The sequence below is a fragment of the Grimontia celer genome (assembly GCF_900055185.1).
In the GTDB taxonomy this organism is placed as follows: Bacteria; Pseudomonadota; Gammaproteobacteria; order Enterobacterales; family Vibrionaceae; genus Enterovibrio; species Enterovibrio celer.
The window spans coordinates 346,029-403,699 of sequence record NZ_FIZX01000002.1 but is presented as its reverse complement, the minus strand read 5'-3'; the positions used below and the strand labels follow the sequence as shown (position 1 = coordinate 403,699).

Sequence of the window (57,671 nt, the reverse complement as noted above, 5' to 3'; positions counted from 1 at the left end):
GGACTCACTGGATGCGATTCGCGCCAGCAGCAATATCTTTGTTTCTACCAGTACCAAAGAACCTTTTGGATTGTCGATTCTGGAAGCCATGGCGGCGGGCATGTGTGTGATTATTCCTTCTGATGGTGCTTATTGGGACACCCAGCTAAGCGACGGGGAAAATTGTTTGAAATACATGCCTGATGACGCAGCAGATCTCGCCCGAACATTGGCAAAAGCGCAGCAGAATATGTCTATGCTGAAAATGTTAGGTGATGAAGCATTTCAAATCGCGCGACAGTATCGTGCTGAACTTTGCTTCTCAGCAGTGTGCGAAGCACTTACCCAACAAGGCGCACGTGGTGATGCAGCGCTGGCCCGTGACGAGGTGCAAGGATGAAAACGCTCTCACCCATGATGAAGCAGACTCTGCTCTATGGCAGCAGCATGGCATTAATGAAAGGCATCTCTCTGCTGATGCTGCCTTTTATCACTCATCAACTGCCACAGGCAGAGTTCGGTCAGCTGGAGATTGTCAGTAGTATCGCTGCGCTCGGCAGTATTCTGGTGGGGTTAGGCCTTGAAGACGCGCTTTACCGCTTTGTGGGCCGCTGCAAATCAGAAGCAGAAAGGCTCACCATGTCAGCGCGGATTTTTACTCTCACTCTCATCGTATGTGCCGTCGTTATTCCATTGTCATGGGCGTTAGCGGCTTGGCTCGATAGCTTCGTGCCGGGCGGTCTCACAACATATCAACTGCGCTTGGTGCTTCTGATGTTGGCACTTGAAGGATGCATTGCAGTGCCGCTCGGTTGGATTCGCATGCAAAACCGTGCCTTTACTTTCTTCTCTGTGGCAGTCGGGCGCGCACTGTTCCAAGCTGCACTCACTGTCGCGATGCTTCTGGCAGGCCGCGGTGTCGATGGCGTTTTAGAAGCAGGGATTATTGCCGCCATCGCGCAATCTGTGATCCTGTTTATCATCCAAATCCGTGAAACGGGTCTGGCGTTCTCCATGCCTGTCGCCAAACAGTCACTCATTTACAGCATTCCAATCATGGCCAGCGGCTTGATGGCATTTACTATGAATGGTTTTGACCGTTGGGTGCTGGCAGAAGTCAGCTCATTGGAAGAAGTCGCGCAGTTTGGTGTCGCCGCCAAATTCGGACTGGCTGTCGTGCTGCTTTTACAACCTTTCGGTATGTGGTGGATGCCAAAGCGCTTCGATGTACTGTACGGCGTCGAAGGGCGGGAAGCAGCAACACGTTACACCTGTTTTGGCCTTACCGCTGTGATGCTGATTTCGGTGTTGGTTGCCTTTTTGGCACCGCTCGCTATCACCTGGTTGCTCCCTGATAGCTATCAGCTTGCGGCGACTTTTACCGTTTTTCTGATTATCGCAGCATTGTTCAAAGAACTGGCTGAATTGGTCAACCTTGGCAGTTTCGCTGGAGACACCACCTATGGCCAGATGGCTATTAATGTCGTGTCTGCTTTTGTTGCTGTAGGCACTCTGATTTGGTGGGGCAATAGCCACGGCGTGATGGGTGTACTGATGGCACTCACCTTTACCCAAGGTCTGAGATTCGTGCTCTTCTATGCCGTAAGTCAGCATCTCTACCATCTGCCTTACCCACTGACTGCCTTGCTCATGTGCGGAGGTTTTTGCATGTTCTGGCTGTACGTTTCTACCTATGAATGGTCAGACATCGCGCGGCTGATGCTAGTGGGCATGGCAATGGTCTCGATGGTGCTTTTGGCGCAACGCTTCAACCTGCTGCCAAAGTTCTCTATCCAGGCAATGAAAAGGCAAACAGCAAACTAACCGCCAATTTGATTAATCTGACTTTCAAAATGAGAAAACGCCGTTTTATCGCACGGCGTTTCACTCTATCCATATGAAAATTATGAATATTACATCTTGGCACGGTTAGTGCTCTCTTCTTGGGAAAAGGCGCTCTATCAGAGCGGAAAAGAAAACCAAGGAGAAAAACTATGTGTGGGATTTTCGCAGCTGTTTCAGAAACGTCAGTCACTTCAGCATTAGTAGGTGGACTTCGTGCCCTGTCATACCGTGGATATGACTCAAGTGGTTTGGTTATTGCACAACACAGCGGTCTTCAACGCCGCCGCGCACCAGGCAAGCTGGAAGCACTAAGCTCCCTCTTGAAAGAACAACCTTTGGAAGGCTTTGTCGGCATCGCCCATACACGCTGGGCGACCCACGGCGCGCCATCTGAAACCAATGCCCATCCACACATGACGCCAAAAGTCGCCGTGGTACACAATGGTATTATTGAAAATTACAGTTTGCTGAAAGCAGATTTGGAAAGCGACGGTTATCGTTTTAACAGCGAAACCGACAGCGAGTGCATTCCACTGCTTATCACCCGCAATCTGGACAAAGGCATGACGCCGGAAGTAGCACTTCGCGAAGCTATGGCGATGCTAGAAGGCAGCTTTGGTATCGCAGTGATTTTCGCTTCGGAATCAGACACAGTTTACGCAGCCCGCCTAGGTAGCCCCCTGGTTATCGGTCAGGGTGCCACCGGTCATTTCATTGCCTCTGATGCAATTGCAATGGCAAGCGTGGCCCGCAACCTTTGCATGCTGGAAGATGGTGATGTGGCGAAAGTCCGTGTGAACGAGATGAGCATAACCAACAACGCTGGTGAAGTGACTCACCGAGAAATGAAAGCCTTGCAGGTCTCTGAACATGACCAAGGCAAGCAAGGCTATCGCCACTACATGCTCAAAGAAATCCACCAGCAGCCAGAAGTGGTTCGCAACACCCTTAACCACTACTGTGATAACGCCTCTTTCACGTTAAAAGACGAAATGTTCCCGGCGAATCTTGAGCGCTTTGACCGCCTATCTATCGTCGCGTGTGGCACTTCCTACTATGCAGGTATGGTTGCCCGCACCTGGTTCGAAAAATACGCCGCGATTCCTGTAGAAGCGGACGTCGCTTCAGAGTATCGCTACCGTGAGTCACCGCTTTCACCGAACACCTTGTCGCTGTTTATCAGTCAGTCAGGTGAGACTGCAGATACACTGGCTGCCCTGCGTTACACCAAGGAGCAAGGCCTGTCCTGTATTTCTCTGCTGAACGTGGACACCAGCACTATGGCAGCGGAAAGTGACAGCTTCTTGCGCACCTTGGCTGGCGCAGAAATCGGCGTGGCTTCAACCAAAGCCTTCACCGGTCAGTTGATGGTACTGCTGTTGATGGCACTTCGCATGGCGAAAGCAAGTGGCCGACTGGATATTGCCGCTGAGAAAGCCGCTATCAAAGAGCTCTTCACCCTGCCTGTTGGCCTTTCAAACGTGATTGACCAATTGGCATCAATGAAATCTATCGCCTCTTCACTGGTGCAATCGGAACACACCTTGTTCCTGGGTCGAGGAACAGGTTTCCCTCTGGCACAGGAAGGCGCATTGAAACTGAAAGAGATCAGTTATATCCATGCAGAAGCTTACCCAGCCGGCGAGCTCAAACACGGCCCTATCGCGCTGATTGACGAAGCTATGCCAGTGGTGCTGGTAGCGCCTCCGGGTCCGATGATGAGCAAAACTCTGTCGAATCTCCGTGAAGTAGCAGCCCGCGGTGCCAAGGTCATTCTTATCAGCAATCACGAAGGGATTGAACTCGCTTCTGAGCACATCACTCACGCGATTGAAATGCCCGATTGCGACCCAGTGATGATGCCAGTGCTCTATACCCTGCCATTGCAGTTGCTGGCATATCACGTTGCTGTTCTGAAAGGCACCGACGTTGACCAGCCTCGCAACCTCGCGAAATCAGTGACCGTGGAGTAATCGCCATGAACATGCAAGCGACCCGACATTGGTTAAAGAACAGCCCGAGCCCAATCGCTCGTGGCTTGTTCCAAGTCATCAAAGGCGCGCTCCAAGCGAGCATGCCAGCACCCAAGTTGATTGTGGTGCCTCTTTATAAACTGACCAAATTAGTCAGTGCCATATGGGAAAATCTGACCCGTGCTCTGTGGTGGACGCCAGTGTTTAAAGGTCGCTTACAGCATGTGGGTCGCGGTTTATACCTTTACGGCGGAATGCCTTTTGTCAGCGGTCCAGTTTCCATTTCTATGGGTGACAACTGCCGGGTCTCAGGCCAATCAACGTTCTCGGGCCGTACCTGCAGTGCCGAACAACCCGAACTCATTATTGGCAGCAATATTGATATTGGATGGCAAACCACCATCGCTGTTGGTTCGAAAGTCGTGATTGGAGATAACGTGCGTATCGCAGGGCGCGCCTTTATCGCGGGCTACCCTGGCCACCCACTGAATGCAGAAGACCGTGCCGCAGGTTTACCGGAACTGGATAGCCAGGTTGGTGATGTCATTCTTGAGCGCGATGTTTGGTTGGCAACCGGTGTGTCTGTGATGGCAGGCGTCACCATTGGTCAAGGCACCATTGTAGCGGCGGGCAGTGTTGTCACTAATAGCTTACCCCCCTTTGTAGTTGCGGGCGGTGTTCCTGCCAAAGTGATACGTCCACTCACGGATGAGGAGATGAAACGATGAACCGCGATCTGATTGTTTTCGGCGAAGACTGGGGCGGCTTACCTTCCAGCACCCAACACCTTATCCGTCGTCTGTCTGAACAACGCAAAGTGGTGTGGGTAAATTCCATTGGACTGCGCCGCCCAACCCTGACCATGAACGATGTTCGCCGCGCGTGGCGCAAGCTGACTGCAAAGTCCGTTGCCACAAACACCAAATGTGAAGCGGCATTACCAGACAATTTTACGCTGGTGAATCCATCTACTTTGCCAGCACCGAGAACCCGCTTTGGCCGAAAAATCGCTTCAAATATGTTGATGAGCCAGCTTCTACCTATCATTGAGAAAGCCAAGCTCAACAACCCGATTCTATGGACATCACTGCCAACTGCAGTAGATGTATCAGACAAATTGGGCGCTTCTTCTGTGGTGTATTACTGCGGCGATGATTTTTCAAAACTTGCAGGTGTCGACCATTCGACTGTTGCTGAACGGGAAAATGAATTGATCCACAAAGCCGACTTGATTTTAGCGGCCAGCGAAACCCTTTATACCCGCTTCCCTGCCATTCGTACCCGTTTGCTGCCACATGGCGTTGATTACTCGTTGTTTTCTACACCAACACCACGCGCAAAAGATTTACCGAATGACGGCAAACCTATCGCAGGGTTTTATGGTTCGCTGTCAGAGTGGCTGGATTATCCGATGCTGCACAAAACTATCGAGGCACTGCCAAACTGGAATTTCGTTTTCATCGGCCATGCCTGCGAAGAGGCCAAAACGCTCGCCAAACACAACAACGTTACGCTGATGGGCCCACGCCCTCATCACGAACTGCCGGGTTACAGCCAGCATTGGTCGGCAAGCCTTTTACCCTTTACGGACAATGGTCAAATTCAGGCATGCAACCCGCTAAAATTGCGCGAATATCTCGCTACAGGTCGCCCGGTTATCAGCACACCTTTTCCAGCAGTTAATGAATATCGTGGATATGTGTCTATCGTTAACAATGTGGACGAAATGATTTCAGCACTGAAACGTGAGGGTCAAAAACAAAACAACTCACACCAGCAAGCGGCAGTCAGCCCTCACACTTGGGATGCGCGTGCTGAAAAGTTAGCTGACTGGCTGGATGCGCTATGAACACCCTGACCTACAAATTCCTGATCTTGCTTGATGGCGCATGGCGTCGCCGTTACGTAATCATCATGCCTATCCTGATATTCCCTTTGATGGGCATTGCGATCGGCTTGTTGAGCCCTAAGCAGTACATCTCCCACACCAGCATGCTGATCCAGGAAACCTCTAAGATGAATCCCTTTCTCGAAGATCTGGCGATATCTGCTCAGATGAAAGAGCGTTTCAGTGGACTGCAAACCCTGCTGCATAGCCGACATATTTTAGGGAAGGTTGCCGTAGAACGTGGCTACGTAAAGGAAGACGATTCTCCCCAGAAACTCGATGAGGTTATCGCCCAGCTATCCAATGGCCTGAATATGGTCACCATTGGTAAAGACGTAATCAGGATTGATTACCGCTCAAACGATCCTGAAGGGATGAAAGAAACGCTCGAAACCGTCAGCGACTATGTGGTCGAAGAGCTGTTGGCCCCCGAGCGCTCATCGATGAAAGATTCCAGCTTCTTCCTTTCCGAACACATCAACAAACGCCGTGAAGAACTCGATGATGCAGAAGCTGCGTTGTCTGACTTCCGTAGCAAACATGCAGATGGCTTACCTGAACTTCAGGTTGCCAACTATGCACGCATTGAACAACTCAAACAGCGCCTTTCAGAAAAAGAAGCTGAAATGGCAGGCGCGCAAAAAAGCCTAGGTGGTCTTGATCAACAACTCTCCAGCACCAACCCAGTGATCGGCAGCATTGAAGATCAGATCGTGAAGATTCGCAGTGAATTGGCTTTACTGAAAGCCCGCTATACCGACCAACACAGTCTGGTTCAAGGCGCACTCCGAAATCTTCGCCGTCTGGAAGAGCAGCGTGCTCAACTGGTTGAATCTACCCAACAAACGATTGACACCGCCCAGCTCTGGGACATTGCCAGCAGTGCTCGCATGAATGGTGACAGCGAATCCCAGCCTTTGCTGATTTCCCAACTTGAAAACCTGCAGGAAGCGCGCAGTAAAGTAGAAACACTGGAAGAAGAAACCGCCAGCCTACGCAAAATGATTCTGCAGTTGGAAGAAAAGACCAATATGTCTGGCGAGAAAGAGCAGCAGATCCGCAAGTTGGAACGCGACCTTCAGGTGAAACGCATGTTGTTCGAAGAGCTGTTGGAGCGTCAGGAAAAAGCACGTCTCACCAGTTCACTCGGTGTGTTCGAGCAAGATAAACGTATTAAGATCATCGACCGCCCCTATTCACCCAGCACCCCAAGCAACCTGCCCATTATTGTGTTTGCCATTGCAGGCATGGTTGGTGGCATTTTCCTTGGCAGTGGTCTGGCAGTGCTTATGGAGCTCACCGATACCACCATTCGCCGCATTAATACTCTGGAATCTATCACTGGCGCCCCCGTCCTAACCCGCATTCCCTTTGTGAAACAGGAGCGCCCGGCACTTGGCGCACCCAAAGAAGGAAAAGTCATAGAAGCAAAATAAACGGAGATAAGATGATGAAGCATTGGATACTTGCTTTGGCCTTGTTTTGTCCGTCGTTAGTGATGGCTGAGATTCGTCTTGATAAATCTGACATCGGCGACGTCTCTGTTACCAGTATGCTGGTGGTTTCAGGCAACAACCTTTCCAACACTGATGCCATCGCAGTCATCCGTGCGGACGACACTAAAAACCCCGGCTACGCCGACCGTGCCAATATTGAACGCGTTATCCCACCGGGTGAGTTCAACATTGAAGTGCCTTTCGCCAGTTTAAGAACCCCAGGCGGGAGATCTTTAGATCTCAAAAGTCTTCAGCAAATCATCATATTCCCCGGCCGGGCAGAACGTGGTTTTGCCCTGACTGGTGCGCGGGTCATGACGCCCAAGCCACTTGGGAAGAACATTTTTGCATGGGACTTAGGGCCTTCTGGCAGCGCTATCTGGCCGGGCTTCCAACCGCTAACACCCAACTCGCCAATGGTTACCGGGCGCTCTATCCACCCCATTGACAGAAGCACCCGAATGCAAGCCGCCGATGCGCTGACTTTTGACGGGATACGTGGCATCGACACCCTAACTCTTCCGCTACCTGCTGGAAATTGGCAAGTCACCCTTTGGCTTCGGGATGCCGGAGAATGGGAATTTCTGCCCCACCCTTTGAAACGCGAAATCCTTGTGGATGGCAAAGCTGTTTACCGACAAAACCTGTCTCCAAAAAACTGGATTGATAATGTTTACCTCGGCCTTCGGGAAATTAAGGTATCGCCCGAGAGCAGCAGTTGGGACCATTTCGGCGCCAGAAAAAGTGACCGCGTCACTTTTGATATAAAAAGTACCGGCAAGCCCGTGAAGGTCACACTCAAAGGAGACAGCCCAGATGCGCAGTTTGTCAGTGGTATTTTGGCTGAACCAGCAGACAATCCATTAGTTTTGGAAATGCTTACGCGACAAAGAAAGCTATGGTGGGACAGAAACTGGCCTGTTGCAGCGTGGACTAAATGGCCAACAGGACAGCCAAAACTCAGCACAAAGGAAAAGACTGTTTCTGCCGCACCTGGGACCTCTGTTCTTATCCCCATGGAGTTTGAGCAAGGCAACCTCCCAGGAGCGCCCATGGTGATGCTCAAACAACCTAGTCAGGAAAAAGGTCGTCTATCGGCCAGTTGGCATTGGAGCCAATGGCAGCTCACCCGTACTCATCTTTCATCCACACTGCTAGCGCCAAACGACAATTACCTTCGCCACGGCCTGATGCCGGAAAATCAGGGCGTTGCGCTGCCAAGGCGACTCATGGTGCGTGTCGATGTGCCTGAAGCTCAGGCACCCGGCGACTACCAAGGTGAAGTACAGGTGATACTGCAAGGGAAAATACTCAAAGCCCCTTTCAATGTGTCTGTACTGGATGTCTCCCTGCCAGCGCTCGAAAAGCCCGTTGGGATATACCTTGAGAAACAGGTTCAGTTTGGTTGGTTCAAAGAGCTTACTGCCATCGGCGACATGGCAATGGTTTGCGATTTGAAATTCCTCCGAAAACTTGGGCTGACTGGCATCTCTCCACCTTTTGCTACACCCCACAATGAAGACACACAAAAGGAGTTTGATGCACTTTCCGACAATCTCAATATGCTCGGATTCACTTCCGCCATGGCCTATGCACCCGCCAAACGCCTCAGTCAGTCCATTGGCGTCGGTAACGCAGCCAATGTGGTGGCAGACATAGAAAGCCGCTACAAGCAGCGATTACAGCCCACCCCTTACTGGTCGATTGCTGATGAGCCTAGTAACCCGGGGAACGTTGATTTGTTCAAAGAAATGTACCAGAGCTTTTCTATGCTGGCGCCGGACGCCAAACTGGCGGGGCACCTGAACAGCGACCATGACAAAGAATATCTACCGATGTTTGACTTGGTGCTGGTGAATGACGGCTTTGGCATCAATGTCGATCAAGTCAAAGAAACCCAGAAAGATGACCGCGAGGTTTGGCTTTATAACCTGCCCAACCCACGAGCAGCTTCAGGTTATTACCTTTGGCATTCCGGCGCGGATGGCTTTTTGAAATGGCATGGACGTATGCCGACTGCTGACCCATTTGACCCGACAGACGGTCGCGAGTTTGATGTACAAATGCTCTATCCTTCTGCGAACCCTTGCCCGGAAGAGCCCGATATTCATACCGATTTGTATGAAATCATGGAAGGTATTGTTGACTACAGGTGGATACTTTGGTTAGAAGAGACAGCAAAATCTGATTCGAACGCCAGATTGCTTCTGGCTTCTTTAAAACAGGAGCTCCCGGATAAGTGGAATCGCATGCGAGAGGTCGATACCCGCACAATGGATACATGGCGAAACAAGATCATGGATCTCGCCCGCTGACTGTCAGAGCGATTCTCAGAATGAGAAACCCATCATCCCAGCGAATACACCGCTGGGATTTTTCTATAAAAAACAGAACACTAAAATTATTTCATATGTTGGCACACACTGTGCTTAGTGGTTATCAACAGCAACATTTCGAACGACAAAATCGAACTGGGGTAAACCATGAAAACCATTGTGCAGGTAGTTCAACATCTCAGACCCGGCGGCCTCGAAGTCATGGCGCTAGAGCTGATGAATTTCTCCACATTCCGCCACAACATGAAGATTGTGAGCCTGGAAGGAGACATGGAATCTGCTATTGCAGCGTGGCCTCGACTTGAAGCTTACAAGAACCAACTCATTTTCCTGGACAAGCAACCCGGCCTTTCTTTTGCGCTGGTGAAGCAACTGCGCAATCTACTGAGCGAGCTTAAAGCAGACGTGGTTCATACACACCACATCGGCCCATTCTTCTACGGTGGCCTTGCTTCTCGCCTGAACGGCATCGCCCACATGCACACGGAGCATGACGCCTGGCACTACAACGATAAACGCCACCGTCTGCTGCATCGTATTGTTTCTCTGGTCGCGAATCCGGTTGAAGTTGCAGATGCCGACATTGTCGCGCAAGGCATGATGGACTTACCGGGTATTCATCAGCTCAAAGTCATCAAAAATGGTATCGATACCTCGCGCTTTATTCCGGGTGACAAGTTTAAAGCGAGAAACGCACTGAACCTGCCCTCTGGTGTGAAACTGATTGGCGCAAGCGGCCGATTGGAAGAAGTGAAGGGCCACAGCATACTTATCGAAGCCATGGCTGATCTTCCTGCCCATTATCACCTAGTGATTGCAGGTTCCGGTTCGCTGGAAAGCGCGCTGAAAGCACAAGCAGAGCGACTGGCTATCGACCACCGTGTTCATTTCCTCGGACATGTCGAGAACATGCCGATGTTTTATCAGTCCCTTGACCTGTTCTGCCTGCCGTCATTCAACGAAGGCTTCCCTCTCGCACCTTTAGAAGCACAATCTTGTGGCATTCCAACAGCCGTAACGGATGTTGGCGGCGCAGTCGAAACACTTTGCCCCCAAACAGGCTTGGTGTTGAAAGCGGGTGACCCGGAAGCAATGGCTGAGAAAATCCTGCCGTTCCTTTACGAAAGCCGCCTTCACACACCACGCGACTTCGTGATGTCCCACGCCGATGTAAGAAAAATGGCCAAGGCATATGACTCACTGACGGAGGGCTTGTGTTATGGCGTATGAACTGATTTTCTGGCTCACAGCCACCAGCATTGCGTTGGTTATTTACCATCACCTCGGCTATCCCCTACTGCTGAAAATGCTGGTGCGCTGTACCCCTCAAACTGCAGCGAAAGACATCGCGCAGACTAAGGACACTGAGCTGCCGACCATCACTGTCCTGATGCCGGCTTACAACGAAGCTCAGTGGATTGCGGAGAAAATCCGTAATCTAGCAATGCTGGATTACCCAGCACACAAACTGGAAGTGGTTGTCGCATGTGATGGCTGCACTGATGACACCGCCCAGATTGCCCGCAGAGCATCGAAAGAGATGGTATGTCGTCACCTAAACGTTCGCGTTATTGAGTACCTCGACAATCATGGAAAGGTGGCTGTGCTAAACAAAGCGATGGCGACAATTCACAGTGATTTGGTAGCAATGAGTGATATCTCAGCGCTGATCTCCTATGACGCATTGCGTTTGGCTGCAAAGCGCTTTCAATCGAAAGAAGTTGGTGTCGTAAACAGCCGTTACTGTTTCCTCAGCCCCAGCGAAGAAGAGCAGCAATATTGGAACTACCAAAACAAAATTCAACGAAACGAAGCGCAAGTGGGCTCGGCGCTTGGTGCTCATGGCGCACTCTACTTCATTCGCCGCGAGCTGTTCCAACCACTGGCACTGGATACCATCAACGACGATTTCATCCTGCCCATGAAGGTCGTGGCACAAGGCTACCGTGCTGATGTGTTGGAAGATATCCGTGCCGTTGAACTGGAAGCATCTAGTCACTCTCAAGACTTTCGTCGTCGCCTGCGCATTGGTGCGGGTAACTGCCAACAACTGTTCCGCCTGTTTGAGTGTCTACACCCAAGTCACCGCGGCGTAGCGTTTACCTTTGCTTCAGGCAAGGCCCTGCGAGTGTTAATGCCATTCCTGATGTTGACCGCCTTAGCAGGCAGCGTTTATCTGGCACCAACCAACCTGTTTTTTATGGCAGCTGCCGCTGGGCAGGTTGCTATCTACAGTACCGTGGCGATTTACCAACTCTTTGGTTTTCAGCCAAGCAACAAGATCAGCAAAGCGCTCAACTATTTGGTAACCGGTCATACTGCGAACCTGATTGGTAGCTTGCGCTACATCACCGGATTAGAGAAAGGACGTTGGCAGCGTGTCACGTCTGACAAATAAATTTAGGAAGAGGACGATCATCATGAACCTGAACATGAATCTCAACGCGCAAATGGACATCAATCCCATCACTGCAAAAGCGAAGCGCGGGATGGACATTGTTTGCTCTCTTATCGGTCTGGCACTCACACTGCCGCTGTTTCCTTTGATTGCGCTTGCTATCAAGCTCGACAGCCCAGGCCCTGTTTTCTTCAGCCAGATGCGCATTGGCCGTTCACTGCCAGACCGCAGCCTGATTTTTAACATGATTAAGTTCCGTACCATGCGCACTGACGCAGAAGCTGGCGGCGCAGCTTGGGCGGCGAAAGAAGACCCTCGCGTGACCCGTGTAGGCCGTTTCCTGCGCAAAACCCGTCTTGATGAACTGCCACAGTTTCTGAATGTGCTGGCGGGTGACATGGCACTGATTGGTCCACGTCCAGAGCGCCCAGGTTTCTACCAAAAACTGGAAACTGCTATTCCTTACTTTGCCGACCGCACTTACGGTGTGACTCCGGGTATCACAGGTCTTGCTCAGGTTAACCAAGGCTATGACACCTGTATTGAAGACGTTCGCTCAAAAGTCGGCTTCGACCACTCTTACGCGTTGTCACTGTCTTCACCAATGAGCTGGCTGAGAATGGACTGCTACATCATCTTCCGCACCCTGGTTGTAATGGTGTGTGGCCGCGGCCAGTAAGAAACAATCAACGTAAGTTTCCACTGCACTTTTGCGCAGGCTCCCGAAATTCCACCACCGGAGTCTGCGCTTTTTTATCTCACCGTGATGGTGATTTTCTGGGAAATGACTGGCTTAACATGAGGAATATGGAGGTGATCACCCAAGAGTAATTGCAGCGTGTGCTTTCCCCTTGGTAGCGTCAGTGTCGTCTCAGTTTGCCCTCCTCCAAAATGCAAAATATTGTTCGTTGCTGGCAAGGGCAGCGAAAAATCCACCAATGAATCAATGTTGATCAAAAGGTGATGATGTCCTGAATTGGGTACTCTCTCACCCGCTTTTGCCAAGCGCATGCCCTCCAACCCGAATTTAACCTCGAAGGTCTGCGGGACCACCTCACCATCTTGTGGAGTGATAAAGAAGACCCGCGCATTCGGCGGCGAAGGTGTCGCAGCGCTTGCCAATGTGCCAAGAAGTGCAAATGCAAGCAGCATCGACATGACACATAGCACCATAAAGCTGTCACTTTTCATGAATAACCCTTAGGGGCTGTTGACCTTTGGTGATGATTTTTGCAGCAGTTTGTGGGGATTTTATGCAAGGCAGAGGCGTCGATGTGTAGCTCGCCTACATGAGAAGCCGATAACGCAGCAGAAAGTCCCCACAAACGCTGCCCAAAGGGTTCTGCCCTAAACGTTTTATGCTTTGTTGAGGTGTATTTGCTTAGAGTGAGGCGACACACACCTCGCCGCGCCTAAAGTGTTTAGGGCTAGAACAAAATTTAACCACCAAAGGTCAACAGCCCCTAGCACAAACCTAAAACAATCATGAGCAAAATTTGCTGACAAAAGGTGTCAGGATTTGGGACTGCAGGGAAAAACATCTGGTTTAGGCTAGATGCCTAAACCAGATGACAGATGAAAAAAGACATTAGTGGGATGACGCTACAGTCTGAGCCGGAACCTTTCGACCACTGTAGATAAAGAGTGCTAGGAAAGTCATCACACCGAGTAACCTCATCCAAAGTGGTAAGCCCGGCCAGACCATCACTACTGCCGCGACAACCAATACTAATCGAAGCAAATAGTTTAATGCCCCTTCCAGATACCCTTCCAAGGCACCAATAAGTGCATAGGTCCCGAAGATAGCAAAAATGCCTACCACCAAGACTTCTGTGAAGTCCCAACTCACTAGCGAACTGTAGGCAATCAGAAGCGGCACAATATAAAGCCCTTTCGCGATCTTCCATGCCGTCAGTCCCGTCCTCATTGGTGGCGTGCGTGCGATGGTCGCCGCAGCAAAGGCCGTGAGACAGACAGGCGGCGTGACGTTACTGTCTTGCGACAGCCAGAATATAATCAGGTGCGCAGAGAGCAAAGCCAGACCGACAGCTTCGACGCCTAATGCCTGTTCCATCAGTGTTTCTTTGAAATCCGGTGGCACCAGCGTCAGCAGCTCTTTGGCTTGCTCTACTGACATCGCCGCGCTCAGCGATTCAAAGATTTCCGGCCCCGCCAACATAAATATGGCCTTCGCTTGTTCAGGCAACTCGCCAGCGACAATCAGATCAATCAATTGGTTTTCTGCCAGCAAGGTATAAAGCGCGGGTGCGGACAATGTACCAAGCACAATATAAGCTGCCGTCACTGGCAATCCCATCCCTAGGATCAAAGAAGCCAGCGCGATCAGAAGCAACATCACCAGCAGGTTACCGCCGGCCCAGCCATCAATCATTAGTGAGAAGGTATTACCAATGCCTGTCGTGCTGATAACGTTAACCACTAAGCCAATACCAACAAGCAAAATCGCCGTTGGAGCCATGTTCTTGGCTCCTAACGCCAATGCTTCGGTCACAGCACTGGGTCCCATCTTGTTATCTTTCGAGAGCCAACTGGCTGCAATCACAGAAAGAATGGAAATGCCCGCAGCATAAGTCGGTGTGAACCCTTGGATAAGCAGAAACACCAGCACTGCGAGTGGAATAAGGTTGTGCCAGCCTGAAATAAGCACACCCAGAACAGACTCTTCGTCTTCCGATACTTTCTGAACATTACTGCGCTTGGCTTCAATGCGAACAAAAAAGGCCACGGAGAGGAAGTAGATCAGCGCTGGCATAAAGGAAACTGCAATGATATCGACGTAAGGGATTTGGGTATAAGACGCCATGATGAATGCGCCGGCACCCATCACAGGCGGCATCAACTGCCCACCCGTGGATGCTGCCGCTTCGACCCCTGCAGCAAACCGCGCCGGAAAGCCCGCTTTTTTCATCAAAGGGATCGTGATAACACCTGTCGAGACGGTGTTTGCCACGCTCGAACCCGACACAGAACCCATCAAGCCCGAGCCCAATACCGCGATAAAACCTGGCCCACCGATGATTTTCCCTGCAGCAGCTTTTGATAGACGAACGATAAAGTCACCCACACCGGATCTCACCAGAAATGCACCGAACAGGATGAACATGAAGACGTAACTCCAACTGATGCGGGAAATAGGGCCAAACATACCCTCAGATGAGAAGAAGCTTCGATACAACACCGTTTCCAAGCTCAAACCCGGGAAATGGAACACGCCGGGCATCCACTGCCCCCACAACACCACATAGCTCAGACACACCGCGATGAGCATGGGGATAAACCAGCCCATGGTTCGGCGTACCAGTTCCATCGCAATCAGGATGGCTATCGTGGCGAATACCCAATCGCTCGCCACAAACTTCACGCCGCGCTCATAAAGGGCGTCTTCGGCGTAGGGGATATAAAGCAGACAAGCGACCGCTGCAATAGCAATCCATAGGTCTATTACCAAAGCGATTTTGTTGTATTTCAGGTGATTGGCGGCGGGAAACCACAGCACGCAAATCACCGAAAACCCGGCAAAGTGGGTAGCCGAAACCCAAAGTTCCGACCAAGTCGATAAAGTATTAAACCAGATGTGAACGCAGGATAAGGCCACCGCCAAAACGGTAATGGTCAAGTTCACCCAGGGAATATCGATGCGATTAGGCAGCTCGAATTTTTCGAGCTCTTTGTTTACAGCATCCGTCATGATTGACTCCAGCACTCCTTTCGAGGAGCGTTACTACTCTCTTGCTAGACAGCCCTAAATCAGGGCTGTCTGTCGTTTTCAATCTCCCAATTAGGGAAAAAGGGCTTATTGCGTTTTCAACTCTGCGGGAATGTCGATACCCACTTCTTCGTAATAACGCACGGCACCTGGATGCAACGGCACCGGGAGACCAGCAATCGCTTTTTCAATCGCCATGGCTTTGGTGGCTTTATGAATGCCCTGGAGGAAAGGCAGATTCTCATAGATGGCTTTGGTCAGTTGATAAACATCGTCATCGGACACATCGTCGCGCACAGCGAGGAAGTTAGGCTGGGCGACCGTGGTGATTGGTTTATCCAGACCGGGATAGGTGTTGGCGGGAATTTCGTAAGCTGTCCAAAGGTTATAGGTGCTGTTGACCTGCTTGATTTGATCATCCGTAAAAGAAAGGATCTTCAAGTCATCGCCCATGGCAGCAAATGCCTGAGTAACCGCGCCTACTGGCACGCCTGCGGGAGTATTCATTCCTTCAATGGTGCCGTTTTGCAGCGCATTGGCACTCGCACCGTAGCCCATAAACGCAAGATGAAAGTTGTCCGGAGAGATAGAAAGCTCGCTCATAATGTGGCGGCCTGAATTCTCTGTCCCTGAGTTCTTTTTGCCAATCGAGAACTTCTTACCGTCCAGTTTCGACAAATCCGCCACCGTGCCGGTTTCTGCCAGCTCAGAACGCACAATAAAATGCTCAACATTTTGCCAGAGCATGGAAACGGCGCGAATGTCATCTTGCTTCACGCCCTTGTATGGACCTGACCCCTGCCAAGCCCACGCGCCATAAAGCCCTTGTAAAATCGCAAACTGGGCTTCGTTCTCGTTCAGCAACTTAACGTTTTCACCCGAACCGGCAGAGCTAATCGCGGAAAGGGATAATTGATATTTAGGCCCCAGCTTCACCTTACTCAGTGTCGCCAGCGCAACACCTACCGGGTAGTAAGTGCCACCAGTTGAAGCCGTCGCGAGAATATAGCTTCTCTCTTCCGCCACGACATTCGCGCTTGCGCCCATTGAAGCCACGATGGCCATTGCTGCCAGCATCTTTTTCAGTTTCATACTTCACTCCTGTTTACTGCGTTCCATGTTAATAATTTGTTACTTGAATTCAGTAAGAGCAAAGCGGATGCCAGATTTTATCCATCTGATTTTATTTAATTATTTGAAAGCCAGAGAGAGAAATGAGCAAAATCCTGCTGATTGGAGGAAAAACCCATCGGCAAGATTTTGCTTATAGTGGAATTCCAGTATTGGTAGGGGGTTAGGAGAATCATCGGATGGCGATAAGCAAAAATGTGCCGATGCATATCGCCATTTCATTTTAGCCTTAGGGATCGGTGAAATCTGAGCGGTTCAAACCAAACTTCTGCATTTTCTGGTTCAGTGTACGGCGGGGTAAATCCAGTTCCTGCATCACGTCATTGATCCGTCCTTGATGTCGGGTCAGCGCCTCTTCCAACACCTTTCGCTCAAAGTTATGCAGTTGTACTGCCAAAGGCACACCCGTGCTGTTGGGTTCGCTGGATGCGACAGGCCGGTTCGAAAGAATTTCCAACACGGACATGGTGTTGTCGAGTGCGAAACGCGTAGCGACATTACGAAGCTCACGCACGTTTCCCGGCCAGCCATAGGACATCATGGCTTTCTTATCTGCATCACTGACTGATCTCGCATTTCGATTGGACTCCTTGGCGAAGTGCTCGAATAGCGTGAGGATGTCTTCTCCGCGTTCGCGAAGCGGCGGGATATAGATTTGCGCTACGTTCAGGCGGTAATAGAGATCTTGCCGGAACTCAGGATGCTCGCGCAGATCTTCTTTGGCAGCTGCCACGACACGAAGATCGATATTGATTTGCTTGTTGCCGCCGACCCGTTCGACGGTGTTTTCCTGCAAGCTGCGCAGCACTTTGACCTGCATGGCCGCAGGCATACTTTCTATTTCATCGAGAAACAGAGTGCCCTTGTCAGCATATTCCAGCTTACCAATACGTTTTTTCGCAGCGCCCGTAAAAGCTCCCGCTTCATGGCCAAAAAGCTCGCTTTCAAACAGGTTTTCCGGGATGGCTCCGCAATTGATGGGCACAAACTGATGAGATTTTCTGCCGCTTCCCTTGTGCAAACTGTTGGCGACCAACTCTTTACCACATCCGGTTTCGCCATAAATGATCACATTGGTGTCGATAAGCGCGATCCGCGCAACCTGTTCGCGAAGTCGCTTCATCACCTCGCTTTGACCGACCAGCACTTTTTCCAGCCCCGAGAGACTTGCAAGGTACTCTCCACGAAGCTGGGTCGAGGTTTGTGCACGGAATTGCTCAACCGCTTGAGAAACACGACTCGATAACCTGTCTGGCTGAAAGGGTTTTTCGATAAAATCAAACGCGCCGAGGTGCAAAGCTTTCACGGCCATATCGACATCGCCGTGACCAGTAATGATTAGTACCGGTGCACTCACACCACTGTCGATAAGCTTTTCTAACAGCATGATGCCATCAATGTCCGGCAATCTGACATCGCTGATAATCGCGTCAAATGCCTGATGCTGAATCACGTCGAAAGCCTCATTCCCCAAGCCAAACTCAACCACATCAAAGCCTGCCAATTGCAGCCACTGAGTAGTTGCCTGCCTGACGATTTCGTCGTCTTCAATCAGGGCAATCCTTGCACTCTGCGTTGTTTCCATATCCCTCTGCTCTCAGATCGCGCTATGCTCCACCCATCGGACAAGCGCTCTTATAATTAATATACTCAACCTTTTAAGGGAAACGAAACCAGCAAATGGAATCTTGCTATGCGCCGTAAATGGAGTCTTATCGGTATTTCACTGATCTTGGTGTCAGTGTTTTTCTGGGGTGGCAGAGAAACTGCACGCCAATGGCTGACCGTGCAAGCTCAACATTCCGCACAGCAGGATTTGCTCAACGCCATCGCTGAGATTCGCCATGCCTTGCTGCGCTTCTATCATCTCCCCTATTTGCTCAATAACAATCCTGACGTAGTTGCTTTAACCTTGGGTGACGCCTCAATCACTGACGAGGTTGAAAGCACACTCAGTCAACTCGACAAAGCAGCCAATACCAAAGGTTGGTACATACTGTCTGATCAGGGCAAAGTGCTGGCTTCCAGTGTGGATGGTGATTACATCACCAGTCAGGATTTGAATGCGATTGTGCGCGATGTCCATGCCCTCGGCGAAGGCACATCCATGGTACGCAAAACCAAAGGGGTGAGCCCTTTCTACTACCTTTCATCACCCATTTTCAGCGAGCTGAATATTGTCGGTATTGTTGTTGTACAACTTGATTTACGCCTGCTGACCGACCAATGGCTCGCGAGCTTCGACATCATGTTGCTGCAAAATCCGGAAGGGCAATTTTTCCTTTCCAGTAGCGACAAGTTTTCCGCCGATGCGTTGAACGATGGCGATATAGATATCCAAACTAAGGTATCCAGCCTGTGGCAAGGAGACACAATCCGCGTCTGGCAGCTTGACCGCACTCGTTATTTTGCCCAGACCATTCAACTGGACGACTTGAAATGGCAGCTAAGTTATCTCACCCCTATCAGCTCGGTGGAAAGAAACGCCGCGGCGGCTGGCTGGAGTGTTGCCATGCTTTTTTTGTTGTTATTCCTGTTGGGGGTAATCAGTTATCAGCGCCACCAGAAAAACCTGAGCCAGCGCCGTATTCAGGCGCTGATTGAAGAGTCAGAACAAAAGCTCAATCAGATGATCAATAAGACCCAGGTCGGCCTCTTATTGCTCGATGAAAAAGGGCAAGTCGTTGATATCAATGCCATGGCTATCAGCATGTTTGGCTTTACTAGCGAGCCCAACCCGGATATCAAGATTTCACAACTGATTGAGGACAGGCACTCCCCCATCGTGTTGCTGTTTGATCAGTACAAAAAAGTGATTGAAGACATCAAGATCAATGCGCAGGAAAGCCTTGCGAAAAGGCATGATGGCAGCACCTTTCCCGCCTTGGTTTCACTTACGGCATTCCCTTTTCATGATCGCCATTTCTATCTTGCAACGCTGCTGGATATCACCAAGCGGAAGAAGGCCGAAGAAGCCCTGTTTGAAGCCAACACGCTTTTAGCACAGCGCGTAGAGGAGCGAACGGAAGAGCTACATGAAGCGCAGGCTCAATTGATAGAGTCCAGTAAAATGGCCGCGATGGGCAGAATGTCGAGCGCGATTGCCCATGAGCTGAACCAACCACTCACTGGACTTCGCACGCTGGTCACAACCAACAGCGTGTTATTCGAACGGGGTGAGGGCGAGAAAATCCTCTCGAACAACTTGCTGATTGATAAGCTCATTGAACGCATGGTCGATATGACTACCCAGCTTAAAACCTTCGCTTATAACAAACCGGACAAACTCGATGCCATTACGCTCCCAAATGTGTTGGAGGAAGTCTTACGCATCTATCAACAGCCTCTGGTTCGCGTGAACGTAAGAGTTCGTTTACCGGAAAACACGCCAAGCATATTGGCAGAGGAACAGCGCCTCAGACAGGTATTGGGCAACCTGATTTCCAACGCTTGTGATGCAATGGCAAATACTGCCCAGCCCCACCTCATCATCTCAGTTGTTGCAGAGGCGTCATCGGTCATTGTCACTCTGTCAGACAATGGTATCGGTGTGGAAGAGGATGCCATGGAAGCCTTGTTTGAACCTTTCACCACCAGCAAAAAAATCGGTAAGGGTTTAGGCTTGGGTCTTTCTATTTGTGCCAACAATATGCGGGACATGGAAGGCAGTATCTCCGCCAGAAAGAACACTAGTGGCGGAATGGATTTTGAGCTAATTTTCCAAACGAGATAAGACAAACCAGGCCAATAAACCACATCCAGAAATATCCACACCCATTATTTCATTTTTCACTAATTTAGCTTTGACTTATTTATAAAATCCAATAATATTTCCAGTGTATGAGTTTGCTGAAAACACAGCGAATTCACTTAGAAATGGGAGTATTTATGGCATTTCAAATACCATGGGACGCGCTGTTAGGTGGCATGCTTCTGGGTGTTTCTGGATTAGTTTTATTGGCACTGAATGGGCGTATCGCTGGTATCAGCGGCATCGTCGGTGGCTTACTACGACCGAAAGAGTCGGACGTTTCGTGGCGACTACTGTTTATTGGCGGGATGGTGGCGGCAGGCATACTTGCATCAATCAGTGGCATTAGTTATCCCGACTTCGCCGCTGCGAATGCAGACTCTTCTCCCTTCTTCATTGTTGCAGCAGGCCTACTGGTAGGAATAGGAACCAAACTTGCCAATGGTTGTACAAGCGGACATGGCATTTGTGGCATGGGCCGTCTTTCAAAACGCTCCATGGCAGCAACGCTAACCTTCATGACAGCCGCATTCATTACTGTATTCATCCGCCTACATCTGTAAGGAAGGTCATTATGCTTTTTAGACTTATTGCACTTCTCTCCGGCTTTCTTTTCGGCTTGGGAATGATGATATCCAGTATGGTCAACCCGGCTAAAGTGATCGGATTCCTTGATGTGTTTGGCCAGTGGGACCCAAGTTTGGCCTTTGTGATGGGCGGTGCCCTGATGGTGTTCCTGCCAGGTTATTTTCTGTTCATTCGAAAACAGCCGAAGCCCACATTCGCAACATCTTTCTCTGTAAGCCAAAATCAAGAGATAGATAAAAAACTGGTAAGCGGTTCCCTTATTTTCGGTGTTGGCTGGGGAATGGCAGGTATCTGCCCAGGCCCCGCCATCACTGCTCTCGGATCAGGTTCAGGGGTGATTGTCTTGTTTTTTGCCAGCATGCTCATTGGTATGTATCTGGTTAACATATTCACAGAAAAGAAAGCTAAATTGGCTTACCAAGTTCAGGGATAAGTAATATTTTTCTCTAAACAGGTCACATTATATTTGTCTACGGCGGGAAGTTGCTCATTTACATTCCCGCTCAAAAATTGATCAGCGTCAATTTTACTCCTCCGAATCACTCCTCTTATTCTGCTCAAAATTTGCGCTTTATTTACAATTATTACAATTTAATTGAGAAAATAAGTGTCCATATTAAAAGTCACCATGCATAAAATAAACTGCAAACATATGTAATTCTATTTATATGTCCATTAAACTAATTGCAATAGGTTAGGAATATTTAACATTTCTCTGACAAAAAAATTCCGTGACCCAATTCAAACAAAGTAAAAAATAATGACGAATCTCATCTGATTTAAGCATTAGACAAGAAAACTAATTTCATATATATATTCGTGACCAATATCAAATTATCTTCTCATTTATATTCAACAAATTAATTACTCAACAGATTTACAACCACCCCACACTGTCTCACATGTGATTTTCTGGTTCATCATTGAAATAAATAGGTCTGGTAAGTCAGGTAGATTAATTTGAATATCAGATATATCTTATGTTTCGACTTTGGTTATTTAAGCGAGATTTTTATCTTTTTCATTTTCGCTTTTAAATAATGATTGTTTAGATTTTACTTACAAAATAAATGGAGTTTCCAATCATGATGCTTTCAATGTTCTCAGACTTTCTGAAGTCTTTCGCTCGTGACGAGCGCGGCGTAACAGCTATCGAATACGCAATCATCGGTGTTGCTATCTCTGCAATTGTTCTTGCAGTTATAACAGAAGGTGGTCTTGGTCAAGCGTTGAGCGATGCAATGGATACAATTGATTCCAACATCGGTTCCGCTAATGACTTCTCTGCAGGCGGCGGCGGTGCAGGCGAATAATTAACGAATTGGTCTGATACCTACTCGAATGTTCCTCGTTGATTTAGTCCTGATAACTATTTCTATGGTTATTGTTTATTCGGACATCAAAGAGCGAAAAATAAGCAACAGGTTAAATTTAGCTGTATTAGCCTGCTGCTTACTCATCGCCTATGAGAATAAAAGCATTGAGTTGCATATACTTAGAGGTTTTATTGTTGTTTTTTTCGGCATGTTTTTGTTCTCATTGGGAATAATTGGTGCTGGCGACGTAAAACTCTTTTCGGCATACGCCTTGATCATCGACAGCCAATTTTGGTTGCTAACTTTAGTTTCGATCACCTTTGTAGGCGGCTTTGTAGCCATTTTCATCTTACTAAAATCTAAGTTCTTGAAAAGTAGTCGTATAAGGGGGGTTCCATATGGCTTTCCAATTGTTGTTTCCAGTTTGTTCTTCATTCACCTGAGTGCAATTAGCTAAATTCCCTGCCATGTGTACGTGACATACCGAGTAGACAAATGAGCCAAAGACTTTTTTTTGTTATCGCCGTACTGACAATCACTATTGGTCTCTTAGGTTTGACCGGAATGTTCAGGTTCAATCAAACCCCAATTGTAGATACTTCAGTACCAACCTTTCAGGTTGCCCAGCTGCAAACTCCCTTGAAAAAAGGGGACATTCTGACTCGGGAAAACGTAAGGTATTTTCGCGTTAAAGAGCAGAAAGCAATGCAAAATGGCATCGCGCAAGATACTCGATTAGAAATCGTTGGGGGCATGATTGCAGCCAAAGATATCTCAAACATTTCCTACATCACCCAAAATGATTTCATTTCGCCTGGCGATCCGGGCTATATCGAGGCAGCAATAAAGCCAGGTATGACACCCTATTCGTTTAGTCTTACCAATCGCGACTTCTTAGGTTCGGGGATTGCAGTTGGGGATTATATCGATGTGTTGGTACTTACATCTGATGACCAAAACATCGGCGAATCAGGGCGAAATAGATCAATTAACTCTTTCCGCACTCTTTCCGTTTCTCCCTTGCTCAATAATGTAAAAATCCTCGCTATTGAAGGAGATAACAAACCTAACAGCGATAGTTTGCCAATCACCATCGAACTGGCAAGAGAACAAGTAGGAAAAATGGTCATTGCAAGGCGAATTGGAATTATTGAAGTGGTTAAGTCATTAAGCCAATCAGCAGCCATCAGCATGAATGCCGACACACACGATGTGTTGCCCAACTTTAAATCGGTCATCGAGATCCGTGGCCAAAATAAAGCTTTTAATTAGAGAGCAAGGAATGCTGAATTTCCGTTTCCATAACATTATTTTCACCACTATTTTGCTAACAGCTTCGCTGACTGCACAAGCAGCAGGGATTATAAACTTAGGTACCGGCGACGCCAGATCTATGCACTTTGATTCCACCATAGGAACCATATTCATCGCTGATCCGGAGATTGCCGACTATCAAGTAATCGATAACAACCGTTTAGTCGTTTTTGGAAGGAATATTGGGACTACATCCTTGATTGTCTTCAGTGACAAGAGCACTACATTGCTAGAAAAGCGCATCGTCGTAAACAAAAGCCTTATTAGTATTGAGCAAATGATCGCGTCTCAATACCCAAATGCCAGCGTGTCAGTGCTTAATTTAGGTGACCGAGTAGTATTGGGAGGAACTGTCCCTACCCAAAAGGAAAAAGACGAAATCTATGCCATGGTAGGAGAACTACTTACCAAGGCTCCCTCTGAAAAAGCTAAAACTCTGGTTTCTATCAATACTGACACTCCTGATATAGAAATTGATTACCTTGCACACAAGGTTTATCACGGAGTTGTTAATAATTTAGAAGTAACAGTCACTAAGCAAGTCAACGTTAAGCTCACTATTGCCGAAGTGAACAGCTCAATCGTCAATGAGTTAGGTATCCAATGGGGTACAGCATTCGAAAATGTGTTCAATAATGGCCAATTCTTTCGAGCAATAACTGGACTTGGTGATGCAGGTAGCAATATTGCCTCGTACATTTCTGCCATCAATGATGACAGAATTGGTCAGGTGTTATCCGAACCCAACCTTTCCGTCATATCGGGAGAAACAGCCAGTTTTCTGGTAGGTGGTGAAGTTCCAGTGTCTTACCTGACATCAGACGGATACGTGATCGACTACAAGTCTTTCGGAATCGGTTTAGAACTCGCAGCGGAAGTCCAGCGAGATGACAAAATCATGTTAACGCTCATACCATCTGTAAGTTCAGTTGACGAACAGTTCGGTGAAACAGCACTCGATATTCCAGCATTTCGTGTTCGTCGTGCACAAACTACCATTGAGCTTGGAGATGGGGAGAGTTTCGTATTGGCCGGACTCCTGAGTACTGAAGACCAAGAATCTCTGTCAAAAATTCCATTTATCGCCGATGTGCCAATCTTGGGTGCAATGTTCCGTCACTCAACAACAACTCGGCGAAAAACAGAGCTGGTTATTGTTGCTACTGTCTCATTGGTAGCACCAATCTCCTCTGCAAACATCACACTGCCTTCCATGAAGTCAACGAGCACATTGTCGAGGTTCTTCGGAATCGATTTCGAATCCACACCTGACACGGCAAAGTGGCAAGAAGAGATTTTAGCGACTGGGGGCTTCAAGAAATGATCGCAATCAAATTCTACTTTGTGACAGCAATAGTCATTGGAGCACTAACCCTGACCGGGTGCCAACAGGTGCATCATCTAGCGGTAGAGGGTGGTGATCTAACAGTTACCCCTGTCACTTACACCTATACCATCAGCTTAAAAAACAAAAAGCGATTCCAAGCTAAGGAAGAGTTATTCGCCTACTTGAGGGAGAACAAGAAAAGGTTGCTAATCTATGGTGCTGAAATTTCCTGGAAAGGAAAAAACGCCAAAAAACTGGCTCAAGATGCATCAACGTGGCTTGTTGAGTCTGGAACGCCAAGTGAGTTAGTTAACCTAAGGTCAAGCGACTCAGAGGCATTGAGCATGATTTCTCTGTCAACGACGATTTACCAGGTTCAAACACGAACCTGTAATGAGCGCGTCATTGGTCAGTATCAATCAGGTGATGATGGCTGCTATTCAGATAACCTGAGGTGGCAAGCTATGTTGCATCCAGACAGAAAACTGGCAGGCCAAAACCGCATTACAGTTTTACCGCAAAACGGCCAGTGAGAGAGACGAAATGATCTTTGACGAACTACTAAAGAAAGATTCGACGAGTGAGCTCTCTAACCTTGGCAATCAATCTGGCATCAAGGTTATACAGTTTCATAAAACAGATGCATCTAAGACATTGGTTGAGGAAACATTTCGTTTTATCGGCGAGTCACAGCCAACTGCTTACACATACAAATTTGACGAAGTTCCCGGGCAAGTCGAAGAACTACGCGCCCAAGTCGCCATTATTGATCTCGTGGAGTGTGATGACATTTTAAAAGAGTGTCGCCAACTTTCTGAGCGCCTCCCAACATCACTTTCTGTTCTGATTATAGGTAGCGTAGATTCTATTTCTGTGGTCAGAGAGCTGAAGACGTTTGGTTTTTATTATCTGCTGTGGCCAGTTTCAAAAATTGAGCTCGCCGAGTTCATAGAAGGTGTATTGGCCCAACATGAAGCCGCTAACTTCAAGCACCGCCGACGCGCAAAGCGTATCGGGATAATAGGAACACGCGGAGGCATTGGCACATCTCTCATCACAGCAGAGCTAGGATGGCTGCTTTCAAATGATAAGCAAGCTTCCTGTGTAGTCGTCGATAACAACTACATTTCAGGGAATCTGGATATATTCCTTGGCGTGAAGAATCGAGAGAAACGCAAACTCAATGCGGTTGAATCAGGAGGTAATATCGATGAAGCAATCGCAAAATCCCTCGTTACCAGAGTTAATCACCGCTTGGATTATCTCGCTCTAGGGTTGGATAACGAATCATCATCAGACTTCCATGAAGTAACCAATACAGTAATTGGAAACCTCTCTAGCGAAACCAACTTTATCATTGACGATCTTTCAGCATCTGTAGGTTTCGACATAAGGCCAACTATTTTGATGAAGCAACTTGATGTTGCAGTGGTCGTCATGGACCCCACCATTTCTTGTTTGAGAGAAACGGCAGCTCTGCTTAATAACATAAAAAAACACATAGAAGAAAATGAGCTAAGAAAAGCAGTACGAATCATTCTTGTGCTGAACAAACATCGGGCTTCTAGATTTCATAGTGTGACTGAGGCTGAAATTGTCAAATACCTCAACGTACCCATTGATATCGTACTTCCATACGAGATTTCTGCCGAAGAAGCATTAGTTAGCGGCAACATGTTGAGCAGCGGGAAAACCAAACTGGGTAGCCAACTGCGCGCCCTGTGTTCTTTAATCGTTGGAGAAGAAGCCACACCAAGTCGCGTTAAAAGCCTGTTCCCCTTTTTCCGTAAGAAGGGAGCTAATCAATGAATCCTTCTCGTCAGCTATACGTCTCTCTACGAACCAGAATTTTTGACGCTTTAGATGCGGAAGCTGTTTCCACATTGAGCAGAGAAGATTTAAAAAATCAGCTATCTCAGGCTATTTCTTTGTTGCTGGAGCAAGACAAAGAGGCAGTCTCAGCGTCACAGCGTAATGAGTTCGTTAGCATGCTTTATGACGAACTTCGCGGTTTAGGGCCAATTCAAGCTTTAATGGAAGATGACTCAATATCTGACATTATGGTTAACGGACCTAACAATGTTTTCATCGAGCGACAGGGCCTGGTTGAGAAGTCACGCATCACCTTTATGGATGACATGCAGCTCGTCAACGTGGCTAAGCGCATCGCAGCTAGGGTTGGCCGTCGTGTTGATGACTCCATTCCTCTGTGTGACGCCCGCCTTGAAGATGGCAGCCGAGTCAACATTGTTCTTCCCCCCATCGCCATTGATGGTGCATCAATCTCCATCCGTAAATTCAAAAAGCAAAGCATCAGTTTTGGCGATCTTATCGAGTTTGGGGCCGTCAGTCCGGAAGTCGCCAAGCTGATGATTATCGCTTCTAGGTGCCGTCTGAATGTCGTGATATCAGGTGGTACGGGTTCCGGTAAAACCACCATGATGAATGCGCTGTCTCAGTACGTATCTGAGAGTGAACGTATTGTCACTATTGAGGATGCCGCAGAACTTAGACTTCAACAACCACATGTTGTGCGTCTTGAAACACGTACCGCAGGTATTGAAGGCACAGGCGAAGTCAATCAACGCCAATTAGTGATTAATGCTCTTCGGATGCGTCCAGATCGCATCATCATCGGTGAGTGTCGGGGCGCAGAAACATTCGAAATGCTTCAAGCGATGAACACGGGCCACGATGGCTCAATGACAACTCTCCACGCCAACAGCCCACGCGATGCAATCTCACGTATTGAGAGCATGGTCATGATGGCAACTTCTTCTCTGCCACTTGAAGCTATACGCCGCACCGTCGTCAGTGCAATAGATATCATCATTCAAATCAGTCGATTACATGACGGTAGCCGTAAGGTCATGAGCATCTGTGAAGTGGTAGGTATGGAAGGTGACGGAGTAGTAATGGAAGAAATTTTCCGTTTTGAACACCAAGGTTTTTCAAGCCAAGGCCGCATTCTGGGGCGTTTTATCACATCGGGGTTAATGGAACGTTCTGCTCTCTATGAAAAAGCACGCTATTTCGGCTTGGACAGTGAGCTAAAAAGTATATTTAGCGGGATGCAAGCATGATCGAAAACTTGTTTTTCATTGGTTTAATAGGTGTAGGCCTTTATATCATGAGGAGGCAAGCTCAGCTTAGCGAACGCAGAGAAAGCATGTTGCGAGAAAACAATACTCTGCCTGAAACAAAGTTAATTGAGAACCGAGCCGTTGATATGGAGGCGCTATCCAAAACCACGTTCACGCAGCGTCTGTCTAGGTCTCTAAGAAACATTTACTACGACATTGGCGACTATGCGATTCTCAAAGTATTGGCTTACTATTTTGCCGCGACATTTGTTGGAGAATTTGTTTTTGTCACTGTCTTCGGGTTTAGCTCACAAGCTTCCCTTATCATTACCTACCCAATAGTGACATTTATCGGAATTCGTTATCTGGAGTATCGAACCCAAAAAGAGTTTGAAGATAACTTTCCGGATGCGCTCAACATGATTGCCAGCTCAGTATCCGCAGGTGAGAGTTTACTTCATGCGATTCAATATGTTGGAAAATCTCTCGACAATATCGTCGGCCGTGAATTTAAAACCATGGGGGAACGTCTAAACCTAGGTGAGTCAACTGAGTCTGTTTTCGCCAGGGCATGTCAACGATTTCCTACTCCAACGTTCCAGTTTTTCGTGATTGCCATGCGGGTAAACGTAAACCGCGGTGGTCAGTTACGTCGGGTCATTAACAACCTTAACCGAGTACTTTTTGACGCTAAGAGTATTGAAATGAAAAAGAAGGCATTAACAGCGGAAGCTCGAATGTCTTCTTACATTATCTGTGCAATCCCATTTTTCTTCTTATTCGTTGTTTTGCGGTTTCTTGCACCGGAAAACTACGACTACGTCATGTATGACCCCAGAGGTAGGTATTTGCTCTACTACACTCTGGCGAGTGAGGCGATTGGTATTGGTATCATTGCTTGGCTAATGAGGAGTGTGAAGTAGTGAATAGTCCATATACGCTCCTCTTTATCATTCTGATTGCAATTGGCGCTGCCATGACCCTTACAATCTTGTTTGGAAATATGAAGCGCAAAAACAGTATCGAACAAGCACTCGATATAAACCAATTAGATAAGCCCTCCACGTTCTCCGACGCTTCTCGTGTTATTGCTTCATTCTTTGCTGCTAGTAATAACGAAATTACAGAGAAATTTATCGGTGCTGGAATCTACAATACAACGCTAGCACCCTACTTTTTCCTAATAAAATACACAGTTTTTGGTGTGGCCTCAGCCATTGTTGTATTGGCTGGCGACGCACCCATTCAAGAGGAAATACTTAACAAAGTCATCTGGTTATCCGTATTGACTCTGGTTTTCGTTATCGGTCCTGACCTTTATTTGGAAATGCGACGCCGCGCGCTCGCCCTCAAAATCACGCGAAAACTTCCATTCCTATTAGACCTGATGGCTACCTGCGTTCAAACAGGGATGACCATTGAATCAACCCTTTTTTATCTTACTTCGGAGATGGCATCTTTCGACCGCGACATCGCATATATGTTGAAGCGGTTAAGTGACAGAGCCAGGACAGTCGGTATTGATCAGGCACTCCAAGATCTCTACGAGCGAGTGCCCTCACCTGAAATGCACAGCTTTGTCATGACCCTGACGCAAAGCATGCAACACGGTACCTCCGTCTATGAAATATTAACCACGCTTTCGAATGACATTAGGAAGATACAGCTCCTCTCTTTGGAAGAGAAAGCAGGAAAGCTGTCATCAAAAATGTCTATTCCCCTGATCATTTTTATCATGATACCTGTCGTCATACTTATCGTTGCTCCGGGTGTAATGAGAATGATGGAGAGACTATGAAACACATAATTGTTGCGGCGTCTTTTCTGGTGTTGACCGCCTGCAGCTCTAGCGGCATCGTTGATGAGTATGCGGGCGAGAAAGGAGAGCAGCTTCTGTTACAAACCGGTAACTATGCTTCACTGGTTAAACGCTATCAGGAGCAACTCAAAGCAAATCCTTCTCCAGAACTAAGACATAAATTAGCAGATGCGCTTTACAAGTCCGGCGATCCTGAAGCGGCACAGTTTCAGTTGGCGTTGATACCATTGGAGGCGATCGAAGACGCGAAGTTGGAGATGCTCAGGGCAAATGTGTTGTACGATCTAGATAGGCTCAACGCTGCAGAAAAACATGTAAATACCGCGCTACGTCTAGATAACGGCAATTCAGAGGCATATAACCTTAAAGGCTTGCTTCTCGCTCAACGAGGTGAGTTAGAAAAGGCAAAACAGGCTTTTGAAAATGCCCGTCTTAATGGTTTTAACGACGCTACAATTAAGAACAACCTAGCCATGGTTGCGATGCTAAGAGGAGACTTTAATCAGGCTGCTGACATTCTTTGGCCTCTGGTTGTCAACGGGCGAGCAGATCAAATCGTAAAAGCCAATTTATTGCTATCACTCGCGAAGTCAGGACGCTCTCGTGAGTTTAGCCAGCTTCTGGCAAGTGAAGGAGATAGAGAAAAGATAGGTAAAAGGTATTCTAGCCTCAACCATGTTAAGCCTTTCAACAGCTTTGCTCAGACCTCAGAAAAACTAGCTTCTCGAGATACTACCAACGCATCAGCAAACAAAAAAGCTGCAACACCCGCGAGGAAGGAAAAAGAGATAGAGCCACAAAAGGATGTTGCTAAAACATTGGTAGCAATCCAAAAGCAAGCCAAACCTATCTCTGCTCTTCCAAAGAATTCAACCATTATAGAAACGGATGAAGACAAAAAAGTTGTTATCACTGCTCAAAACTCCAGCATAACTTCCATTGCATCGGAAAAACCTGACCCTCTTGAACTGGCCCGCCAACGGGTGAAAGCTGCGATGGAAGCAAAGAAGGATAAAGAAGAACTCGTCGCTCAACAGCAAGCTTTAAAGATGTCGCAAGAAAGCACCAAAAAGACCTCGAAGAAAAATAAGCGAACGAGATACTTGTTAACTGATATGCGCTATCTGCCAGCTGACGGAGGAAGTGAATACATCGCCACATCCGACTTCGAGCTAGGAAAAATCAATTCTCAATATCTTGAGAAACGTAAAAAGTGGGTTTTTGACGTTCAAGGTGCAAAAGACTTCACAACCAAGAGAAAGCGTTACCTAAAAGACGGTCCGGCCAAATCTATTGAACTTGGTGAACACAAAAGCTTTGTCCGTATCGTGCTTGAAATGCGCGAGAATACAAAAGAAAAACCAGAAATAACGGTGCAGGGAAAGACCCTAACAATTCGTTGGGATGGCTAAGATGAATTCGCTTAATAGGCAGTTATCACCGGGAAAAAATAATCAAAACGGTTTAGTTACCACCGAGTTTGTCATTGGTTTTTTGCTCTTTTTTTTCTTTCTCATGTTTTGGGTTGAGATTTGTGTCATTGGTTACCTCTCATCTGTTGTTGATTACGCAATTGCAGAATCCTCTCGTACCGCAAGGGCATCTGCGAACGCGAACTATGACGCGGTTTTTCGCAATGCAATTCGTAATAGTGGCGACTTTTGGACGAGCGTTGTAGACCCCAATAAATTCACCGTTTCCGTAGAGTTTTACAACTCTATAAACGAAGCTGCTTCTCGAGTAGGAAGCTCCGTTGGGTCAGATAAGCCAATAGCCCTTTACCGCGTCAGTTATCAATATGAGCCCATGTTTTCTTATTTGTATGATGCCGACACGATGAATTTTACCCGGGAAGTCTTTGCTATTCAGGAATTTGAACGTGACCAATTTAGCCAATAAACAAAAAGGCACCTTTACTATTGAGCTGGTGATGGTTCTTATTTTGTTCAGTTTTGTTGTTGTATTTACCATGGATATTGTCTCAAAGCAGGCAGTTGCGGGTAAGTTAGACCGCCTAGCCTATTCCACCGTCAGTCTCATTAAAGAACGAACACAGCTTTTTGATGGGGAAGACGACATGTCGACAGTTGAAGCTGCCACATTTTTGCGCTTAGTCTCAGAGTCACTAGAGGCAACAATGGAAAGTTTCGATTCGAGCCGATTAGGCGTTTTCATTGAACAACAACGCTTTAACAGTGAGCAGCAACCTATCTCTTCGGGCAGTGGGAACGGTACCTTTGACCTTGGTGGCTATAATTGCGAACCCGCCACTCGGCTAAGTCAAAAATTAGAATTAGCCCCAGTCACTAATTTCGGCAACCGATTAACACTATATCAAGTCACTATCTGTTATCGCACAGACAATATGTTCGGTGAGTTAATGGGTGAGACTTGGGAACTCGCTCGTTCAACTGCAATATCTGTTGCTCGGTAGGAAGAATTGGCATGTACTCTAGAATTAACAATCAGCGCGGTATAGCAACAATATTCTACGTTGTTATTTTCCCTCTCTTACTGAGTGTTTTTGTTCTTGCAATAGAGTCCACTCGATACCTCCAGACTCATGCAAGAGTCAATGATGGCGTAGAGATGGCGTCTCTTGCAGTGGCAGCAAACGCATCTACATCCAATCAAGAAAATAGGATTCTGGCAAAAGGGTTTGTCGATAATTTTGCCCCAGATGGCGATATAGACCTATCAGACATTAGTATTCAGCGATTGAGTTGTGATGAAATCTATGGCGAGGATTGCGGAAAGCCTGGTGTTTATGACAGAGACGGATTCATATTTACCCAGTATAAAGTGAACGTTGAATCAGATTTCACAAGCTGGTACCCACAAAATGACTATCGCTACGGATATGACGAAACCGTCACAATGAGTGGAGAAGCAAGAGCAAGGAAATATCAAGGTTTTACAATTGATGTTGCCTTTGTCGCTGACTTTTCAGGCTCAATGCTAGATGATTGGAGCGGAGATGATGATGATGGCGAATTTGCTAATATCAATACAAAATATGAAGGTGTTATCGAAGTTATAAAACGTGTCACAGAAAGGTTGGAGTCTTATAACGACTCCACCGAGCAAGAAATTAACGGCGAGCTATTGGCGAATAAAGCCGCGTTCGTTGGATATAATATGTATCCTCACAATGGCACTACCTTTTACAGCGACGTCCAATACCTAAATAATTCAGGAAATAGATCTTGGCGTTGGTGGCAGAATATCCCAAACATCAACTATGGTGCGACGGTCGCTAACCCATTGGGGGGTTCCCAAACTACCATCTCTAATAGAGATCCAAATGACAGCTCAGTCTTTGGCACGTTAGCTCTCACCGATGATTTTCTAACTTTCCGTTCAATCATAGATGGGTTCTATCCCAGTCACGGTACAGCCTCGTATGAAGGCATTCTTAGTGCTGCAAAAATTGTTAACAATGGTGAAAATGTACGGAAATTGATCATCGTCTTGTCAGACGGAGCGGATTGGCATCCTGACTATGCTGGTGACACCCGTTACCCATCCTACGCAGCGCTGAGACTTTATAATGCTGGGCTTTGCGACAACATTATTAATCGCTTAGAGCAAAGACAGATTAATGGCCGTAACGTTGAAGCACGTATCTTTGTTATTGGTTTTGGCTATGACATCGACAGAAACCCGGGTCTTCAAACCTGCGCTGGCGCCGAGAACATTCAATCGGCAAGTTCGTATCAAGATATTTATAATACGGTTCTTGAGCTTATCAGTGAAGAAGTTGGCCGTTTGTACTTTGGAAGTTAAGGAAACAATGGGAACGCTATGAAGGCATCTATTTCGCTAACTGCAATTGCTTTGACTTTGATGGCTCAATCAGCGTCAGCAAACACTATTTCGACGACTGTATTTGAGGATATTTGTTCAGATAAAAATACTGAGGTCGCTTTCCGTATTGAAGTTGGTCAATCAACGGAAGTCTTTTTCCACAAAGATCAATATATTCAATTAGAAAGGCCTATGAAGGCTCACCCTACAACTCCGCTCTTCATAGACGCCCTCGCAAACGCAGGCCTTAACAAAGAATGTGCAGAATTATTGGTACGTGAAACCCCTAAAGTTCAACAAGGAAAGAGCGGATTAATCGCCAAAGTACACTTCGGATTTGATAAGTCCTCCCTGACTCCAACAGGCAAGAAGATCCTGGCGGGGATAGTCGATTCTATTAAAACCTCATCAACACCACTTTCCATCACAGGTCATACAGACAGCATAGGTTCGCACGCTTATAACCTGACCTTGGGTCTGAAACGCGCAGAGTCAGTCAAAGGCTACTTGGTTAGTGCTGGCGGAGACAAGAAGCAACTCAAAACTGTCTCTGCAGGGGAAACCAAGCCCGTACAAAGCAACAAAACAGCAGCGGGTAGAACCGAGAACCGTCGTGTCGAGGTGGCTGCAGTGCCTTTGCCTGTTTCACCTGAAGCCTCAAAATAACTGTTTCAGGTCGTATGAGTATATTGACCCGCTATGATTAGCGGGTTTTTACTCTTTGGGTCACACTAAAAGAACTATCACCCATGGAGGGAAGGCTCATGATCAAATGTGCCGAATATGACTATGTTGAAATCGCCTGTTTGTATCACTACCCAGTGAGGTTAGTGATGAAAGACGGTAGCGTTAACGAAGGCATTGCCAAAGATACCGCGCGAAATATCCAGAAAGAGGAATGTTTGGTGTTGGATGTCGGTGGTGAAGAAGTGTTGGTTGTGCTCGACAATGTTACCTCGATGAAGGCCTTAGTTGATAACCCTCACTTCAGTGAAATCACCTTCAGCTAAGTCGCCAGCACTTACTATTAGAAAAAGATTGGAACAAAAATTCCATTTCCTATTCTCTAACGAAATATTACACTTGCCATAGACGTGCTAAATCAGGGAACGCTATGGCAACTGCAACTCACCTCGCTGAATTACAGCAACAAATCCGTCACCGCTACCACGACCTGAGTAAACGGCTTCAGCAGGTAGCTCACTATGTGTTGGATAACCCCAATAGCATTGCTTTCGACACTGTTGCCGTCATTGCTACTCACGCGAATGTTCCTCCTTCGACACTGATCCGCTTTGCCAATGCGTTTGAATTCAGTGGCTTCAACGAAATGAAGCAACTATTCCGCAAAAACCTTGTTGAGGAAACAAGCAGCTATACCGAACGCGCCCGCCTTCTGCAAAACGCCCAAGGTGAAGAAAGAGAACTGGAAACGCCGTCAGACATTCTCCAACAATTTAGTCACGCCAATACCGTCGCGCTTCAGGAACTCTCCAATGCAATCGCACCCGAGCAGTTGGATGCAGCCGTCGATCTGCTGGAAAACGCGGAAACCATATACATCGTAGCGATGCGTCGTGCTTTCAGCATCGCCTCATATCTGGGTTATGCGCTTCGTCATCTCGAGCGCCGTGTTGTGATTGTCGACGGGTTCGGCAGCATGGCAGCTGAGCAGTTAGCCTTGGTGGGCAAAAACGACGTGGTGATTGGTGCGAGCTTCTCCCCTTACTCGCCAGAAACGGTTGACTTGTGTGAGTTCGCCGCAACGAAAAATGCAAAACAAATCATTTTTACCGACAGTCAGGTGAGCCCATTGGCGGCAAACAGCGACGTATGCTTTGTGATTAAAGAAGCAGAGGTCGAATCCTTTCGCTCCCAAACCGCAACACTCTGTTTGGCGCAGAGTCTGGCGGTATCATTGGCATTCAGGCTCAGCAGGAAATAGTCAAAGAAGCCCGCTGATCCCATCAACAGAAAGCTTCACGCCAGACACGAAAAGAAACAGGTAGCAAAGCTGATAGATGCGCGCCTGACTGACGCGGTGAAGAAGCTTCACGCCCATCGCCACGCCAATAGGTGCCAATGGCATGAGTATCAAAGCCGTTGATAAGTTGCTGGCGTCGAATTCGCCAAGAGCCGCGTAGGGAATAAGTTTCACTACATTTAACATCGCGAAGAACACCGCCATAGTAGCCACCAGCGTCACTTTTTCGAGTCTGAGAGGAAGCAGATAGATACTCGCAGGGCCACCACCTGCGTGAATTGTAGTGCTGGAAAATCCACTCACACCGCCCCAAAGCGTGGCTGCTAGCGCATTGTTTCGCCTCCTAGCGGGCTTCGCCATTCCTAACAGGCTCAGTAAATACTGACCACAAAACCATAGCGACAATACCCCAATCGTCAGCTTCAATCCGGCCTGAGAAACGGCTTGCATGTAGAAGCCTGCGAGTGCAACGCCCACCAGCGCGCCCGGCAGCATCTTCTTGATCACTGAATAATCAGCCTTGCGGTAGTGATAGCGAACGGCGAATACGTCCATCACAAGAAGAATAGGTAACAAGATTGCCGCGGCCTGTGTCGGTGCTATCGTCAGCGCCATTAAAGGAACAGCGATGATACCCAGTGCGCCACCCAACCCACCTTTACCGATACCGTAAATCAGTACGGCAGGGATGGCCATCAAGTAGAACAAAGGGTCAGTGATAAATTCCAAGCGCGCAATCTCGTTATTGTCTACATACCCAAATAACCTGAAGATGCAGGATTCAGGTTATTTGGGTATGTAGACAATATCACTAATGCAGATGAGTAATGCGTCACGGGGCTAAGAAAAACAACGCCCGCGTAATGCGGGCATTGAATTAATAAGAAAATCAGCAGTCCAGCGCCAATCCGTATTCGTCGGCAGATTGCTGTATCCAAAGCGCGATGTAGTCAGCAAAACTTCGGCGCACAATCAGGTCATAACAGTTTTCACTGTGATGGCGCATAAACACCTGCCCTTTCGCGAAAGATGTGCCAACGCACTTGCCCGTAATGAAACTTCTGCCATCGACATCGTAGGAAACAGATTTCTTCAGCACGTCTTTGGCATGGGAGCCCGTCAGCGTCAGTAATGTCTGCCCGCCACTCACATCTGTGATTTGGAAATGCCCAGACAGCACTTCCCGAAGTTTCTTCTCAATGGTACCTGCATCTTGATCGAAGCTCAGGATCAGCCACTCATCTGGCGACTGCCACCAGATCTGCAGCGAATCGTTCACCGAAGAAGTACAAGGTGAAACTGGCAACGTCAGCCCTAATGCACTTTCCACCGCCGCAGAGAACTCTGCGGTAGGCTCACCACGTAGCACTAGATGGCTTACACCATCGCGTTCGTGTAAATGCACGCCAGGTGAAGATGGATGCGATTTACCAAGATGATGCACAGGTGTTCGTTTTACTGGCTCATAGCTTTCTGTTAGTGCCGACACTTCATCCTCATGCGCATTCATCGGCTTCTCATTCTTGGTGTCGTAAAACACTGAGCTGCAAATCTCCGCCTTGAGTGTCTTGCCATTCGCCAATGGGAAGTAAACATATTCCCCCATTCGGTTAAGACCGTCTTTTATGAGACCAAATGCAATGGAATGCCCCAATACGGCACTGAAGTATGAAGAGGAGACATGCCCCACCATGGTCATTGGGACAGGTTGGTCAGGGTTATCTACTGCCTGTGCCCCTTCTGGAATAACCTTGTGCGATTCCACACATTTCAGACCCACCAGCTGTTTCCTGTCAGTTCGGGAAGTGTCCTCCCTTGACCAGGATCGACGACCCAGGAAGCTGTAGGTTTTCTGCTTACCGGTAATCCAACCCATATTGAGATCCTGCGGCGTCACCGAGCCATCAGTATCCTGCCCCACGATAATAAAGCCTTTCTCTGCACGCAGAATGTGCATGGTTTCCGTGCCGTAAGGAGTGATGTTGTAGGCTTCCCCGGCTTTCATCACCTGCTCCCACACATAGAGGCCATAGTTGGCATTCACGTTAATTTCGAAGGATAGTTCGCCCGTGAAACTGATGCGGAAAACGCGTGCATCCACACCAGCCACTTTCATTGGCTTCCAGCTCATGAACGGCATAGCCTCTTCCGAAACATCTTCATCGCCAACCAACTGACGCAACACATTGCGGCAATTTGGGCCGGAAATCGTCATCGTCGCCCATTGGTCCGTCACACTGGTGAAGTAGACTTCAAGCTCTGGCCATTCCGTCTGGTGCCACACTTCCAGCCATTGCAGCACACCCGCTGCACCACCTGATGTGGTTGTCATGATGAAGTGAGAATCTGAAATGCAGGATGTCACGCCATCATCAAACACCATGCCGTCTTCATGACACATCAGGCCATAGCGACAACGTCCCGGCGCCAGTTTGTCCCAGCCATTGGTATAAATGCGGTTCAGGAATTCACGGGCATCTTTACCCTGAATATCGATTTTACCGAGTGTGGATGCATCCAGAATACCCACGCTCTCACGGGTTGCTTTACACTCGCGTGCCAAGGCTTCATCCATGGTTTCCCCGTTTTTCGGGTAATACCAAGGGCGCTTCCATTGGCCTACATTTTCAAACAACGCGCCTTCTCTGACATGCCATTCGTGCATCGCGGTATAACGCGCTGGATCAAACCGTTTTCCGACATGCTGCCCCGCCAGCGCGCCAAAGGTCACCGGTGTGTACATTGGGCGGAAAATGGTAGTCCCGGTTTCTGCAATGGATTTACCCATTGCATTGGCGGCAATCGCCATACCGTTAATATTGCCCGTTTTCCCCTGATCGGTACCAAAGCCCATCGCGGTGTAGCGTTTGATGTGCTCGATGGATTCGTAACCTTCACGAACTGCGAGCTCGATACCCGCAGCGGTAACATCATTCTGAAAATCGACAAACTGTTTGGGCGCACGACTGACCGGCAAACGATAAGGCACCAAGTACATCGCCATAGCAGGGTCGGTTTGCATAGTGTCGACGACAGGAACGGTCGTTTCGGCGAGCTCTTCGCCCAGCGCGTCTGCAATGACTTTGGCTTTTGCAGCGCCGTCCTGAATCACATCCAGCAGCGTGATTTCTCCATTAACAGCACCCGCATAATCCATTCCTTCAACGGTATTTGAAGGTACAAATCCAGCAATATCATCGCGCCAAGTGGGACGTCCCCCAGTGTGACAACTGAGATGCAGCGCAGGGCTCCAGCCGCCGCTGGTCGCCACCGTATCGCAGCTCAGCACTTTCATTGCGCCCGTCACGCTCTTTCCATCACGGTCGATAGGAGCCACTTCCGCACCAGTGACATGACTGCTACCTTGAAGGCTGGTCACAGCATGACCGTGCAAGACAGAAATACCCAAAGCCTTAGCTTCTTTCACACGATCGCCATCAGAGAAGGAACGTGTATCCACAATAGCAACAACTGCCTTGCCACTGTTGTGCCACTCAATCGCCGCGTCATAGGCTTCGTCATTGGTGGTCATCAGTATCAGCTCATTACCCGGTGCAACTGCATAACGACGGAGATAAATCTGAACTGCCGAAGCCAACATGCTGCCAGGTAGATCGTTATTACCAAATACCAGTGGCCGTTCTATCGCGCCCGTTGCCAGCAAAACATGTTCAGCGCGGATATGATGGATGCGCTGGCGAACACCGTTAACGTCGTCACCCAAGTGATCGGTAAGCCTTTCCACGACACCCACAAAGTTGTGGTCGTAATAACCAAACGCCGTACTTCTCGGCAACAACATGAAGTTGTGGTCAGCCTCCAGTTGCTCCAAGATTTCAGCGACCCAGTCCGTCGCGGGATTACCGTTTATCTTCTCGCGGCAATGCAGCAGGCTTCCACCAAATTCTGACTGCTCATCCACCAGAATCACACGCTGCCCTAGGCCCAGAAACTGCCTTGCCGCAGCCAGACCAGCAGCGCCACCGCCGACAATCAGCACTTCACAATGTTGATGCATGTGATCGTATTGATCCGGGTCGCGCGCGCGGGGAATTTCACCCAACCCCGCCGCCTTACGAATTTGCTTTTCGTAGGTCGGCCATAGGGATTCTGGGTACATGAAGGTCTTGTAGTAGAAGCCAGCAGGCATCATTGCGCCGCCAATTTTTCCCACCACAGAGAGGAAATCTTTATCAAGGCTTGGCCAAGCATTGGCAACGCGGGCATTCAGGCCATCATAGAGCTCTGTCTGGGTTGCTCTTTGGTTCGGCAATGATGTGGCATCATTTGAGCCCAGCTGCAAAATCGCGTTCGGCTCTTCTGCACCTGCCCCCAAAATGCCGCGGGGACGGTGATATTTGAAACTGCGCCCCACGACTTTCACGCCGTTAGCAAGTAGCGCAGAGGCCAAGGTGTCACCTTTATGGCCCTGATACACTTTGCCTTCAAAAGTAAAAGTGAAAGAGGAATTGCGGTCGATACGTCCGCCTTCGCTTAAACGGTTAACCTGACTCATGCACCCGCCTCCCCATTTTCCTCGGGAGCGGACTCACCGATTTTGTATACCGCTTCAATCTTGTAAGTCACCGTGTTGCGCTGCACGTTGAAGAACTTTCGACAGCCCGCGGCGTGATACCACATTTCGCGATGGCTGCCCTTAATGTTCTTGCGATGGAACAGGTAATGACCCCATTCTTTATCGCTCAGGGCTTCGGGTTCCAGCGGGCGAACAATGTGCGCTTCACCGCCATAGCTGAATTCGTCTTCTTCTCTGTACTCTTCACAGTAGGGGCAATAAATCCGTAGCATCTGCGTTCCTTTCCCTATGGTCTGTTGACCCTAATGAGCAACACCGGCAGCGCCGTGTTCGTCAATCAGATGGCCCGTTACAAAACGGTTGAGGTTAAATGGTGCCGCGATTGGGTGCGGCGAATCGTTCGCGATGGTGTGAGCAAACACATGGCCTGAACCCGGTGTAGCCTTAAAGCCACCAGTACCCCAGCCGCAATTGAAATACAGTCCTTTGATATCGGTTTTACTGATGATAGGGCAAGCATCGGGGCAGGTATCGACAATCCCGCCCCAGTGACGGTTCATTCGCACACGGCTGAGGAAGGGGAACATCTCGATGATTGCTGAAATGGTGTGTTCAATAACGGGGAAGGAGCCGCGCTGACCGAAGCCGTTATAGCTGTCGATACCCGCGCCAATCACCAAGTCGCCTTTGTCTGACTGGCTGATGTAACCATGCACAGCGTTAGACATGATGACTGTGTCGATACATGGCTTCACGGGTTCAGACACCATGGCCTGCAAGGGGTGAGATTCCAGTGGCATGGTCATTCCTGCCATTCGCGCCAACTCACCCGAGTTACCTGCAACCACACAACCCACTTTTTCCCCGCCGATAAATCCGCGAGAGGTTTCTACACCTTTCACTTTACCGTCTTCAATACGAAGACCGGTCACTTCCGTCTGTTGAATTAAATCCACACCCAATTGATCGGCAGCGCGGGCATAACCCCAAGCAACGGCATCGTGTCGCGCCACGCCGCCCCTTGGCTGCCAACTCGCACCCAGAACTGGGTATCGTGCGTTGTCAGAGCAATCGAGGAGTGGCACTAGATCCTGTACCCCTTTGGTATCCAGGACTTCACTGTCTATACCATTTAACCGGTTTGCACTGACACGACGCTCGATATCACGCATGTCCTGAAGATTGTGCCCCAGGTTCAACACGCCGCGTTGACTGAACATTAGGTTGAAATTGAGCTCCTGGGAAAGGCCTTCCCACAGTTTGAGAGAGTGTTCGTAGAGGTGTGCGGCTTCATCCCACAAATAATTGGAACGCACAATGGTGGTGTTACGTGCGGTGTTACCGCCACCAAGCCAGCCTTTTTCCACCACCGCAACATTCTTAACGCCACATTCCTTGGCGAGATAGTAGGCCGTCGCCAAACCATGGCCACCACCGCCAACAATGATCACGTCATAAAGGGGTTTTGGCGTTGGGTTTCGCCAAGCCCGTTGCCAATTTTCATGGAAAGTGAGCGCGTGTTTAAACAGCCCGAATCCTGAGTAATCTGTCATTCCATTGTCCTGAATTCCGGAAAATCTAACGCCGTCACTGAATTTGTCACGGCACTGAAAAGTGTAGTCTTTTCATTGCTGTCAGGCGGAAAAACGCCACCGTATGAAGGCATGGTAAAGGGGGGATCTCACTGGGTAATGTGCAAATGCGCCTGCCCGAAATGCGTTTGCGACAAAGTGTGACCTCACCTTTTTACACTTGGGCTCAGCGCGGTAAACTGGATGGCGCTATGCTTCGTGAGATACACACCGCTCAGGGCTGAGAATGACCAACCGCAAGATGAAAGATGACAAGGCAGATCCGGACGCGCCGCTCCCTCCCCACTCGCTGCATCACTATATTGATGACGAGAGTCAGGTCACTTCGTTTGCCACTTTGCCAACCGAAACCCCACTAGCTATCAGCTACAACGGTGTCAGTCACGCGGTGATGATGGTCACACCCCAAGATATTGAAGATTTCATTTATGGCTTTTCTTTCAGTGAAAGGATCATACGAAGCGGTAGCGAAATTCATGACATCAGCATTGAGCAGAAAGACGACGCGCTGATTGCTGATGTGCAGCTGGCCAACCGCGCACAGGCCAGACTTTCCCTCACTAAACGTCATTTGGCTGGTCGCACGGGGTGCGGGATCTGTGGTACTGAATCTCTCGAACACGCCATTCCGACATTTGAACCCTTGCCATATATCGACACCCTCAAAAACGACAGCATACTCAACCTGCGGGAGTCTCTGCGTCAATGGCAGTCACTAGGGCATATCAGTGGCGCGATACACGCTGCGATGCTCGTCGATGAAAAAGGCGAGATTATGCTGTGCCGCGAAGACATCGGCCGTCACAATGCTTTGGACAAAGCGCTGGGAACCGCACTTCGTAGCAAAGCACTGGCTCCAACCCAAGCACTGCTGGTCACCAGCCGCTGTAGTATCGAGCTGGTTCAAAAGGCTGTTTTATCGGGTGTTGGTACACTCATTACGCTCGGCACACCCACGTCTCTGGCAGTAAACACCGCGATTGAAACTAACCTAAACCTCGTTCATCTCCCAAGGCAGGATGCACCGCGTCTTTACAATCGCGCCTCCCGTTGAGTGCCTCGCAAATTTACAACTCGCAATGCAAAAGTCTCAGCGTTCGCTTTATTCTTCCGCATCAATATCTTAGCTAGCTCATCCGGAACGAATATGGAACTCGATAAACGCTTTTACAGGTGGGGTGAAGAACGTCGCTATGGAAAGTTCTCTCACATCATCCGCACCGCCCTTTTCTTTTCCATCGTTCTGTTGACCGCTCGTCTCACCACATTGTTTCTCTACGAACCTGTGTCCGCTGTTGATGTTTTCTTTCTCCAATTTCCATCTCAATTGCTGATGATTGCATCAGTGTCAGTGATCCTGGGTTCTTGCGTATGGTACGTAAAAGAAGCGCGATACAAATCTAAAGCCCGACGCCGGGGGTTACCCATTACTTCCCTGTAACTCTCGCAACAAGTCCAATTTTCAAGGCAAGCGTCGCGTCATCGCATTCAGGAGAAAACATGTTTAATATTCTGGGCATAAATCAACAGGTTCTCAGAACTGAAAAACGCGGTGCGATAATCACATTTTATACTGATGTTCTCGACTGTTACTTGGAGCAGGAAACATCTCCTGAAACAGGATTAACCCGGTTAACTGGGAACTCCGACTTGATTGGCACTGTCGGTTTTCATAGTCAACTGGGAAGGCAAGGATGCGGTGCTCCAACAGAGACTGATAACAATCCGGACCACCCCTGCCTACCGATCTCTCCAATCGACGAAGATAAGATCTGTGCTCATCTTGCTCTGCGCGGCATTGAGTATTGTGAAATCATGCGTCGTTAAGGTTATGAAGGATTTGGTTCATCCAGCCGCCTTAAAGCCCACAAGGACATACAGTCGAACTTCGTTGCGCGAAAGTCAGTTGAACCATTTGGCTTCCTTTGACTTGTCGTTGCATGAACTAAAGGATTGAGTCACGTTCGGCAAATAGGAAATTTATGCTTTTTTCGATGACGTTTACGAAAACTATCAGCAAAAGGTGTCTGACAGATGCCATCTAATATGACCTTCAGCGAAGTGACACCCCAGCACATTCCTGCCTCATTGCTTTTAGAAGCAGACCCTTCCGCATCCAGCATCGCTTCATACCTGCTTGATTCATGGTGTGTAGTTGCAACCTCTGATGAAAATAATGTAATGGCTGCATGCGTTGTGAAACCCATTGGCAACAATCGCGCAGAGCTGTTTAACATTGCGGTTTCCCCTGAATTTCAGGGCAAAGGCTGCGGTACGCAACTGCTTCGGTACATGATCCAATTTGTCCGCGGTAAAGACATGAAAAGATTGGAACTGGGTACTGGAACCTTTGGCTACCAGCTCACTTTCTATCAGAGAATGGGATTTCGGGTATTTGATGTTGTCACAGACCATTTTTTGGACAACTATGATGAGCCCATTTGGGAAAATGGGGTGCAACATAAAGACATGTTGAGGCTTTATCTGGATCTGTAAAGCCTCCCAATGCTTATGGAGGAGTGCTTTTCATGCAGCTAGAGACCTTTCTGCTTTACCTTTTCGTCTCATTTTTCTATGTCACCAGTCCAGGGCCAGCCATTTTGCTGGCTATCCGCAATGGTCTGACTGGAAAAATGTCTGTCGTCGCCACTTCTAGCTTCGCCAACATCGTCGGCTTATTCATTCTCTCTGTGGTGTCGATGCTTGGCCTTGGCGCGCTCTTGATGACGTCCTCTCTCGTCTTTACGGTATTTAAAGCCATTGGTGCTGTTTATCTGATTTACCTCGGTATCAAGATTTTCCGCTCAAGTCGAATAGGTCATTCAAATGTTGAAGAGAGTGATAGACCGAACAAACGCTATAGCCATTACTTCGGTGAAAGCCTGCTGCTAGCGATCACCAACCCCAAAGCTATCGTCTTTTTTGCGTCATTTTTTCCACAGTTTCTGGATACCAGCGCGCCTGTTGCACCGCAGTTTTTCATTATGACGCTAACCTTTATGGCGATCTCTTTCGGCTCTTTGATGTTTTATGGCGGTGCCGCAAAGCTGATGAAGCAGACACTGGCAAAGCTTCAGTTTATTCGTTGGTTTAACCGGGTTACGGGGACGTTGTTCATCGGGCTGGGTATCAAATTAGCGCTGACCCAACGATAAGAAGAGAGTTTACACGAAAAACATAGGCGTCTGTTTAGACGCCTTTGTTGTCTTTTAGCAGTTCTTTTAACTCCTGAATTTCCTTTCGCAGTGATTGCACTTCGACTTCCAATGCGACAGATTTGGTCTCTTTCGGTTCAGCAATTAACCAAGAAGCAAACACCGCGGTAAAGCTGCCAAACATGCCCACTCCCATGGTGATGAGCATAATGGCGACAATTCTCCCCTCAAGAGTCACCGGATAAAAATCACCATAACCAACAGTCGTAATGGTAATAAATGTCCACCAGAAGGCATCTGCCGCCGTTTGGATATTGGCACCCGGCATACCGCGCTCAAGAGATAGTACGTAGATAGAGCCAAACACCATCATGATCAACGAGGTCGCAATCAGAAAGTGCAACGAGGAAGATGCTTTATTTTCAGTGATGGCATGGGTAATCATGGATATCGACTTGATCGCCCTAACCAGACGCACCACGCGCAGAATGCGGGCGAATTGGTTCACATCCATCAAAGGAATACAGGAAATCAAATCCAGCCAACCCCATTTCATATATTGCAGCTTAGATTCTGCCGCGCGGAACTGTTGAACGAAATCGATGAAGAACACCCCACAGATCAGGGTGTCTACATATAGCAGGATCTGTCGCGTCTCTGCTGATAGTGGAAACAAGATTTCCACCATCAGCGAAAGCACAACAAATACCGAAAGCACCAACACTGCAATTTGAAATGGAGTGATGGATTCCGGCAGCTTTTTATCGATCGCCTGCACTTGCATCAACCCGCGTCTTCCACTTCAGTGTTGGTTTCATTTTCGCTGGCTGATATCGCGATATACGCATTTCGCATCGGGATCACCGCCTGAGAAATGAGCGCCGTACCCCACACAAAATTACCCACAAGCGCAGGAACAAATGCCACAATCGCCAGAGCTACAAACGACAGCGCAATTCCCACCATACGTACTTTTGCTGTTGCGAATCGGTGCGCTGTTCGTTCTTCAATGACGTTCTGGATAAGCAACAATGCATAGAGATAGCCAGCCAGACCAAGACAACCAATGACCGCATACTTAAATGGGTAGTGATCCCAGAAGCCCACTTTCACTTCAGCAGACAGTGCAACCCCCACACATACTGCGGATAGCATGAGTAGCAGGTGAGCCAGCGTCCATTGCATCATGGTTTTAGGATCTGTGCTGCGCGGTTTTCCGTTGCCTGCAAAGTCGAAGTAAATCCAGCACATCACCAGCAACGAGAACCCACCAATAACGTAGTTAACAAACACATCTGGCGATACATTGGACACGCCATATTCCGACAGTGTGATGATCAGTTTGAAGAAGCCCTCACCCACGACAATCAAGAGCAGCAAGGCAAAGCGTTCTGCCATATGACCAAGTCTTGGCACCAACCGATCATGGCGGATAATACCGATTTTAGGCATAACGAAAAGCGCCCAAATCACCAGCATGCCAATACCAAACAGGATGTAACCATAGGGCTGAGGCAGGAAAGCGCTGACTGCAAAAATGGCAGACGCAATCCCGTAGTTACGGGACATTTCACAAGGCAGAGACTCCTCAGAATCCCCCACTTTCCTTGCCCTGCGATAGAGATATGCGATGATAAAACGGTTCAGCGCGTAACCGACGGCAAAAAACGCCCAACCGCCATGGTCGATCGAATGGATCGATGAGGTCATCAACATCACCGTTAAGATCTGCGCCGCCATCACCAATCGGTGACGTATATCAGTGCTTACGTACAGCGAGTTAAATAAGCTCAGATCAAACCAGGCAAACCACACCACCACAAACAGCATGGCGAAGATAGCAAAGCCTTCAACGCTGAGGTGATGGCTCAGGTAATTGCCCAGTACAAAGATTGAAACCACATGCACCAAGTCATAGAACAGCTCTAACCAGTGAACATGATCACTGGCATGACCGCTGTCTAAATGGTGTTGAGGCTTACGCCAAAGAGGATGGTCCGACAAACTCATAATCACATCCGTGTAACAGTAAAATTCAGAGCATTCTAATGAACGATCCACATGTCGACTTTCTCAATATTAAGAATTCATTTCTTTCAATATCTGCTTTAGCACGTCGACAGGCTGAGCACCTGTCACTGCACTTTCGCGGTTGAAAACGATCGTTGGAACGGAGGAAACACCAAGACCACGCCAGTAATTCTGTGCGTCGGCGAAGCTCTTGGCTGCTTTGGCATCTTCTAGCTTGGCAATGCCTTCTTCAGCACTCAAACCGCTCTCTTCCAATAGCTTCGCCAACGTATCTCGGTTCGAAATGTCCTGCTTCTCAGAAAAATAAGCATCAAACAAACGTAGTTTCAAAGCCGTTTGCTTTCCCTGCTCCTTCGCGTATTCCAAAAGAATGTGGGCGTCACGGGTGTTCAGGGTTTTCATCTCATCGAAAAACGTAAACTGAAAGCCAAGCTCTTGCCCCAGGTTCGTTAGGTTCTGACGATTGCGGTCACTGTCTTCCCTGCTCATGCCGTATTTGCCCATCAAATGCTCTCGTAGGTTTTCACCTTCAGAACCAACATGCGGATTGAGCTGGAACGGCTGCCATTCCAGCTCTATATTTTCTTGCATACCCAGCTCATCAATGGCTTTCTCTAAGCGTTTGTACCCGATGATGCACCAAGGGCAAACAACGTCAGAGACAATGTCGATTTTGATTTTATCGGTCATGGCGAACTCCTTTTACCCGCTGCAAAAATCGGCATATCAGTCTGCAAGGGTATAGAATGTATTGTGTGGTTAATTATGGTAACCTTTACCTTCTTTTCAACCAGTTTACTTTTTGTAACCTAGATCTGACTTAAGGTTATCGAGAACGAGGCATTTACCTTGGTAGCGAAAATTGAAATCGACAGCCGCGGTCGAAAATCTGCGACGAATGTTTGCACCGAGCCATGTGCGATTGAACGAGCCATGAGATTGATTGGCGGTAAGTGGAAAGGCTCTATTATTTACCATTTAAAAGACGGCCCAGTGCGTTTTAATGACCTTGCCCGCCAATTGGGTGGTGCCAGCAAAAAGATGATCGATCAGCGTTTAAAAGAACTGGAAAACGAAGGCATGGTATTACGCAAAGTGATCAGCGACCGTCCTATCGCGGTCAGCTATGAACTCACTGAATTTGGACAATCCGCACTGAAAATTCTTGATGACTTGAGAAATTGGTCAGAAGCACATCAAATCGAACTAAAAAAATAGATCTCGTCAAATAATCAGGCAAGATTTGAATATTATTTAATACAAATCTTGCCTTTTGCATATCAACGCAATGCATTTAAATTAATATAAATACAAACAAAGCCTTTCCTTTATTAAATAAGATACAACTTCCATATTTTCGTCTCCTGTATTTTGGCAAAGAAATATAACCAAACGACCTGAAGATGCTCGCATTCAGGTTGTTTGGGTATACATCTTCATATTGGTTAGGAAAAGGAATAAATAATGAAATGGGGAACCGCTTTGCTGTTTTCAGCATTGGCATCCGGCGCTGCGCAAGCAAGTGAACAGGACCTTTATATAGCAGGGAGCATTGGCGCACATGAATTCGCTGATGAGAAGGGTCAAAAATATGCCATTCATGTTGGTGCGAAGAATATTGCTGATAATGCCTTCTTTATTGGTGGTGAATTGGAATTCGCGCTGCTGAAAAACGACGACTTTGAAGAAACATACGGCGGCTACAAAGAAGATTATTCATACTCCGCAAACATACCTGTCGGCAAGCGCTTTTATATGGGCTCGGAAAGCTCTATTGATGTATATGGCCTTGCAGGCTATTCCTCGCTGAGAATCTACAGAGGTAGCGATGACGCTACAGGCGACGGTTTCCGTTGGGGTGCGGGTATTGATGGCAACTTTTCAGATCTGATGGTAGGTCTGCGCTATACCCAAGGCAAGATCGAAGGCGCACTCGAGGATGGTACAGATCGCGATGATACCGAAAAGAATATTAGCCTGATCGTAGGCTATAAAGTTCAGTTCTAAACAAGCATCGCTTCATTGTTCAATGCCTCTGCAGTCCCTAACCAGAGGCATTTTTGTTTTACCTGTTCTGGTCGCAACTCTCCGAAATCCACCCCAGATAAGCTTCCAGCCCAGTTTCAATAGGCAATTGGATCACTTCCGGCACGTCGTAATCATCACGTGCTTTTCTGTATCCGACGCTATCTCTCCCTGCCAATGGTAGTAACTCTGAATGGGTAACACCTGAACGCAGGCAGCCAGTTTCTTTTCAAGCAAGGATTCGATAATACGTTTGCCGATATTGTCATCAGCGAAGGTAGTCATCACAACCACATAAGATTCAGGAGAAGTGTTCATACTCGGCCTCAGTCGATATTGTGAATAGAAGCTTGGCGAAGCATGTCAACTCTATTCCACCTCAGCGTTAATTTAAACAAGGCCATTATCTCACACTGATTCATCAAGATTCAGTTTCACGATTTGAAAGAGATTCATATCAACTCGGGTCTTTGTTGTGACACGCTATAGAAGGGATCCAATATGCGCACCTTGTTTTCTTTTACTCTCATTGCCGCTGCATTGGCACCTGCGACACTGTCTGCACAGAGCTGGGAAAGCAACGGCTCGCCAGCAACAATCGTAGAGCTTTATACCTCCGAAGGTTGCAGTAGCTGCCCTCCCGCCGAGGCAGCACTCAACAAGCTCAAAGGAAAAGAAGGGCTTTGGACCACAGTTATCCCTATGGCTTTTCATGTGGACTACTGGAACTACATTGGTTGGACAGACAAATATGCAAAACCAGAGTTCAGCCAGAGACAGCGTCAGAAGGTGTCCCAAAGCCGTGCCAGTGGCGTGTACACCCCAGGGTGGTTTATCAATGATCAGGAATGGCGCGGATTTTTTGCCAGACAACCTGTTCCTTATGCCAATGGTCCCAAAGCGCCAAAGCTAAAAGCTTCTATCAATGGTAATACGTTGAGGATTAACTACGAAGGCAACGAACGCTTGCAGGCGCAGTATGCTTTGCTGGCAATGGATATTACCACGCAAGTTAAACGCGGTGAGAACCGAGGAAGAACGCTAGAGCACGATTTTGTAGTAGTGGATTTCGATGCAAAAACTGGCCAGCACAACTGGCAGTTTGCGCTCGACGGCAACACAGCTGCTAATCCTTCTGCTATTGCGGTTTGGCTGACACCACAAGGCGGTGGCGATCCTGTTCAAACGGTAGCGGGTTGGCTGGAGTAGGCCATAATCAAAAAAGGGAGCCGTAGCTCCCTTTTGTGTTGCGCTAACAGCCGTCTAGGTGGTTTTGGTTTTATTCGTGGCTTTTCCATCCTTTGAGGATTCACCTTCCGTTTCACCCAGAAGAGTTTTCAGTCCGTCAATATCTAGCGGACGACTTAGGTAATAACCCTGCGCTAAATCGCACCCTTTCGACTTGAGCATTTCCAGTTGCTCCTCCGTTTCTACCCCTTCGGCAACGGTTTTTATTTTCAGGCCTTGTGCCATAGAAATCACTGCGGTCGCAAGCGCCTCATTGAGCTCTACGTCCGTTATCCCGTCAACGAATTCACGGTCAATTTTGAGTGCATCAAACGGGAATTGCAGCAAGTAGCTAAGAGACGAATAGCCCGTGCCAAAATCATCCATCGAAAGCTCTGTTCCCAAGTCATGCAACTTATTCAGCATCTCTTTCACATTGGGCTGATTGCTCAGGAGCAAGCCTTCAGTCACCTCCAGTTCGATACGGCCAGGAGCAAATCCGTGTTTTTCCATGGTTCCCAGAAAGTCTTCCACAAAGTGTGGTTGGCGCACTTGTTGCGGCGAAATATTCACCGCCAAGTGCAACAAATCGCCCTCACGATTCTTGAGCTCAGAAAAATCACGCATGGCGGTATCCAGCACGAACTTTCCGATCTCATAAATCAGGTTCGACTGCTCAGCGATAGGAATAAACTCCGCCGGTGGTACAGACCCAAGCTCGTCATTATTCCAGCGAAGCAAAGCTTCAGCGCCGGAAATACGGTTTGTTTTCAAATCATACAGAGGCTGATAGACCACTGAAAATTCGCCCCGAGACAGCGCCCAAACCAAATGATATTCAAGGCGCAGGCGACGTTGGACGCTGTCATTCATCTCGCTGGTAAACAGGCGGTAACTGTCTTTCCCGCCCTCTTTCGCTTGATGCTTCGCCACATCCGCATAGCCGAAGAGACGCTTGAAGTCGTCTGAATCCAGCGGGCAGAGTGACACACCAATACTGGCAGTGACATGCACTTCGCCACCACCAGCGATTTCTACCGGTTTGTTGATGGCTTTTCGAAGTTTACTTGCTATCTGGCAGGCGTTTTCAGTCTGGTGCAATCCGGGCAATACAATCAGAAACTCATCACCACTGACACGCCCGACTGTGTCTATTTCCCTTACCGCTTTGACGATGCGACGTGAAAGCTCAACCAGAACCTGATCGCCCACATCATGGCTTAAGGTATCGTTGATGATTTTGAAATTATCAATGTCCACCAGCATCACACCTGTCATCAGTCCACGGCGCAGATCGTGGGCAATCGCGTAACGCAGTCTATCCAATGTCAGGTTTCGATTCGCAAGTCCTGTCAGCGAATCATAGAGCGCGCGCTGCATGATGAGTTCTTCGTTGCGGCGGATTCGTAACTGGTTGTAGATTCGAAGCTTCACTTCTGCCGGCGAGACCGGTTTGGATATGTAATCCGCACAGCCGATTTTCAGCCCCATTTCACGCCCTTCGTCCTCTGAGTGCTCAGTGATCAGAATGACGGGAATATCTTTGGTTTCTGGTTCAGTCTTGAAGTGCTGACAAAGCGCAAAACCATCCATATCTGGCAATTCAACATCCATCAGGATGAGCTTTGGCGATTCTGATTTGGCAAGGACCTTGGCAGTCGCCCCCGTAGTGGAGAAAATCACCCGGTATTCTTCACCCAGAATGGCGTTGAGAATGCGGATGCTGTTAGGCGACGAGTCGACAAGAAGGACAGTATCTTTATCCGGAGCAGTATGATTAGCGTGCATGCGAAGCTCCCTTTTCAGCGGCCAGCGAGATATCCAGCTTGCTCTCTTTCACATAGACATTGAATGCCGCAATCGCTTTGGCGTAATCAAGTTCAATCAGCTTGTCGCCCACAGGTTTAAGCTTAGGTGCCAAGTCGCAGTAATCGACCAGCAGCTGATAGTAGGTATCTATCGCAATCAAATCCTGTGACAGCATTTGGTCCCTGAAAACTTTCAACCGTGCCAATTTTGCCTGGTCCACATTTGATGCTTTTTTCTGAATTGCTTCGCCACCGCTACTTCCTTCTTGCAGCAACTCACTGGGCACAGGTGCTTGATTACGCTTCAACAAGATTTCACCAATCTCTTTGATGGCGTTATCCATATCGCGTTTGAAGTGATTGAGCGGCGGTTGGTAATCTTCCAACGCCATCAAGGCATTTTGGAGCTGCTTCGCGGAGCGGCGAAGGCCAACAATCGATAAATTGCCGGCACTACCCGCGATGGTGTGTGCATTTTCCGAGGCTTCGGTCAGCTGTCCTGCGTCAATCTGGTGGTAAATCTGGTTTTCCTGCGCCCGCGCCTGATGCACAAAGTCACTTAGCAGTTTGAAGTAAAGCGCCTCGTTACCCATCACGCGCTTGATCCCGTCTTCCACATCAACATATTCGTAGTCTGTACTGTGGCTTTCAATATCTTGTTCATCGTGTATCACAGAAGTTACGGCAAGGCCGAGATATCCCGCCAGTTTTTGCAGCAGGTTGTCCGCATCCAAAGGTTTCGGGATGTGATCATTCATACCTGCTTCGGAACAACGTTGACGATCGCGCTCCATGGTATGAGCAGTGACAGCAAAAATCGGCAGGCTTTCTTTATCTGAGGTTTCTCGGATGATCCGTGTGGCTTCCAACCCGTTCATTTCCGGCATTTCGAGATCCATCAAAATGGCGTCATACAGCTCTGGCGCGGGACAGACTTTGACAACAGCTTCACGACCGGAAGCTGCCAGCTCTACCTGAAAATCATTACTGATCAATACTTCGCGGGCAATCTGCTGGTTGATAGGCATGTCATCAACGACCAGGATTCGACGCCCCCCACCGTTCACTGTCACGGCTGAGCCATGCTGCTTCGCGCCCATCACACGGCGGTGAGTTTTAGGAAGGTTCTGCCCCATCACTTCCATGATGGTGTCAAACATGACCGAGGCTGAAATCGGCTTGTGGAGGTAACCGTCAATCTTGCCTTTACCACGCTCTTTATCGATCACCTTCTTGTCGTAAGCACTGATCACTATGACCAACGGATGCTTATCAGGATCAAGGTCGTTTTTGATTTTCTCTAATAGGTGGAACCCTTTCTTCCCTGGCATATGCCAATCGAGAAGCACTAGGTCATAAGGCTCCAACTCTAAATCCAAATGTCCTTCCACAATCGCTGTAAAAGCGCTATCGACGTCGTTGGCGGAGTCCACCTCAAAACCGAGTGATTCCACAATCGCCTGATGAACCGCGATGGAAGAAGGGTTGTCGTCCACAATCAACACTCGCAGTTCACGCAGATCAACTGGAACTGAAAAGCTTTTATCCGATGTGGCTTTCGCCAGTTGCAGTTCCATATTGAAATAGACACCGGGCTCACCGTCATCCATGTCGTAATGCACCTGACCGCCCATTTGCTCAATCAAGTAAGAAGCAATCAGCAAATTAATGGATTCATCGACTTCGGATTTCGCCATCACCAAGCGTTCCGTTAACTCATCCAAGTCGTCGAACATCTCTTCGTGAGCCGTCACTTTCTGATTGATAGCGAATTCAAGCACGGCACTTTGATCATTGAGCTGACCTGATTTAATACTAAGGATCAAAGGGCTGCCTTCCCCAACAATCATCGCCTCATCAATGATATTCAACAAAACACGGCGCAGCCGGTCTGGGTCGCCGACCAATGAACGGGGTACATCAAGCGGCACATTAAATAAGAGTTCAACTTCACGGCTCTCCGCTTCGCTGAGAAGATATTCGCGCAGGCTTTCCAACAATTGGTCGAGATCAAAGGGCGTGTTTTCGAGGGTCAGGAAGTGAGATGAGAGCTCTTGGAAATCACGGAGGTTATCGCAAATCACCCCCGTTCGTTTTAGTGAGCGAGTCAGGCTATCTAGATAAAGCGCTTGTTTATTACTGAGCGAGGTCTGGTTAAGCATTTGAGCGCAGCTCAGCGCTGTTGCCATCATGGGGTATAACGCCATGTTGGATTCTGACAAGACATTGAAGCTGCGACTCAATGCACTGGAGACGTTCTTTCTGGCACCTGCAGTCAGATGCGTCGACATTTTCAAGAACAACTCTTCAGGTGCAATAGGATAAACCACATAATCTGCACCGCCACTGCGATAAGCCTGCTGTTTTTGATCGGATGAGAACTGGGTAGTTGTCATCACAATTCGCGTATCACGACAGGTAGGAAGCTGCTGGATCTTTGCGACTTCCTCGGCCAATGAGCCGCCACCGTCGAATGGAAAATCCATGTTGAGTACGAGAATATTGACCGGATGTTGCTGGAGAATCGTCATCAACTTTGCGGGGGTAGCCACCGAGCGGAGCCAGTAACCACTCTCACTCAAAACCTGCTGATAGAAATCAATATGGGAGAGATCTTCGTCTGCGAGCACAATCAGCGGCTCATTCTTCACCAAACCTGTCATTAGGCCTTCCTTTCAGACTTTTTCAGACGCGTTCGTCTTGGGCTGAGATCGCCAATCAATGTTGTTGGTGGCCTGTTTCTGTTGGCCTTTCCCAGCAAGAAACGCCGCATTTGGCGGCCTTAACTTCTCACTTTCTCTCATTGGCGAAACACTACATTGCTTTATAAAACTAGTGGCTTTTTCTTGTGACTGCCAAATCTCAACCTGACTTATTTATAAGCTTCTCAGTTGCATATGTGTACATTTGCTGACGCTAAAACAGACAAATTCGTGATTCCGCTTTTCAAGAGCACAAAAAAGATACGGCCAATCTCACTTATGAAACACATTGCAATGAAAAGTTACGGATCTTCCTTGACCGCTCTTATCACCGACGAAGGTTATGTACTACTTTTAATATTCTGCTCAAAAGGCAAACACTTAGTACAAAAATGAGTCGTTATTTCTTGGGAGAAAGTTATGGCTATCAACTTGGTTCTCAGTCAAGTCGTTGGACAAGCATTTGTAGTGAAACCAGACGGAGAAATGGTTCCTGCTGAAGCAAATACTGTGGTGCAAACAGGCGACGTGCTGTCTGTACCAAACGGAAAGAATGCTTGGCTGGTAACAGAAGATGGCGAACAGGTTGATGTGCTTGATGAGGCGTTGCTCGTTGGAGAGGAAGGACTCGAAAGTCTTGATCTGCCCTCAGACGTCGCTGAAATCATTGCGGCTATTGAAGAAGGCGATGACCCAACCCAAAAAGAAGGCACTGAGACTGCGGCCGGTGAAGAAGCTGGTGGCTCGGCACTCACAGCTGCATCGGTCATTGAATACAACGCCTCCACAGGCGGAATCAGCAATATATCCAGCTTTGACAGCACAGGACTTTTTTCTTCAGGGCTTTCTCAGGGGCAAGCTGATACCCTTTTCAACACCCGCTTTGCCGCACTACTTTCAAATAACGAAGAAGGCGCGGACGATGGAAGCGGTGATTCCAGTGACAGCACCAATGACGGTAATGGTTACGTAACACCGACGTTCAACGGCCTAAACATATCCTCTCAGGAAGATGGCGACATTGTTCTCAGCCGCACTGATATTCTTGGGGCAATTACTGGTGGAGACACTGCCAACATTCAGGTTTCGAGCATTCAATCAAGTGTTGAAGGCGCAACCATCACAGAGAACAGCGATGGCTCATTTACGCTGACACCTCCACCAAACTTCAACGGCACCATCATATTCACAATCGAAATCACTGACGGCCAGTCAACGGTGACTGGCAACGTAAGCGTGAGCGTCGCAGAGGTTGAGGATATTCCAGAAATCACCATCACACCTGTAGAGCTCACTGAAGATGACAATGTCTCTGAGGGCAGTGTGATTGCATCTATTGATGCCACTGATGGCGACGGCGACGCACTGACCATTACTATCACTAATGATCCAGACGGCTACTTTGCCATTGAAGACGGCAAAGTTGTGCTAACGGAAGCAGGCGCAGCCGCCATTGACGACGATACTCTGAACCTTGAAGAAATCAGTGTCACCGTCAGTGTCTCCGATGGAAAAACGACGGTTGAAGAAACGGTAACACTCCCCATCACCCGCACAGATGATGACGCTACTGTTGAAGGTGATACTACCGCAACAGTAGCGGACGGCAACGGGACAGTCCCTGCTTCAGCCTCAGGAACCCTGAATGTTGTAGACCCAGATTCCAACAATGAAACCACGTTGGATAACGGCACCTACAAAGGCGAATACGGCACTTTGGTCGTCGAAAACGGCGCTTGGGTTTACACCGTCGATAAAGAGTTGGTTGCTCCGCTTGGTGAGGGTGAAAAAGCCACTGACGTTGTGACGATTACGGCTTCTGACGGCAGCACTCACGAAATCACACTGAACATCCAAGGCACTAACGACCCAGCTCAGATTTCCGGTGATGTCACCGCTACTGTGGTTGATAAAAGCGGAACCATGACTGCAACGGGAACCCTGAACGCTGCAGATGTTGACGGTACAGACAACAAATTTATTGCTGAAACCATTACCACACTGCGTGGTGAAGTGACTATTGATGAAAACGGCAACTGGACCTATACCACCACAGATCCAACCGGTGCGATTCAGCGTTTACCGGAAGGTGAAACACTGACCGAAGTCGTCACAGTGCGCTCAGAAGACGGCACAGAACAGCAAATCGTTCTGACCATTGAAGGCGTCAATGACCTCCCCGTTTTCTCCGCAATTGCTGAACGTGATGTTTACGAAAGTAATGATGTGATCAGCGTATCAGGCACCATCAATGTGGTTGACCCTGACAACGGCCAATACTACATGGAAGCCGGAACCTACGTGGGCGAGCTCGGCTCTGTGACTATGGATCGTGCAGGTAATTGGACCTATACCTCTGATCCGGCACAAAACGCCGCATTGGACTCGCTAAAAGAAGGCGAGCAGCGCGTCGATACCATTACTGTTCGTTCACAGGACGGTACAGAAACCGAAATCAAAGTCACCATTATTGGTACCAATGATCCTGCAGAAATCGCTGGCGACATTGTCGGTACTGTGGTCGAAGCCGATGGCACAATGACGACATCAGGACAGTTAACCGCGACCGATGTTGATGGCGAGAACACCTTTACTCCGCAAACCATTGAAGGGCGCTGGGGTGAACTGACGATTGATGAAGACGGCAATTGGACGTACAGCTCCGACGACGACAAAGGTGCGATTAACCGCCTCGGCGAAGGCGATCAACTGACAGATACCATCACTGTTCAGTCTGAAGATGGCACTGAGCAAACCATCACAATTACGATTAACGGGACAAATGATACTGCTGTCTTCAGCGGCATGAGTAGTGTGAGCGTCAACGAAACC

At 48.2% G+C, this 57,671-nt stretch carries 51 protein-coding genes and 1 pseudogene (2 of these 52 cut by a window edge); 38 read left to right on the top strand and 14 right to left on the bottom strand.

What is annotated here, in order from left to right:
• The 10 genes from GCE9029_RS12010 to GCE9029_RS11965 all read left to right on the top strand — a co-directional run.
• Window positions 1–379, top strand: partial view of a glycosyltransferase family 4 protein gene (locus GCE9029_RS12010; protein ID WP_062663494.1) — the 3' portion only. 764 nt of this gene lie to the left of the window's left edge; the window shows 379 of its 1,143 coding nt (coding positions 765–1,143); the start codon falls outside the window, past its left edge; its stop codon occupies window positions 377–379.
• Complete coding sequence (locus tag GCE9029_RS12005; protein ID WP_062663493.1) at window positions 376–1,803, top strand: lipopolysaccharide biosynthesis protein; 1,428 nt, start codon at window positions 376–378, stop codon at window positions 1,801–1,803. Before GCE9029_RS12010 ends, GCE9029_RS12005 begins: the two co-directional genes overlap by 4 nt.
• Before the next feature lie 170 nt (window positions 1,804–1,973).
• Complete coding sequence (gene glmS, locus GCE9029_RS12000) at window positions 1,974–3,797, top strand: glutamine--fructose-6-phosphate transaminase (isomerizing) (protein ID WP_062663492.1); 1,824 nt, start codon at window positions 1,974–1,976, stop codon at window positions 3,795–3,797.
• 5 nt (window positions 3,798–3,802) lie between these two features.
• The gene (locus GCE9029_RS11995; protein WP_062663491.1) at window positions 3,803–4,525 is read left to right on the top strand and encodes an acyltransferase; all 723 of its coding nucleotides are present in this window, start codon (window positions 3,803–3,805) and stop codon (window positions 4,523–4,525) included.
• Complete coding sequence (locus GCE9029_RS11990; RefSeq protein WP_062663490.1) at window positions 4,522–5,646, top strand: glycosyltransferase; 1,125 nt, start codon at window positions 4,522–4,524, stop codon at window positions 5,644–5,646. Before GCE9029_RS11995 ends, GCE9029_RS11990 begins: the two co-directional genes overlap by 4 nt.
• Window positions 5,643–7,121, top strand: coding sequence for a GumC family protein (locus GCE9029_RS11985; RefSeq protein WP_062663489.1), 1,479 nt, complete (start codon window positions 5,643–5,645; stop codon window positions 7,119–7,121). The genes GCE9029_RS11990 and GCE9029_RS11985 overlap by 4 nt, the downstream gene beginning before the upstream one ends.
• Window positions 7,122–7,132: 11 nt before the next feature.
• Window positions 7,133–9,496 carry a hypothetical protein gene (locus GCE9029_RS11980; protein ID WP_231870090.1) on the top strand — a complete coding sequence of 788 codons (2,364 nt, stop codon included), beginning with the start codon at window positions 7,133–7,135 and terminating at the stop codon, window positions 9,494–9,496.
• A 168-nt stretch (window positions 9,497–9,664) separates the two neighbouring features.
• Window positions 9,665–10,747, top strand: a complete 1,083-nt coding sequence (locus tag GCE9029_RS11975) for a glycosyltransferase (RefSeq protein ID WP_062663488.1) — start codon at window positions 9,665–9,667, stop codon at window positions 10,745–10,747.
• Window positions 10,737–11,915, top strand: coding sequence for a glycosyltransferase family 2 protein (locus GCE9029_RS11970; RefSeq protein ID WP_062663487.1), 1,179 nt, complete (start codon window positions 10,737–10,739; stop codon window positions 11,913–11,915). The genes GCE9029_RS11975 and GCE9029_RS11970 overlap by 11 nt, the downstream gene beginning before the upstream one ends.
• Window positions 11,916–11,937: 22 nt before the next feature.
• Window positions 11,938–12,594, top strand: coding sequence for a sugar transferase (locus GCE9029_RS11965; protein WP_157487809.1), 657 nt, complete (start codon window positions 11,938–11,940; stop codon window positions 12,592–12,594).
• 74 nt (window positions 12,595–12,668) lie between these two features.
• On the opposite strand, the gene GCE9029_RS11960 is transcribed toward GCE9029_RS11965, so the two are convergent.
• The 4 genes from GCE9029_RS11960 to GCE9029_RS11945 form a co-directional block, all read right to left on the bottom strand.
• The gene (locus GCE9029_RS11960; RefSeq protein WP_231870089.1) at window positions 12,669–13,106 is read right to left on the bottom strand and encodes a DUF4399 domain-containing protein; all 438 of its coding nucleotides are present in this window, start codon (window positions 13,104–13,106) and stop codon (window positions 12,669–12,671) included.
• Window positions 13,107–13,503: 397 nt separating this feature from the next.
• Complete coding sequence (locus GCE9029_RS11955) at window positions 13,504–15,624, bottom strand: TRAP transporter permease (RefSeq protein WP_062663486.1); 2,121 nt, start codon at window positions 15,622–15,624, stop codon at window positions 13,504–13,506.
• Window positions 15,625–15,729: 105 nt separating this feature from the next.
• Window positions 15,730–16,734, bottom strand: coding sequence for a TAXI family TRAP transporter solute-binding subunit (locus GCE9029_RS11950; protein ID WP_062663485.1), 1,005 nt, complete (start codon window positions 16,732–16,734; stop codon window positions 15,730–15,732).
• 268 nt (window positions 16,735–17,002) lie between these two features.
• Window positions 17,003–18,358, bottom strand: a complete 1,356-nt coding sequence (locus GCE9029_RS11945; RefSeq protein ID WP_062663484.1) for a sigma-54-dependent transcriptional regulator — start codon at window positions 18,356–18,358, stop codon at window positions 17,003–17,005.
• Between the two features lie 108 nt (window positions 18,359–18,466).
• On the opposite strand from GCE9029_RS11945, the gene GCE9029_RS11940 reads away from it, so the two are divergent.
• The 19 genes from GCE9029_RS11940 (at window position 18,467) to GCE9029_RS11850 (ending at window position 35,723) form a co-directional block, all read left to right on the top strand.
• Window positions 18,467–20,506 carry a sensor histidine kinase gene (locus GCE9029_RS11940; protein ID WP_062663483.1) on the top strand — a complete coding sequence of 680 codons (2,040 nt, stop codon included), beginning with the start codon at window positions 18,467–18,469 and terminating at the stop codon, window positions 20,504–20,506.
• 155 nt (window positions 20,507–20,661) lie between these two features.
• A complete protein-coding gene (locus GCE9029_RS11935; protein ID WP_062663482.1) occupies window positions 20,662–21,087 on the top strand; it encodes a YeeE/YedE family protein in 426 nt (141 codons plus the stop codon).
• Between the two features lie 11 nt (window positions 21,088–21,098).
• On the top strand, window positions 21,099–21,545 hold the full coding sequence (locus tag GCE9029_RS11930) for a YeeE/YedE family protein (RefSeq protein ID WP_062663481.1): 447 nt from the start codon (window positions 21,099–21,101) through the stop codon (window positions 21,543–21,545).
• A 655-nt stretch (window positions 21,546–22,200) separates the two neighbouring features.
• On the top strand, window positions 22,201–22,425 hold the full coding sequence (locus GCE9029_RS11925; RefSeq protein WP_062665621.1) for a Flp family type IVb pilin: 225 nt from the start codon (window positions 22,201–22,203) through the stop codon (window positions 22,423–22,425).
• A gap of 28 nt (window positions 22,426–22,453) precedes the next feature.
• A complete protein-coding gene (locus tag GCE9029_RS11920; protein WP_062663480.1) occupies window positions 22,454–22,885 on the top strand; it encodes an A24 family peptidase in 432 nt (143 codons plus the stop codon).
• A gap of 38 nt (window positions 22,886–22,923) precedes the next feature.
• Window positions 22,924–23,700 carry a Flp pilus assembly protein CpaB gene (gene cpaB / locus GCE9029_RS11915; RefSeq protein ID WP_062663479.1) on the top strand — a complete coding sequence of 259 codons (777 nt, stop codon included), beginning with the start codon at window positions 22,924–22,926 and terminating at the stop codon, window positions 23,698–23,700.
• A gap of 10 nt (window positions 23,701–23,710) precedes the next feature.
• Window positions 23,711–25,066 carry a type II and III secretion system protein family protein gene (locus GCE9029_RS11910; RefSeq protein WP_062663478.1) on the top strand — a complete coding sequence of 452 codons (1,356 nt, stop codon included), beginning with the start codon at window positions 23,711–23,713 and terminating at the stop codon, window positions 25,064–25,066.
• Complete coding sequence (locus tag GCE9029_RS11905) at window positions 25,063–25,602, top strand: hypothetical protein (RefSeq protein WP_062663477.1); 540 nt, start codon at window positions 25,063–25,065, stop codon at window positions 25,600–25,602. The genes GCE9029_RS11910 and GCE9029_RS11905 overlap by 4 nt, the downstream gene beginning before the upstream one ends.
• Before the next feature lie 10 nt (window positions 25,603–25,612).
• Window positions 25,613–26,878: a CpaE/TadZ family protein gene (locus GCE9029_RS11900; protein ID WP_062663476.1), complete on the top strand. Its 1,266-nt coding sequence runs from the start codon at window positions 25,613–25,615 to the stop codon at window positions 26,876–26,878.
• A complete protein-coding gene (locus tag GCE9029_RS11895) occupies window positions 26,875–28,152 on the top strand; it encodes a TadA family conjugal transfer-associated ATPase (protein WP_062663475.1) in 1,278 nt (425 codons plus the stop codon). The genes GCE9029_RS11900 and GCE9029_RS11895 overlap by 4 nt, the downstream gene beginning before the upstream one ends.
• On the top strand, window positions 28,149–29,075 hold the full coding sequence (locus tag GCE9029_RS11890) for a type II secretion system F family protein (protein ID WP_062663474.1): 927 nt from the start codon (window positions 28,149–28,151) through the stop codon (window positions 29,073–29,075). The genes GCE9029_RS11895 and GCE9029_RS11890 overlap by 4 nt, the downstream gene beginning before the upstream one ends.
• Entirely contained in the window at window positions 29,075–29,950 is an 876-nt protein-coding gene (locus tag GCE9029_RS11885) for a type II secretion system F family protein (RefSeq protein WP_062663473.1), read from the top strand. Before GCE9029_RS11890 ends, GCE9029_RS11885 begins: the two co-directional genes overlap by 1 nt.
• On the top strand, window positions 29,947–31,383 hold the full coding sequence (locus tag GCE9029_RS11880; protein WP_062663472.1) for an AMIN domain-containing protein: 1,437 nt from the start codon (window positions 29,947–29,949) through the stop codon (window positions 31,381–31,383). The genes GCE9029_RS11885 and GCE9029_RS11880 overlap by 4 nt, the downstream gene beginning before the upstream one ends.
• A 1-nt stretch (window position 31,384) precedes the next feature.
• Entirely contained in the window at window positions 31,385–31,870 is a 486-nt protein-coding gene (locus GCE9029_RS11875) for a TadE/TadG family type IV pilus assembly protein (RefSeq protein WP_062665620.1), read from the top strand.
• On the top strand, window positions 31,851–32,405 hold the full coding sequence (gene tadF, locus GCE9029_RS11870; RefSeq protein WP_082804338.1) for a tight adherence pilus pseudopilin TadF: 555 nt from the start codon (window positions 31,851–31,853) through the stop codon (window positions 32,403–32,405). Before GCE9029_RS11875 ends, tadF begins: the two co-directional genes overlap by 20 nt.
• A gap of 11 nt (window positions 32,406–32,416) precedes the next feature.
• Window positions 32,417–33,757, top strand: a complete 1,341-nt coding sequence (locus GCE9029_RS11865) for a TadE/TadG family type IV pilus assembly protein (protein WP_062663471.1) — start codon at window positions 32,417–32,419, stop codon at window positions 33,755–33,757.
• Between the two features lie 18 nt (window positions 33,758–33,775).
• Window positions 33,776–34,444: an OmpA family protein gene (locus GCE9029_RS11860; RefSeq protein WP_062663470.1), complete on the top strand. Its 669-nt coding sequence runs from the start codon at window positions 33,776–33,778 to the stop codon at window positions 34,442–34,444.
• 98 nt (window positions 34,445–34,542) lie between these two features.
• The gene (locus GCE9029_RS11855) at window positions 34,543–34,788 is read left to right on the top strand and encodes a Rho-binding antiterminator (protein WP_062663469.1); all 246 of its coding nucleotides are present in this window, start codon (window positions 34,543–34,545) and stop codon (window positions 34,786–34,788) included.
• A 104-nt stretch (window positions 34,789–34,892) separates the two neighbouring features.
• The gene (locus tag GCE9029_RS11850) at window positions 34,893–35,723 is read left to right on the top strand and encodes a MurR/RpiR family transcriptional regulator (RefSeq protein WP_062663468.1); all 831 of its coding nucleotides are present in this window, start codon (window positions 34,893–34,895) and stop codon (window positions 35,721–35,723) included.
• Here the strand turns inward: GCE9029_RS11850 and GCE9029_RS11845 are convergent, their stop codons facing one another.
• The 4 genes from GCE9029_RS11845 to GCE9029_RS11830 all read right to left on the bottom strand — a co-directional run bounded on the left by GCE9029_RS11845 (window position 35,724) and on the right by GCE9029_RS11830 (window position 41,852).
• On the bottom strand, window positions 35,724–36,491 hold the full coding sequence (locus tag GCE9029_RS11845) for a sulfite exporter TauE/SafE family protein (RefSeq protein WP_157487808.1): 768 nt from the start codon (window positions 36,489–36,491) through the stop codon (window positions 35,724–35,726). It lies immediately after the preceding gene.
• Window positions 36,492–36,651: 160 nt separating this feature from the next.
• Window positions 36,652–40,278: a sarcosine oxidase subunit alpha family protein gene (locus GCE9029_RS11840; protein ID WP_062663467.1), complete on the bottom strand. Its 3,627-nt coding sequence runs from the start codon at window positions 40,276–40,278 to the stop codon at window positions 36,652–36,654.
• Window positions 40,275–40,571, bottom strand: coding sequence for a sarcosine oxidase subunit delta (locus GCE9029_RS11835; RefSeq protein ID WP_002539810.1), 297 nt, complete (start codon window positions 40,569–40,571; stop codon window positions 40,275–40,277). Before GCE9029_RS11835 ends, GCE9029_RS11840 begins: the two co-directional genes overlap by 4 nt.
• 30 nt (window positions 40,572–40,601) lie before the next feature.
• Window positions 40,602–41,852: a sarcosine oxidase subunit beta family protein gene (locus GCE9029_RS11830; protein WP_062663466.1), complete on the bottom strand. Its 1,251-nt coding sequence runs from the start codon at window positions 41,850–41,852 to the stop codon at window positions 40,602–40,604.
• Between the two features lie 265 nt (window positions 41,853–42,117).
• On the opposite strand from GCE9029_RS11830, the gene fdhD reads away from it, so the two are divergent.
• The 5 genes from fdhD (at window position 42,118) to GCE9029_RS11805 (ending at window position 45,046) form a co-directional block, all read left to right on the top strand.
• Window positions 42,118–42,945, top strand: a complete 828-nt coding sequence (gene fdhD, locus GCE9029_RS11825; RefSeq protein ID WP_157487807.1) for a formate dehydrogenase accessory sulfurtransferase FdhD — start codon at window positions 42,118–42,120, stop codon at window positions 42,943–42,945.
• A 93-nt stretch (window positions 42,946–43,038) separates the two neighbouring features.
• Window positions 43,039–43,332 (top strand): hypothetical protein, encoded by a 294-nt coding sequence (locus GCE9029_RS11820; RefSeq protein WP_062663465.1) that lies wholly within the window; start codon window positions 43,039–43,041, stop codon window positions 43,330–43,332.
• A 59-nt stretch (window positions 43,333–43,391) separates the two neighbouring features.
• Window positions 43,392–43,718: a hypothetical protein gene (locus GCE9029_RS11815; protein ID WP_062663464.1), complete on the top strand. Its 327-nt coding sequence runs from the start codon at window positions 43,392–43,394 to the stop codon at window positions 43,716–43,718.
• Window positions 43,719–43,937: 219 nt separating this feature from the next.
• Window positions 43,938–44,387 carry a GNAT family N-acetyltransferase gene (locus GCE9029_RS11810; RefSeq protein WP_062665611.1) on the top strand — a complete coding sequence of 150 codons (450 nt, stop codon included), beginning with the start codon at window positions 43,938–43,940 and terminating at the stop codon, window positions 44,385–44,387.
• Window positions 44,388–44,419: 32 nt separating this feature from the next.
• The gene (locus GCE9029_RS11805) at window positions 44,420–45,046 is read left to right on the top strand and encodes a LysE family translocator (protein ID WP_062663463.1); all 627 of its coding nucleotides are present in this window, start codon (window positions 44,420–44,422) and stop codon (window positions 45,044–45,046) included.
• A gap of 34 nt (window positions 45,047–45,080) precedes the next feature.
• Here the strand turns inward: GCE9029_RS11805 and GCE9029_RS11800 are convergent, their stop codons facing one another.
• From GCE9029_RS11800 to GCE9029_RS11790, 3 genes are all read right to left on the bottom strand, one after another.
• Window positions 45,081–45,830 (bottom strand): ion transporter, encoded by a 750-nt coding sequence (locus tag GCE9029_RS11800; RefSeq protein ID WP_062663462.1) that lies wholly within the window; start codon window positions 45,828–45,830, stop codon window positions 45,081–45,083.
• A complete protein-coding gene (locus tag GCE9029_RS11795) occupies window positions 45,830–47,056 on the bottom strand; it encodes a low temperature requirement protein A (protein ID WP_062663461.1) in 1,227 nt (408 codons plus the stop codon). The genes GCE9029_RS11800 and GCE9029_RS11795 overlap by 1 nt, the downstream gene beginning before the upstream one ends.
• A 69-nt stretch (window positions 47,057–47,125) precedes the next feature.
• Window positions 47,126–47,767, bottom strand: coding sequence for a DsbA family oxidoreductase (locus GCE9029_RS11790; RefSeq protein WP_062663460.1), 642 nt, complete (start codon window positions 47,765–47,767; stop codon window positions 47,126–47,128).
• A 159-nt stretch (window positions 47,768–47,926) separates the two neighbouring features.
• Between GCE9029_RS11790 and GCE9029_RS11785 the strand changes: the two genes are divergently transcribed.
• A complete protein-coding gene (locus GCE9029_RS11785) occupies window positions 47,927–48,295 on the top strand; it encodes a winged helix-turn-helix transcriptional regulator (protein WP_062663459.1) in 369 nt (122 codons plus the stop codon).
• Between the two features lie 246 nt (window positions 48,296–48,541).
• A complete protein-coding gene (locus GCE9029_RS11780) occupies window positions 48,542–49,084 on the top strand; it encodes an outer membrane beta-barrel protein (RefSeq protein ID WP_062663458.1) in 543 nt (180 codons plus the stop codon).
• A gap of 58 nt (window positions 49,085–49,142) precedes the next feature.
• Here the strand turns inward: GCE9029_RS11780 and cutA are convergent.
• Window positions 49,143–49,420: pseudogene (gene cutA, locus GCE9029_RS11775) on the bottom strand (divalent-cation tolerance protein CutA).
• 183 nt (window positions 49,421–49,603) lie between these two features.
• Here cutA and GCE9029_RS11770 point away from each other — a divergent pair.
• Window positions 49,604–50,311, top strand: a complete 708-nt coding sequence (locus GCE9029_RS11770; protein ID WP_062663457.1) for a DUF1223 domain-containing protein — start codon at window positions 49,604–49,606, stop codon at window positions 50,309–50,311.
• A gap of 54 nt (window positions 50,312–50,365) precedes the next feature.
• Here the strand turns inward: GCE9029_RS11770 and GCE9029_RS11765 are convergent, their stop codons facing one another.
• Together GCE9029_RS11765 and GCE9029_RS11760 are read right to left on the bottom strand one after the other, a co-directional pair.
• A complete protein-coding gene (locus GCE9029_RS11765; RefSeq protein ID WP_062663456.1) occupies window positions 50,366–52,117 on the bottom strand; it encodes a two-component system response regulator in 1,752 nt (583 codons plus the stop codon).
• Window positions 52,107–54,800 (bottom strand): response regulator, encoded by a 2,694-nt coding sequence (locus GCE9029_RS11760; protein ID WP_062663455.1) that lies wholly within the window; start codon window positions 54,798–54,800, stop codon window positions 52,107–52,109. The genes GCE9029_RS11765 and GCE9029_RS11760 overlap by 11 nt, the downstream gene beginning before the upstream one ends.
• Window positions 54,801–55,259: 459 nt before the next feature.
• On the opposite strand from GCE9029_RS11760, the gene GCE9029_RS26330 reads away from it, so the two are divergent.
• Window positions 55,260–57,671: the beginning of a VCBS domain-containing protein gene (locus GCE9029_RS26330; RefSeq protein WP_062663454.1), read on the top strand. 15,390 nt of this gene lie beyond the right edge of the window; 2,412 of the gene's 17,802 nt are visible here — the first part of the coding sequence; the start codon lies at window positions 55,260–55,262; the stop codon falls past the right edge of the window.

Excerpts from the sequence above, each read along its gene's own strand:
- GCE9029_RS12005 (WP_062663493.1), top strand. The coding sequence starts at position 376 with ATGAAAACGCTCTCACCCATGATGAAGCAGACTCTGCTCTATGGCAGC.
- glmS (WP_062663492.1), top strand. The coding sequence starts at position 1,974 with ATGTGTGGGATTTTCGCAGCTGTTTCAGAAACGTCAGTCACTTCAGCA.
- GCE9029_RS11995 (WP_062663491.1), top strand. The coding sequence starts at position 3,803 with ATGAACATGCAAGCGACCCGACATTGGTTAAAGAACAGCCCGAGCCCA.
- GCE9029_RS11990 (WP_062663490.1), top strand. The coding sequence starts at position 4,522 with ATGAACCGCGATCTGATTGTTTTCGGCGAAGACTGGGGCGGCTTACCT.
- GCE9029_RS11985 (WP_062663489.1), top strand. The coding sequence starts at position 5,643 with ATGAACACCCTGACCTACAAATTCCTGATCTTGCTTGATGGCGCATGG.
- GCE9029_RS11980 (WP_231870090.1), top strand. The coding sequence starts at position 7,133 with ATGATGAAGCATTGGATACTTGCTTTGGCCTTGTTTTGTCCGTCGTTA.
- GCE9029_RS11975 (WP_062663488.1), top strand. The coding sequence starts at position 9,665 with ATGAAAACCATTGTGCAGGTAGTTCAACATCTCAGACCCGGCGGCCTC.
- GCE9029_RS11970 (WP_062663487.1), top strand. The coding sequence starts at position 10,737 with ATGGCGTATGAACTGATTTTCTGGCTCACAGCCACCAGCATTGCGTTG.
- GCE9029_RS11965 (WP_157487809.1), top strand. The coding sequence starts at position 11,938 with ATGAACCTGAACATGAATCTCAACGCGCAAATGGACATCAATCCCATC.
- GCE9029_RS11960 (WP_231870089.1), bottom strand. The coding sequence starts at position 13,106 with ATGAAAAGTGACAGCTTTATGGTGCTATGTGTCATGTCGATGCTGCTT.
- GCE9029_RS11955 (WP_062663486.1), bottom strand. The coding sequence starts at position 15,624 with ATGACGGATGCTGTAAACAAAGAGCTCGAAAAATTCGAGCTGCCTAAT.
- GCE9029_RS11950 (WP_062663485.1), bottom strand. The coding sequence starts at position 16,734 with ATGAAACTGAAAAAGATGCTGGCAGCAATGGCCATCGTGGCTTCAATG.
- GCE9029_RS11945 (WP_062663484.1), bottom strand. The coding sequence starts at position 18,358 with ATGGAAACAACGCAGAGTGCAAGGATTGCCCTGATTGAAGACGACGAA.
- GCE9029_RS11940 (WP_062663483.1), top strand. The coding sequence starts at position 18,467 with ATGCGCCGTAAATGGAGTCTTATCGGTATTTCACTGATCTTGGTGTCA.
- GCE9029_RS11935 (WP_062663482.1), top strand. The coding sequence starts at position 20,662 with ATGGCATTTCAAATACCATGGGACGCGCTGTTAGGTGGCATGCTTCTG.
- GCE9029_RS11930 (WP_062663481.1), top strand. The coding sequence starts at position 21,099 with ATGCTTTTTAGACTTATTGCACTTCTCTCCGGCTTTCTTTTCGGCTTG.
- GCE9029_RS11925 (WP_062665621.1), top strand. The coding sequence starts at position 22,201 with ATGCTTTCAATGTTCTCAGACTTTCTGAAGTCTTTCGCTCGTGACGAG.
- GCE9029_RS11920 (WP_062663480.1), top strand. The coding sequence starts at position 22,454 with ATGTTCCTCGTTGATTTAGTCCTGATAACTATTTCTATGGTTATTGTT.
- cpaB (WP_062663479.1), top strand. The coding sequence starts at position 22,924 with ATGAGCCAAAGACTTTTTTTTGTTATCGCCGTACTGACAATCACTATT.
- GCE9029_RS11910 (WP_062663478.1), top strand. The coding sequence starts at position 23,711 with ATGCTGAATTTCCGTTTCCATAACATTATTTTCACCACTATTTTGCTA.
- GCE9029_RS11905 (WP_062663477.1), top strand. The coding sequence starts at position 25,063 with ATGATCGCAATCAAATTCTACTTTGTGACAGCAATAGTCATTGGAGCA.
- GCE9029_RS11900 (WP_062663476.1), top strand. The coding sequence starts at position 25,613 with ATGATCTTTGACGAACTACTAAAGAAAGATTCGACGAGTGAGCTCTCT.
- GCE9029_RS11895 (WP_062663475.1), top strand. The coding sequence starts at position 26,875 with ATGAATCCTTCTCGTCAGCTATACGTCTCTCTACGAACCAGAATTTTT.
- GCE9029_RS11890 (WP_062663474.1), top strand. The coding sequence starts at position 28,149 with ATGATCGAAAACTTGTTTTTCATTGGTTTAATAGGTGTAGGCCTTTAT.
- GCE9029_RS11880 (WP_062663472.1), top strand. The coding sequence starts at position 29,947 with ATGAAACACATAATTGTTGCGGCGTCTTTTCTGGTGTTGACCGCCTGC.
- GCE9029_RS11875 (WP_062665620.1), top strand. The coding sequence starts at position 31,385 with ATGAATTCGCTTAATAGGCAGTTATCACCGGGAAAAAATAATCAAAAC.
- GCE9029_RS11865 (WP_062663471.1), top strand. The coding sequence starts at position 32,417 with ATGTACTCTAGAATTAACAATCAGCGCGGTATAGCAACAATATTCTAC.
- GCE9029_RS11860 (WP_062663470.1), top strand. The coding sequence starts at position 33,776 with ATGAAGGCATCTATTTCGCTAACTGCAATTGCTTTGACTTTGATGGCT.
- GCE9029_RS11855 (WP_062663469.1), top strand. The coding sequence starts at position 34,543 with ATGATCAAATGTGCCGAATATGACTATGTTGAAATCGCCTGTTTGTAT.
- GCE9029_RS11850 (WP_062663468.1), top strand. The coding sequence starts at position 34,893 with ATGGCAACTGCAACTCACCTCGCTGAATTACAGCAACAAATCCGTCAC.
- GCE9029_RS11840 (WP_062663467.1), bottom strand. The coding sequence starts at position 40,278 with ATGAGTCAGGTTAACCGTTTAAGCGAAGGCGGACGTATCGACCGCAAT.
- GCE9029_RS11835 (WP_002539810.1), bottom strand. The coding sequence starts at position 40,571 with ATGCTACGGATTTATTGCCCCTACTGTGAAGAGTACAGAGAAGAAGAC.
- GCE9029_RS11830 (WP_062663466.1), bottom strand. The coding sequence starts at position 41,852 with ATGACAGATTACTCAGGATTCGGGCTGTTTAAACACGCGCTCACTTTC.
- fdhD (WP_157487807.1), top strand. The coding sequence starts at position 42,118 with ATGACCAACCGCAAGATGAAAGATGACAAGGCAGATCCGGACGCGCCG.
- GCE9029_RS11820 (WP_062663465.1), top strand. The coding sequence starts at position 43,039 with ATGGAACTCGATAAACGCTTTTACAGGTGGGGTGAAGAACGTCGCTAT.
- GCE9029_RS11815 (WP_062663464.1), top strand. The coding sequence starts at position 43,392 with ATGTTTAATATTCTGGGCATAAATCAACAGGTTCTCAGAACTGAAAAA.
- GCE9029_RS11810 (WP_062665611.1), top strand. The coding sequence starts at position 43,938 with ATGACCTTCAGCGAAGTGACACCCCAGCACATTCCTGCCTCATTGCTT.
- GCE9029_RS11805 (WP_062663463.1), top strand. The coding sequence starts at position 44,420 with ATGCAGCTAGAGACCTTTCTGCTTTACCTTTTCGTCTCATTTTTCTAT.
- GCE9029_RS11800 (WP_062663462.1), bottom strand. The coding sequence starts at position 45,830 with ATGCAAGTGCAGGCGATCGATAAAAAGCTGCCGGAATCCATCACTCCA.
- GCE9029_RS11795 (WP_062663461.1), bottom strand. The coding sequence starts at position 47,056 with ATGAGTTTGTCGGACCATCCTCTTTGGCGTAAGCCTCAACACCATTTA.
- GCE9029_RS11790 (WP_062663460.1), bottom strand. The coding sequence starts at position 47,767 with ATGACCGATAAAATCAAAATCGACATTGTCTCTGACGTTGTTTGCCCT.
- GCE9029_RS11780 (WP_062663458.1), top strand. The coding sequence starts at position 48,542 with ATGAAATGGGGAACCGCTTTGCTGTTTTCAGCATTGGCATCCGGCGCT.
- GCE9029_RS11770 (WP_062663457.1), top strand. The coding sequence starts at position 49,604 with ATGCGCACCTTGTTTTCTTTTACTCTCATTGCCGCTGCATTGGCACCT.
- GCE9029_RS11765 (WP_062663456.1), bottom strand. The coding sequence starts at position 52,117 with ATGCACGCTAATCATACTGCTCCGGATAAAGATACTGTCCTTCTTGTC.
- GCE9029_RS11760 (WP_062663455.1), bottom strand. The coding sequence starts at position 54,800 with ATGACAGGTTTGGTGAAGAATGAGCCGCTGATTGTGCTCGCAGACGAA.